Raw genomic sequence first — 48,055 nt, forward strand, 5'->3', positions numbered from 1 at the left:
CAAGCTTCCGCATTACTTAGTTAAAAGCAACAAAGTTTGCGCAAACAGCCTATTGATAATTATCCGTTCTTAAATTTCATTTCCCAACAAAATAAGTTAGGAAAAATACTTGACTACAGGTAAGAAAGCGTCCGCCTATAGCGAAAATCAACCCCCTGTATAATATTGCCCTTTCAATCCGGACAGTTTTTTCTTTTTATTCCTTATCCTTCTTAGGCACCAATGTAAATATATCATGACTTTCAAATGCCTCTACTACCTGATCCAGCCATTCATAATAATCCTGAATATACTTCAATTTTTCAACATCTATTTTAGCTAATTCTTTAATTTCTTCACTTGTATCCTCATCCGAAATAAGATGGTTCATTTCCGTTAATGACTTTTTTATTGCATGAGTATGCATGGAAATGGCGCTTTTCCATTTTGTCGAAAATAAATCGATAAAACTTTGGTACCAGTCCTCTTGCACTTGATATAAATCTTTTCTAACTCCTTTTTTCCAAACCCTTTCCACCATCTTTAAATCAGATAAGGACCTGACTGAAGTACTCATACTCGTTTTACTCATGCCTAGCTCTTCTTTCATTTCGTCGAGCGTTATCGGTTTATTATAAAAATACATCATTCCGTACAACCTGCCCGCGGAAGGAGTTACACCGTATAAATCTATATTTTGCGCAATTGTTTCAATGATTCTCTCCCGTGCTTTCTCTAGTTGTTCTTTGTCTTTCACTTATTTCACATCCTCCGAAATAATCGACTTATTATTTAGAGTATAATTCCGGCAAGCTAAAGTAAAGAATGATGTTGCAAAGCAAATGGGAGTATTCTAGAGCATTAATAAGAATATCACTGAAATACTTTGTACAGTTTATACTGTACGGACCATACATAGTGAATATCAAGTTATATGCCGTTTGAGTTACAAGTTACAATTCCCCTACACTTATATAAGTAACGAAGGGGATGAAATCATGAAGGAAGATTTAGGAAAGAAAAAGATTGAAGTAAAAAATGTGACTAAAATATTCGGCAAAAACATAAAAAAGGCCGCGCAATTTTTACAAGAAGGAAAAAACAAAAATGACATTCTTAAAATGACAGGCGCCACAGTTGGTGTTAAAAATGCGAACTTTGATGTGTATGAAGGTGAGATTTTCGTCATTATGGGCTTGTCAGGAAGTGGTAAATCCACACTCGTACGAATGTTAAATCGTTTAATTGAACCGACATCAGGTCAAGTTATATTAGATGGTCAGGATGTTGTTACTTTAAATAAGGAGCAATTACGCGAGGTTAGAAGGAAAAAAATTGGAATGGTATTTCAAAAGTTTGCTCTTTTTCCACATCGAACCATATTAGAAAACACGGAATATGGACTTGAAGTTCAAGGTGTAGAAAAAGGTATTCGCCAAAAAACAGCAAAGGAAGCTTTAAAGCTTGTTGGTTTGGAAGGTTATGAAGATCAATATCCTAATCAATTAAGTGGTGGCATGCAGCAAAGGGTTGGTTTAGCTCGTGCTCTTGCGAATGACCCGGATATTTTATTAATGGATGAAGCATTCAGTGCACTAGATCCTCTCATTCGCAAGGATATGCAGAATGAACTGCTGCAGCTGCATGATGAAATGGGGAAAACAATCATCTTCATCACTCACGATCTTGATGAAGCCCTTCGAATCGGTGACAGAATCGCCTTGATGAAGGATGGGGAAATTGTCCAAGTTGGTTCTCCTGAAGAAATCTTAATGAACCCTTCTAATCAATATGTTGAGAGATTTGTAGAAGATGTTGACCTTTCGAAGGTTTTAACGGCAAGCCATATTATGAAGTCTGCCGAAACGGTTCAACTAGATAGAGGACCACGGGTCGCTTTAAGATTGATGAAACACCATGGAATCTCCTCCATTTATATCGTCGATAAACAAAATCGCCTTCTAGGGGCTGTTACGGCCCAAGATGCAAATATCGCATCTGAGAATAATCAATCTCTCCAAGATGTCCTCATTGAAAACATCACTACGGTTACTTCTGATACGTTGCTTACCGATCTTTTCAATGTTGTTTCCACTGCCACCATCCCAGTAGCAGTCATAAATGAAGAAAATCATCGCCTGCAGGGAATTATTATTCGCGGTGCACTTATTGGTGCGTTGTCGGGAGATAATGATTTTATTAATGGCCAAGATGATTCAGAAGAATTACGGGAGGTGAATTAAATGGATAAATTAATTCCGCGTATTCCACTCGCCTCTTGGATCGATCAATTCCTAGATTGGCTGATTGATACTTTTGGTGCTGTATTTGATGGTGTAACTGTTTTTTTAGAAGGAATGGTCGATGGAATTGTAAACGGGCTTGGATTTATTCCATCTATTATTTTAGCTTTAATTTTCGGGCTCGTAGCCTGGTGGGTTGCCAACAAAAAAATTGCCGTATTTTCATTAATTGGCTTCTTGATTATTGATTATTTAGGCTATTGGGATCCAATGCTGCAAATGCTTGCCCTAGTCGTTGCCTCTGTTGTCATTTCAATTGTCATTGGTATACCGATTGGGATCTGGGCTTCACAAAAGGATACGGTACGGAAAGTTGTCACGCCTGTTCTTGATTTCATGCAAACCATGCCGGCATTTGTGTATTTATTGCCTGCTATTTTCTTTTTCAATATCGGGGTCGTGCCTGGGATTGTGGCTTCTGTCATATTTTCCATGCCCCCTACCATCCGCTTAACAACTCTTGGCATCCGTCAAGTACCAGAAGATCTAATCGAAGCAACTGAGGCTTTCGGTTCGACAACTGGACAAAAGCTAATGAAAGTCCAAATCCCACTTGCAATGCCAACTATCATGGCGGGAATCAATCAAAGCATCATGCTGGCATTATCAATGGTTGTTATTGCTTCTATGGTAGGTGCTCCGGGACTTGGTGAAGAAGTATATCGTGCTGTTACACAATTAAAAACAGGTGTCGGTGTTGAAGCAGGATTGGCGATTGTAATTGTTGCCATTATTTTAGATAGAATTACACAACATGCTGGGAAGCAAAAACAAGGGGGAAATGAATCATGAATTTATTTAAAAAAGTAACAGGACTAGGAGCTGCCGGAGTTTTAGCACTCGGACTTGCTGCATGTGGAAGCGATAATGCTAGTTCTGATTCTGATTCCGTCGGTAAAACTGTAAACTATAAAATTACAGGAATCGATCCTGGTGCAGGTATCATGCAGGCAACAGAAGATGCTATTAAGGAATATGAACTTGATGACTGGGAGCTTGTATCTGGTTCAGGTGCTGCGATGACAGCTTCTTTGAAAAAGGCTTATGATAAGGAAAAACCGATTATTCTTACGGGATGGAATCCTCACTGGATGTTTTCAAAATATGATTTAAAGTATTTGGATGACCCTAAAGGCGTATATGGCGGCGCTGAGGAAATCCATTCTATCGGACGACTTGGTTTAAAGGATGATCATCCAGAAGCTTACAAAGCTCTCCAACAATTTAAATGGGAAGACCAAGATATGGGTGCCATTATGGTGGAAATTCAAGATGGCGAAAAGCCAGAAGTAGCAGCTCAAAATTGGATTAATGAAAATGAAGAAAAAGTGAAAGAATGGACTAAAGACGTTAATAAAGTGGACGGCGATAAATTGAAACTTGTGTACGTTTCATGGGACAGTAATATTGCTAGTATTAATGTTATGAAGATTGTTCTCGAAGACTTAGGCTATAATGTGACTATTTCACAAGTAGAAGCTGGACCAATGTGGACAGCGGTAGCTGATGGGAGTGCGGATGCTTTACTTGCAGGATGGCTCCCAGTTACTCACCAAACGTATGCAGAAAAATTTGATGGCAAGTTTGAGGACCTAGGAATCAGCATGGAAAACGTAAAAATAGGTCTAACCGTTCCAACCTATATGGATATTGATTCGATTGAGGATCTTAAAAACTAATATGAATAAGCCCTTCTTTAATGAGGGGCTTATTGCTCTTTTTCGGGATTTGCGGTAACCTAAATACTAAAATAATTAAAGGATGTTATTCATGGACTACAAAGCGATCATTTTTGACTTGGATAATACTCTATTAAACTATTCTGTCAGTGAATTAAAATCTATGCAAAAAACAGTTGAGGAACATGGGTTAATTCACAAAGAATCATTTATGTGGGACGAATTTTGGAATGTATATACAACGATCAATACGAACTATTGGAATGATCGAGTAAAATCCAATTACTCAATTTATCAAGTATTAGAGTATTCCTTCAGCGACACCTTTAAAAACTTGAATCTCGATAGCTCTGAATCTAAGCTTTTGGCTGATTTTTATTGGAATACGTTTTGTGATGCTTGTGATTTTGAAGAATATGCGCAGGAGCTATTATCTCATTTACACGGTAAATATCAATTGGCGATTATTTCAAACGGAATTGGTGAAGCCCAAAGAAGACGGCTTTCTGCTGGTGGAATTGATCATTTCTTTGATGAATTAATTATTTCGGATGAAGTGGGATATTGGAAACCAGATAAAAAAATATTTAATGAAGCGTTGCGTAGATTAAATATTAAGCGAACAGATGCATTGTTTGTTGGGGATTCACTGCTCGACGATTATTACGGAGCTTTAAATGCTGGGATTGATTTTTGTTTTTATAATCGACTCGGTCATACTCTTGAAAAAGATGTTAGTCCAAAATATATGATAGAAAATCTTAATATGCTCAAAGCCATTTGAAAAAGATCTCTTCATTATTTGGAGAGATCTTCATCTATTTCCCCTAATATGTCCCCAATTTTATGGTCATTAATGACAAGGTCGGCATATACGTCGAAATCAGTCGGTTCCATATTAATTATTACGAGCTTGGCACCGTTTTGTTTCGCGATAATAGGAAATTGGTTTGCAGGTGTAACAGTCAAGGATGAACCTAGCACAATAAATAATTCAGCGTTTTCGCTTTCTTCAGCAGCTTGAAATAATGCGTCTTCCGGCAACATTTCACCAAATAAGACAACGGAAGGCCGGAGCTTCCCTCCACATTCACACATAAACTCCTTATTAGCATATTTTTCATTACCATATTCCTTGCCGCAAGACTCACAATGGACTTTTTTCATAGTACCATGGAGTTCTAAAACCTTTTGACTTCCCGCTTCTGAATGAAATCCATCAATGTTTTGAGTAATAATGCTTTTTAGAATCCCTTGTTTTTCCCATTTGGCAAGAATTTTATGTCCTTTATGGGGCTTCGCTTGATTTAACCCAAGCACACGGTGGCGATAAAAATCAAAAAATTCCTCCACGTTTTTATTCAGTGCTTCTGTACTTGCGATCTGGCTAGGGTCTTTTTTAGTCCAGAGCCCTTTTCCAGATGAACGAAAATCCGGCAAGCCGCTCTCTGTCGACATTCCTGCACCAGTTAAAATTACTGTATAGTTAGATTCCTTTAGCCATTGTGAAATCAATAGAATACCCCTTTCACTTTCATTTGCTCTCATTATATCATTATCCAAAAAAAAGAGGACTGCTCCAACTTTATGGAGCAATCCCTTTGTTTATTCTACTGCACCTTCAACTTCTTTTACCATGCTCGCAACAGATTCGAGCCCGCCTCCAGATAGGTACCAAAAATCTGGATCTAAATAAATGATGTGGTCATTTTTAAAAGCATTTGTTTTTTCTACCATATCATTTTCAACAATTTGTTTGCCAGAGGATTCACCATCAACTGCTGCACCTCTATCAATTACGAATAAATATTCTGGGTTTTTCTCAACAATGTACTCGAAAGAAATACCTTGACCATGTGTTGAAACTTCAAGTGTATCATCTACTGGTGCAAAACCAAATACATCATGGATGATTCCAAATCTAGACTTTGGACCGTATGCACTTACCTTTCCTTCGTTGGCCAATACAACTAACGATTTCCCATCCAAGCTAGATGCTTTTTCATTCAATGCTTTAATGCTATCTTCAATTGCAGTCAATTCTTTATTTACTTCATCTTCTTTACCAAAAATTTGGCCGATCGTCTTAGCATTTGATTCAAATGATTCCATATAGTTTTCAGTATCAACGCCTAAGAATATTGTTGGAGCAATTTCCTTAAATTGATCATACAATTCTGATTGACGTCCTGAGATAATAATTAAATCTGGTTTAAGAGAATGAATTTTTTCAAAATCAGGTTCTTTCAAGCTCCCTACATTTTCATATTTTTCATCCTCGTATTTTTCCAAGTATTTCGGGATATTGGTTTTTGGCAATGCAATAGGATCGATGCCAAGTTTATCTAATGTATCAAGTGATCCAAAATCAAAAACAACTACCTTTTCAGGATTCTTTTTCACTTTTGTTTCGTCCAGTTGGTGTTTAATTGTCAATTCTTCGGCAGGTTGTGCACCTGTATTTGTATTTTCATCGTTGTCCTTCTTTGCGTCAGTTCCGCAAGCCGATATAATAATCATTAAAGCAGACAGTAATAATATAGACAGAATTTTTTTCAAGCCATTCACCTCTAAGTAATTTTTTTATGTAATATTATAATCATCATCAAACTTTCTTAATAAACACCATAACTCCTCTCATTTACCTCACGTGACAATGATATTCATTCTCAATTAGTAATATAACACAAATATATATTTTTTCAACTAAAAAAAATCCTTGTCACAAATTAGACAAGGATTAAAAGAACTTTTTACTTTTTAGAAATTTCCTCTAATGGCTTCGCGTTTCCGTAAGTTGGATATGGACGATTGGATGGACTTACCCATTTCGCTGCATTCACAAGCACTCTTTGAACTTCTTTGTTGTGATAAGTTGGATATGTTTCGTGTCCAGGTCTGAAGTAGAATATTTTACCGTTTCCTCTTTGGTATGTACATCCTGATCTGAAGACCTCTCCCCCTTCAAACCAGCTTACGAACACAAGTTGGTCTGGAGCCGGAATATCAAAATGCTCTCCATACATCTCTTCTTTTTCCAGTTGGATATACTCGCCAATCCCTTCTGCAATTGGATGTGAAGGATCGACGACCCAAAGTCTTTCTCTATCGTCAGCTTCACGCCACTTTAAGTCACAGCTTGTGCCCATTAATTTTTTGAAGATTTTTGAGAAATGTCCAGAGTGCAAAACAACTAGGCCCATTCCTTCTAATACGCGTTTATGTACACGGTTCACAATTTCATCGGAAACTTCATGATGTGCCATATGTCCCCACCAAAAAAGTACATCTGTTTCACTAAGAACTTCTTCCGTTAATCCATGCTCTGGCTCATCCAACGTTGCTGTCTTAACATCAAATCCATTTTCAGCTAGAGTCTTAGCGATTGTTCCATGAATGCCTTCAGGGTAAATATCGGCGACAACTTGATTCGATTTTTCGTGCCGATTTTCATTCCAAACGGTGATTTTCATGATTTTCTCTCCCTCGATATGTTTTTATTTAATCTCTTGATAGAGCTTAAACCGCTTTCATTGTGAAATTATGAACTACTTCTAATATTTTTAATATAGCAATAATATAATAGATGAACAAGTAAATAACCTTAAAAAATAGAAACAGCCTATCCGGGCTGTTTCGTTTTCTTATTATACTTTATCTTGCTCTCTAATTTTATCAATTGGAACAAATACTTCTAAATGGCGATATAGATTCGAAAATTCTGCTGGCAGCAGCCCACCGTATTCACCATCAATGTTTAACTGCATCTTTTCTTTCGACTTTACTTTTATATGATTCGCCTTCGTATAAATTAAATTAGGATCGTTTATATGTTCACCGCGAAGAGCCAACGATGCAATTCGGATAAATTCTGCCAAGTTTGTTTTTTTCAAAATCATCAATGTAAATAAACCATCATTGACAGAAGAATCAGGAGCTAACTTTTCAAAACCACCAACTGAATTAGTGAGCCCGATCAAGAAAAGCATGATTTCACCTTCGAACAGCTTACCATCGTACTCTATGCTTACTTCTGCAGCATGAATGGACGGAAGCATTTCAATCCCTTTTAAATAGTAGGCAAGTTGGCCAAGCACTGTTTTCAGCTTACTAGGTACTTCATACGTCAACTCCGTTAAACGTCCACCACCAGCAATATTGATAAAATAGCTATCATTCATGCGGCCAATATCAACCGGAATCGTCTCATTTCTAATAATGACGTCAACGGCTGAATCAATATCTCTCGGTATATTTAAGGCACGCGCGAAATCATTTGTCGTACCGGTTGGAATCACTCCGAGTTTTGGTCGATATTCCTGTTCAGCCAACCCATTCACTACTTCATTAATAGTGCCATCTCCGCCGGCAGCAATGACAATATCATATTTACGTTGAACCGCAATTCTGGCAGCTTCAATCGCATCACCTTCACCAGTTGTAGCGTGACAAGAAGTCTCATAGCCAGCCGCTTCAAGTTTCTGTAATACATCTGCTAGATTTCGTTTGAAAATTTCCCGGCCTGAAGTCGGATTATATATAATTCGAGCTCTCTTCATTCACATCACCCTATCACCAAGAAATCAATAATCGAAACTTTTATCATAATCAATTAAGCATCCGGACATATCATACCTCTTTTTTTTAATAAAATCCAGAACAGTGGACATTATTGGGCGCAGATGAAGAAAAGGTTGTGAATTTTTTCGAACAGTTTGAACGGTAGCGTTGACTGTATTAGACAATATTTTAATTTTTAGGTTGAATGTGACCGTGGAGATGCATTTTTCGACTTTAGGGGCACATTGGAAGTTTCATCGTGACCGGGTTTATGTTATTTTCAACTTTACGGGCACATCGAGTTTTATGAAAAATGCGAGAACGAACACAACGATTTCATTCTCGCATTAGGAACATACAACTTTCTCCTAATTAACTTTTTAACAATGTGTTTTATCAAACTTATTTAGACCGAAGAATTAATACTTATTTAATATTGACGCCATCCGCATTTTTAACAACGATCGAATATTTTCCAGTGCCAAAAGTTTGGCTTGCTGATTTGATTCTGTCTTCATATTCATTTTTCATTTTCTTAATATTTTCCCATTTACTATCATCTAAATTGCCGGAATCTTGAACTTCCAGTGTTACGTTCGTATCCTTTGACATTATGATATCCAAATATCCACTATCTAAAACATTCCAGTCACTTTGCATATTTCGAGGTTTTAGTGCTAATGAATTTCCTTTTCCACTCACTTCAAGATTGATATTTTCAGGGATTAGTAGTGTAGTTTCTACAAAACCAATATATCTACTATATCGTTTGTATGGAATTTCTTTGAAACGTATATAAATCGTATCCCCTTGTTTTTCGACAAGCGCATAGTCAGAAATTTCTTTTACTGGAAATCCATCTTTGCCAACGTCACCTTTATATGTTCCAAACATCGTCATCTTTTTGCTTGGAGTACTTTCAATCGTCACCGGGTATTGCCCTGCATCTACTTGAACTCGAGTAATTCCATCAAGCATCGTTTCTTCATATTTTGGCAAATCCATTGTTTTTACTTCTGCCGAAACATATTGATTAGCTGCGTCAAGCAACCCAACTGTCTGCAGCAAAGCAACGCCAAGCCCAAGTGTTCCAATAAAACCGATAAAGATAATACTAATAAAGTCATATTTGACTCGGCTATTTTCCTTATTAAAAAGAGCTAAGTATACAAGGATTTCGATTCCTAAAATAATGAATAGTACTGGCCACCATGAAAGAAGTGCGATCGCGGGATCCCAATCAAGAACTTGCTGCAATAGAAGGAACACGCCGAGGAAAACGAGTGCCCCTCCCATTGAAAAAGAACCAACTCTCCATGTTCTCATTCGTTTTCACCTTCTTCTTGCAATTGTGTCGCTTTTCTCCCTGACATTAATTTAATACCTCCACCGATGAGTAAAAGACAAAGGATTCCTGTTTGGAAATAGCGATAAAACCAGAAATTGATATCGATATCTAATATTCTCTGTAAATACGGACTAGCAATAGGCATGAGAATTTGCGTTCCCAAATAGTACACCCCAAGAGCAATTAACCCAATCCCAACCCATTTTTGATGATTAATAAAGAAGGATACGATGGGTACATCTTCTTCAACTTCATCACTTTCCGCTTTCGAAGCTTTTTGCAAGCCATCGAAGAAGCTAAAAAACCAGATGATTGGAACTACGAATAGGAAAATCCCGAGTCTCAGCACATCGAGTATATAGATGGAAAATAGGAATGCTGCCATTAACTGAATCCCGCGTTTTTGCAGACCTAGATATAAGTGACCCGCTCCTGGAATAATGGAAAGCAATGTTGCAATGGCTTTACTTTTTCTGCCTTCTCCTGATCTATTTTCAATATCTTCTAATACTGATTTATCAACAAGTGTTTCTCCTTTTTGTTTTGCATCGAGCAATCGTATCACATCAAAAAATCCGTAAATCCAAATAATAGGAAGTGCAGCTAGGAATACGAGAAACTCATCTCGACTTGTCATCATTGTCACAAATAGCACCATTATGGCTGCTCCGATGAAAGAAGCAAGTAATGTCATTCCACGATATACTAGCCCTAGTTGGAAATGACCAAGTCCAGGAATGAATGATAAAACAATTGTAAAAAATCTTTCGGAGTCATGAGCTTTTTGCTGCGAAGCCATATCTTCCGTTTTAACTGGCTGATGATATATTTTAGATGCGGTTATGACAGTATCAATAAAGTTGATAATGTACATAATTAATCCACCTAATGCGAGTATCGTAAATTCGTCAGTAGAAGTAATGCCTGCCAAAACTAATGACGCAATCGGAATTCCGAAAACAGTTACTGTATAGAAAAAACCGCGTAATACTTTTCCAAGATACATCAAACCCCCGCCTGGAAAAAATGCGAGTAAAAACGCGATAAATGGGTTTTTATTCATTATGTTCTCCCTCCTTAAGTATCTCTTCAAATTTATTAGTAAATGATCCCTGTTTATTTAAAAATGCTTGAACGAAAGAATCGGCTTGTTTTTGTTCACTGTTTTCAAATGAACTTGCCATATTCATGAGATTTGTAAATACCCCTGTAGACATTAATAGCAACGTAACTGCAGCCGCTACGAAATAATGAACGATTGTTTGTTTGTGTGATATCTTTTTTCTCTTCTTCTTTTCAGGCGTTTTTAGCTCTGTTAATTGTTTCATAATCGAATCTGTAAAGTTGGATGATTCGGCTATTTCTAGGGTTTGGAATTCTATCGCTTCCACAGCCTTTAAATAAAGTTCTAGACAGTGGTCACAACGATATAGATGGTTTTCATATTGTTCTCGCGTATCTTCATTCAGCTCATCTCGGACATATTTGAGCCAATTTTCATACTTCATATGATTCATGAAAAGTCATCCTCCTTCCAGTGCTTTTTCATCCATTGCCTTGCTCGATATAATCGTACTTCAATTGTTTTAGGCTGCACTTTTTGTTTTACAGCTATTTCTTGATAAGACTTTTCTTTTATGTAAAAGTCCTCCACCACTGATTGGTAGTTTGCCGGTAATTCCTTAATTCTTTTGCGCAAGAGCTCTCTTTTTTCTTTTCTAATTACTAACAGCTCTACACTTTCCGACGGAGGGGCATGACCGCTTTCATCATACTCTACTTGTTGGTTTTCTTGTCTTCTTACTTGTTTTCTTTTTATATCAATCGCATGGTTAACCGCTATTCTTGTAATCCACGTTTTAAAGCCTTGCTTCTCGTATTGGGGGAGAGAAGTATAGATTTTGAGGAACACTTCCTGCGCCGCATCTTCTGCATCTTTTTCATTGCGAAGAACGCCGTACACTGTATAAAATATATGGCTTCGATATTTTTCAACGAGAATACGAAACGCATGATCATTTCCGTTTTTTATCTTTTCAATGAGCACATCATCCAATACTTCTCCCCCCTTCCGAACTTGCCTCTTAATAGACGTTGTGAATAACACCAACCCTACACTTGTTTCTAATTTATTTTATCATTGTTGAGCAAGCTTATTTTTTTCTTGTTCAAAACCATAGTCTAATAACGAAATAGAATCTGTCCACATCGATTCCTTTCCAGAATGCAAAACAACAGCAATGAGTTCTCGCTTTCCTCTTTTAGCAGAGGATACAAGACAATATCCCGCCTGGTCGGTGAATCCTGTTTTCAAACCTGTTGCAGCTTCGTAGTAATAATGGCTATTAGGATTTAAAAGCTGATTCCGATTCTGGTATGTATGTGTATTTGTTGAAAATACAGATTGACTTACTAGTTTATTAATAAGTTCATTTTGCTTCGCTTCTTTCGCAATTAAGGCGATATCATACGCTGTTGAAAAATGATCAGCATCATGCAATCCATGAGGATTTACAAAATGGGAATAAATCGCCCCGATTTCTTTTGCCTTTTTATTCATTAAATCGGCAAAATAGCTAAGAGCTTCAAGTTCACTCATTTGCTTATCTTGATTGGCCGTATAGACAGCCAATGATCTAGCCGCATCGTTTCCTGATTGCAAGAGCATAGCGGCAAGTAATTCTTCAACCGTTTGAATCTGTCCTTCAAATAGGCCAGCACGCGCTTCACCTTTTGTTTCTAAATAAACCTCTTCTCCAATTTTCACTTTTTCTTCAGGTTCACTTTTATCAAGTACTACCAAAGCAGTTAATAATTTTGTTGTGCTCGCCGGAAATAACTTTTCATTCTCATGTTTTGAAAAAATAACTTTTCCAGTATTCTCATCCATTAAAACGGCAGCTTCTCCTGAAATATGTATGGGTGATTGTGTAAACGCCATGATAATCTCGTCTTTTTTATAGTAAGAAATAATCGTTAAAACAATAATGATTACGAATAGTCCTTTTCTTTTCATGAAATTCACTCCTATATTTCGCATATCTATAACTAATAGACGTAGATAAACACCCAACCCCTACACTTAAAAAGGAGTTTTATATGAATTTGTAGAATGATAGGTGAGGATCACTTTAGAAAGGAATAACATTATGAAAATAAATAAAGCCATCCTAATAGGCGGCATAGTCATCGCATTCATAAGTTTGCTTGGAAATTATTTATTTTTTGTCAGTAAACAACTGAAAGAACCAATCATGTTGAAACATTATTATGATACTCAGGTTGGTGTTAATAGCACGCTCCAATTTCAATATTTGACAAATCGAAATGATAATATTGAAATTGCTTGGTTCACGATTCCGGATTCAGAGATAACACTGCCAGTATCCGATGATCAAATATATAATACATATAGACATCATCAACTGAAGATCGTACATATTAATGTAACTGAAGAAATTGAAGAGATTATCAATAACGAGGAACTACGAATAACAGAGGTGGAAACACATTTTACGAATGGGGAAATTCAATTAATGGATATTGGAGATGTGTTTCTTCGCAAATATAAAGAAAACAATACTCCTTTCGACTTTAGTGCTAGTGGAAGTTCGTCAGATCATACAGGATATACCGTAGCAGTTGCTAAAAAAGATGTGAACATCACAGAATTGGAAATTCCATTTGCAGATAAAATGGAAAAGGTAATAAAGATTTATGTTGGAGAAAAACAAAGAACTCCCGAAAATCATTTCGATATCGTACCAAAGGGAGAGCTCCTGACTAAAGATTCCTTTCCCATAAGTAAGAAAAAAGGCGACTACTTGTCAATGGAATATCAAATAAAGTTTGACAAAGATGATAAAAACAAACTTCATTTATATACTGGAGAAATTCAATTGATTGGCGTCGATGAGCATGGTAAAACATTTTCATTCCCGGATACTATCTACTACCAGCCAGAATTGACCGAAAAAGACATCGCGGCCATTGTCCAGGGGGAAAAATAATGTCAGCCATTGCAAATGCATTTACAAAAATTTTCTGGGGCCTCATGCTCGAATTTTTAGATTTTAAAATTATTCAATTCGATATATTGCCAGATTTCATCGGTTATTTTATCATTATTTCCGGTTTAGGCAATTTAATCGCGTTCTCTCATCATTATAAAAAAGTGAGAATGCTCGCGATCATTTTGGCGATTTTAAGTATTCCGGAATATTTTATAGGAGAAATCAATATTCTTGAGGGATTTGTCTCTCCTACATCGACATTCTTGATACTAATGGCGTCATCCATCCTTTCTTTAATTCATCTTGCTTTTATCTATTTTTTATTACAAGGATGCATTGAATTAGCAAACCACCATCAAAATCAGACACTTGCAAAGACGACGAAAAATTTTCAAACGAATTATATTATTATTATTATGGGCGTAGTGATCCTAACTCCATTCGCTTTAAACATTCCGGAAAGTCAGGCCATCACTCTAATTACAGTCAGCGCGGTTGCATCTTTTGTTGTGTATATTATGATTCTTTTTTTAATGTGGCGTTATCGATATTCTTTAGAACGATAAAACGGTAGGCATCAAATTTTACGATGCCTACCGTTTTATTAAACTTCGAAATCCACGACAATTGGAAAGTGATCGCTAGGAAATCTTTCGTCTATTCGATCATTTACAATTTTTAGAGCACCTACTTTTACATCCCCGCGATATAAAATCCAATCGATCCTTCCTTCTCCACCGGATGGATCATCAAAGTTATTAAAGCTGCCCAATTCTTCATTCATGCGTTCTGTGGCTGAATCCCATGTATCTATGAAATTCCCTTTAGTCAAAAAGGCTTTGTGTGTGTCGGTTTCGTATACCGTGTTAAAATCACCCGTAATAAATAAAGGTACAGATGAATCAAAGGTTTCCGCTTGTTGGACAATCAACTCTGCCCCTTTTACTCTCGCATACTCTGAAACATGATCCAAATGAGTGTTCAAATGATAGAAGGATTGACCTGTCTTTTTGTCACTGAAGTGAATCCAAGTAGCCATCCTTGTACAATCATTTCCCCACGTGCTAGATGCAATCACATCAGGGGTATTCGATAACCAAAAATGATCGTATTCTAATACGTCAAAGCGGTCTTTTTTATAAAATATCGCCATAAATTCACTTTTACTTCCACCTTCTCTTCCTAACCCAATCCAATCGAAATCCTCAAGAAGACCGTCCAAATCTTGTACTTGGTTAAATTTACATTCCTGTGTACCGATAATATCTGGAGATTCTCTTTCTATTAAATCTCTAATTAATCCCTTACGCTCTTTCCATGAATTAGGCGGTGCATCGCAATCATTCCGTACATTGAATGACATAATACGCAATTTCATTAGAATAACCCCTTTCGAATTATGTATACGATTGCAATTATAGCAAAATATTAAAGAGAATTAATATAAAAATTCACATTGGCACTATTATTGATTTTTATATGCGAAGAACTATAGTGAGAAACTCATTCCATAAATCGGCTTAGGAATTATACGTAACCATATAATTAACATATTCAAGTTTATTGAGGAGATGACGATACAAATAATACTATTCAAGATAACGGAAAATTTATTTAAAAGCTTCGAAAACATAGCGCTTCCCCCAATAATATATTTATCTACTACATGTTAAGACGTAAATAATTAATATTTGTTTCCGAGCATAAAAAAATTCACCTCTATTCAGGTGAATTTCTTAAAACAATTTAATTCCTCTTTCGGCGAGGAATTGAATAGAGTCTACTAAAGACTCGGGATCTACTTGATACACTTCGCGAACAAGCTTCTCCCACTTTTCAAAGTCATTCATTTTAATCTCGCTTATATTACGAAACGTCATGATTTTCATCGAGTTATTACGCAAAAAATAACATTGATGCCCATTGAAACGAACGGCTGTAATTCTCCTCATCGTAATATTATCATCACTGTCAAAATACGATGAACGAATATCATCCGTAATATCCGTTTCCGAAAGCGGCTTCCAGATGACTTGTTTTTTTACAAATGATTTTCCATTTGATTTCCGATCGATTTCATATGTATCTGAGCTTAGTTTTGTAAAAATAATATCTTCTCCGAAACCGTGCATATGATGTCTTGCTTTAGCTTCCAACTCCACTGGTTTCATAATGGGCGAACCATATCCTACATCAACATAGTATTTTTTATCTTGAATCACTATCATAATAGCAAGATGGCCAGGCTCTACTTTTACTAGAGAGCAATCATACCCGAGCATTAATAGTAATCTGGCAAAATTCATATTAAGTGTAAAGCAAGTACCTCCCCACCCTTTTTCAACCATATTTTGTACAAAGACAGGGAGTGGTGGGATATAATCAGGTGCCAAGGAGTAATATTGAAATTTACTAAACGTTTCATACGGAATGAACGTTAGATGGTGTTGAATGAGGCGCTGCAAATAATTTAAATTCGGTTCCTCTCTAGTTAAGCGTAAATGGTTTAAATATTGATTTGCAATTTCCTCCATCATTCAACACCTCGATTTTATTGAAGTCTATTTTTAATGCTATTGTATACCTCGTCCCAAACAGTTGAATCAGATACATTTCTTTTCATCATTTGACTATACATTTCACTTTGTTTTTCCGCGAACGTTTCATCTTCCTTATCAGGCAGCTTAGAACGTTGCTCCTCAACATATTGCTGTAAAGTTTCTGCTCTTGGTCCCCAAACAGCACGTTCATTACCTTCTTTATCAATAAAAATAAAAATAGGAATCGATCGCGCAGTACCGTTCGTTAAATATTGGTCCATTAGTTCTAGATTTTGGTCACGTAGCAGCATGCGAACTTCCAGCCCACTCTTTTCCGCTATTTTCAATAAAATGGGAACGTTCAGCATGGCATCCCCGCACCAATCTTCTGTAATGACAATGACAAGCAGCTCTTCATCTTTTACATTAGCTAAAAATGCTTCATCTCCTGCTGGAACTTCAAATCTTTGCAGAATCGTTTTCAAATTATCTTGATGCTTTTCCATCGAATTTATGTACTCTTCTGGTGTCATTCCTTTATTAAACCACTCTACTAAGTTCATATTCCCGCCCCTTTTCTATTTAGTTGCCTTTTATTATATACTATGATTCATTTTCGTTCAGCATAAAGGCTTGTAAAATAAAAACTGTTTTTGGAAGGTTCTCTATTCCAAGAAACTTTGGAAGATGCATCTATTCCCGTACCAGAACTTCCTATTCCCGTTCGAGGGCTGCTTATTCTCGTTCGAGCACCTCTCATTCCCGTTCGGGAGCATTTTATGCTCGTTCCAGCACTTCCCGTTCCCGTTCGAACGCAGTATTCTCGCTCAAGCACTTCCTATTCCCGTTCGAACGCCTCTTATTCTCGTTCAAGCACTTCCTATTCCCGTTCGAAAGCATTATTCTCGTTCAAGCACTTCCTATTCCCGTTCGAAAGCATTATTCTCGCTCAAGCACATCCCATTCCCGTTCGAGAGCCTCTTATTCTCGTTCAGGCACTTCCTATTCCCGTTCGAACGCATTATTCTCGCTCAAGCACATCCCATTCCCGTTCAAGAGCCTCTTATTCTCGTTCAGGCACTTCCTATTCCCGTTCGAAAGCATTATTCTCGCTCAAGCACATCCCATTCCCGTTCGAGAGCCTCTTATTCTCGTTCAGGCACTTCCTATTCCCGTTCAAGAGCCTCTTATTCTCGTTCAGGCACTTCCTATTCCCGTTTGAAAGCATTATTCTCGCTCAAGCACATCCCATTCCCGTTCGAGAGCCTCTTATTCTCGTTCAAGCACTTCCCGTTCCCGTTCGAACGCAGTATTCTCGTTCAAGCACTTCCTATTCCCGTTCGAGCGCCTCTTATTCTCGCTCAAGCACATCCTATTCCCGTTCAGAGCCTCTTATTCTCGTTCAGGCACTTCCTATTCCCGTTCGAAAGCATTATTCTCGCTCAAGCACATCTCATTCCCGTTCGAGAGCCTCTTATTCTCGTTCAGGCACATCCCATTCCCGTTCGAACGCCTCTTATTCTCGTTCAAGCACTTCCTATTCCCGTTCGGGAGCCTTTTATTCTCGTTCAGGCACTTCCTATTCCCGTTCGAAAGCATTATTCTCGCTCAAGCACATCTCATTCCCGTTCGAGAGCCTCTTATTCTCGTTCAGGCACTTCCTATTCCCGTTCGAGAGCCTCTTATTCTCGTTCAAGCACGTTCTTTTCTCGTTCACGGGCAGCCTATTCTTTTACATATAGCTTTCATTGTCAAGTAAACATCCTCTTCAATGGCATATACTGTCAATAATAAGCCAACAAAATAGAAATAGACACTCCATTAAGGAGCGCCTACTTTTGTTTATTGTTTATCGTTTTTCAATTTCTTGCTTAAGCAATTTATTTACCATCGGTGGATTCGCTTGGCCTTTTGTCGCTTTCATGATTTGGCCGACGAGGAATCCAAGAGCACGCCCTTTTCCATTTTTATAATCTTCAATGGATTGTGGGTTGGCGTCTAATGTTTCGGTTACGATGGCTAGTAGTGCACCTTCGTCGGAAATTTGTACTAATCCTTTTTCTTTTACGATTGTTTCCGCGTCTCCGCCTTTTTCAATGAGTTCACGGAATACTTGCTTCGCGATTTTAGATGAAATCGTCCCATCTTCAATCAGCTTGATCATTCCTGCAAGTCCTGCTGGTGTTAAAGCCGTTTCGTGCAATTCCTTCTGCTCGGAGTTCAAGTAAGCGGAAACCTCACCCATCATCCAGTTGGAGGCTTGCTTTGCTTCTGCTCCCGCAGCAAGGACTGCTTCGAAAAAGTCGGACATTTCCTTCGTTAATGTAAGGACCATCGCATCATATGCTGGGAGACCAAGTTCCTCTACATAGCGTTTTTTACGCGCGTCCGGAAGTTCGGGAATTTCCGCACGAATGCGAGCCTTCCATTCATCGTCAATATATAACTGAACGAGGTCTGGTTCAGGGAAGTAGCGATAATCTTCCGCTCCTTCCTTCACACGCATAAGAATTGTTTCACCAGTAGATTCATCAAAACGACGTGTTTCTTGTTGAATTACACCGCCTGATAAAAGAACTTTTTCTTGGCGCTTTTGTTCAAACTCTAATCCTCTGCGTACAAAGTTGAAGGAGTTCAAGTTTTTCAATTCTGTCTTCGTTCCAAATTCTTCTTGTCCAACTGGACGCAAAGAAATGTTGGCATCACATCTTAGAGAGCCTTCCTCCATTCTCACATCAGAGACACCTGTATATTGAATAATGGATTTTAGTTTTTCTAAATAAGCATACGCCTCTTGAGGAGAACGAATATCAGGTTCAGATACAATCTCAATTAATGAAGTTCCAGCACGGTTTAAGTCGACGAGAGAGCCGTCTTCTTTATGAGTTAATTTACCAGCATCTTCTTCAAGGTGGAGTCGTGTGATGCCGATTTTCTTTTTAACACCGTCTACTTCAATTTCAATCCAACCATGGTCACCGATAGGTTTGTCAAACTGAGAAATTTGATAAGCTTTCGGATTATCTGGGTAAAAATAGTTTTTACGGTCAAATTTTGTTTCTGTCGCGATTTCGCAATTAATAGCCATGGCTGCTTTCATCGCATATTCCACTGCGTTTTTGTTTAACACTGGTAAAACTCCGGGATAACCAAGGTCCACAACACTCGTGTTGTGATTCGGTTCAGCTCCAAAATGGTTCGGAGCAGGTGAAAATACTTTAGATTCTGTTTTTAATTCTACGTGGACTTCAAGTCCGATTACCGTTTCAAAGTTCATGTCTTCTCTCCCCCCTTACAATTGTGGTTTTTGCTTATGGAAATCGGTTGCTTGCTCAAACGCATGAGCGACACGGTAAATAGTTTGCTCGTCAAAATGCTTTCCAATAATTTGTAGTCCAAGTGGAAGTCCTTCAGTAAATCCACATGGAACTGATATTCCAGGAAGACCTGCTAAGTTTACAGGAATTGTTAGTAAGTCCCTAACGTACATTGTTACAGGGTCATCGATAACTTCTCCAATTTTATAGGCCGGTGTTGGAGTTGTAGGTCCAATGATGACATCATATTTAGAAAATACATCATCGAAATCTTGTTTTATCAATGTTCTAACTTGTTGTGCCTTTTTATAGTAAGCATCGTAGAATCCAGAGCTAAGCGCAAATGTACCGAGCATGATTCGACGCTTAACTTCATCGCCAAATCCTTCAGAACGTGATTTTTTATATAATTCCATTAGATTTTTAGGGTTTGGCGTACGATATCCGTAACGAACTCCATCGAACCGTGCAAGGTTAGCTGAAGCTTCAGATGAAGCAAGTAAATAATACGTTGCTACTCCGTATTGTGAATGTGGTAGAGAAACCTCTTCCCAAGTGGCGCCAAGTCCTTCAAGTACTTTTAATGCAGCAAGCACTGACTCGCGTGAAGCTTCACTCACACCTTCTCCCAAATATTCTTTAGGAACGGCAATTTTTAATCCTTTAATATCTCCAGTTAATCCTGCTGCATAATTAGGAACATCTTTGTTCACTGTAGTAGAATCTTTTGCATCTAGTCCAGAAATTGCTTGTAAAATAAGAGCATTATCTTCAACGGTACGTGTAATCGGACCCGCTTGATCTAGAGAAGATGCAAATGCCACTAATCCGTAACGGGAAACTCTTCCGTATGTAGGTTTCATTCCAACTACTCCACAAAAAGCAGCAGGCTGACGGATAGAACCGCCTGTATCCGTACCAAGAGCAAATGGGACTTGTCCAGAAGCAACCGCCGCCGCGGATCCACCTGAAGATCCACCAGGAACGCGATCAAGATTCCATGGATTCCGAGTAAGTTGGAATGCCGAGGTTTCTGTTGTAGAGCCCATCGCGAATTCGTCCATATTTAATTTTCCGATTGTGACAGTGTTCACATCATTTAACTTCTCAATAACCGTTGCATCATAAATAGGATCAAAGTTTTCAAGCATTTTACTCGCACATGTAGTTCGTAAATTCTTGGTTACAATGTTATCTTTCATTCCAGCTGGAATTCCGAAAAGCGGATTTTCCCCAATTTTGCCATCCAACTCTTTCGCTTTTGCTCTCGCATTTTCCTCATCAACTGTGAGAAAAGCTTGTACCTTACCATCTACTTCATTGATTCGGCTAACAGAATGATCCACAAGATCCGAAACAGAGATTTCTTTTTTATGTAAAAGTTCATGTATATCTTTTATGCTATAATCAAAAATCGACATGGGAGTCCCCCCTTAATCCAAAATGTTTGGTACTTTAATTTGTCCATCTTCATGTTGAGGGACATTTCTCAACACATCTTCTATTGGCAATCCTTTTACCGCCACATCTTCTCGCATTACATTTTCCTGTGCAAAAACGTGTGAGGTAGGTTTAATATTTCCCGTGGTCAATTCATCCAATTTCTCCGCCATCTCAATGATACGGTCAAGCTGTTCAGTGAAGTTTTCCGCTTCTTCATCATTTATATCAAGTCGAGCTAAATGTGCTACATGCAAAACTTGATCTTTTGATATTCTCGACATTCTTCTGCACCTCCAAGTAAAATCGATCCTCGCAATACTATTGATAATATCAGAAAAACTTAGACAAACGCAAGAGGGCAAGCACTTTGCCCCCTTTCAATTGAAAGATTTTCATATTTAGTGCAAGCGGCAAACTTCAAGTCCTTTGCTTGCGTATCCAAATGGTCTGATATTTAATCTGAACTTCCACTTTTTCCCTAGTAAATATGCACAAACGGTTCTTTATCTCCTGGATTTCTAACTATTAACGCCTCTGCGCCATTAATAGATGTTACGTTTACTTCTACCATCACATGGTCCGGGAAGTGATCCATTACAAGAGAAGTTGCATATTGAGTAAAGGAGATAATTTCTGCTTCCCCATATAACTGAATTGGAATATCAATTGATAGTTTGATAAATTCTCCATTTTTATAAAAAGCCTGCCCGATTACACCATTGTAATTAGGGAAATACTTTTCGACGTCATCTTTAAATCTCATGAAATAAGCAACATCATCACGATGGGCTTCTTCTGCAACAGAAGACGGAAATAAATAATATGTTTCATCTATCGCTTTCCAATCAGTAAGTGAAGCACTGCCTTTATTTGCATGCGCGTAGGCGAAAAAGTTCCCAGGAATAACTGCATTTCTTTTTTTCTGCTCGAAAAGGGCAATCGTGATCGGCACATCGCCAATTTCTTTATCTGAACGAAGTCGTTTAATAATAACTTCAGCCATTTTCTTTCCTTCGGCAGCTAATTTTTCATGAGAAATTTCCTGTTCGAATGTTGCACCATATTTTTCTTTTTGGTAGTAGTGAACAGAATTTAAAGCAAGACCGATGACAATCCCACCAAGTTTTACAGTTTTCTCATTTTTAATTAAATAATCATGTTCAAGAATGTGAGCAAGATAAATTGGACTTTTTTCGTTTTGTTCCTCAATCGATCCTTTTTCATTATTTACAGGGTTAAGTCCTACATTATCTTCTTCACTTATTTTTAATTCTTTTAACTGACCAGCTGTATATTTCCGCCTAAGCCATTTACTGACTGTCTCCTTTTCAAGCTCTTGACCTTCTTGAAATACATATTCCTCGGTTGGGAAATGTTCTTTTGCCACTCGCATTAAACCCGTTTCAAACTCATCGATGTCATATTTTGAATTTAGGTTAGATACAACCATTCCTCTTGTCTTACTAACCTTGTATGGAACAGTTGTGCGATAATATGAATCGGAAATTTGATAATTTGGAATGATGGATTTTTCCTTTTGATCTTTAGTATCCTGAACTACCTCATCATTTTTTTCAAACGTTGGCACACAGCCGCTTAAAAGAGCTGTTGCCAAAGCCACTGCCAACCATTTTTTCATGCTACTTTTCCACCTTTATTTTCTAAAGATTGTGGGTGCGTATTACTCAGCAAGTGCTTCGAGCAGTCTTTCTTCATCCCACACTTCTACTCCAAGTTCTTCTGCTTTTGTCAATTTCGATCCTGCTTCCTCACCAGCTATAACTAAATCCGTTTTTTTACTCACACTGCCTGAAACTTTTCCGCCTAATGATTCAATTTTTTCCTTTACATCGTTTCGGGTCATTTTTTCAAGCTTTCCCGTTAAAACAACGGTCTTTCCGTTAAAATAAGAATCTATATTTGCTGTCTCAGATCTTTTTGGACCGAGATATTCCATATTAACGCCAGCATCTTTCAGCTTCGAAATTAACTGTTCAAATTCTTCATTTTCAAAAAAAGTCGCAATCGCATCTGCCATTTTTTCTCCAACTTCTTCAACGGTTAATAATTCTTCTCTTTGCGCCGAGGAAAGTTTATCGATCGTTTCAAAATGCTCAGCAAGAGTTTTCGCTGCTTTTTCTCCTACATGACGGATACCGAGACCGAATAATAATTTTTCAAGCGAGTTGGCTTTTGATGCTTGAATGGCATTGATAAGATTCGTTGCTGACTTTTCTCCCATTCTCTCCATATTCAATAACTGATCCTTTGTTAAAAAATAAATATCCGCAGGATCTTTTACAAGCTGTAGCGAGAATAATTGCCCAATCACTTTTTCGCCTAAGCCTTCAATATTCATCGCATTTCGAGAAACAAAATGAATCAGACCTTCCCGTCTTTGTGCCGGACATGTCGGGTTAATGCAGCGAAGAGCAACTTCACCTTCTAATCGGACTAGTTCACTATCACACTCTGGACAATGTGTCGGCATATGGAATGAAATTTCTTCCCCGCTTCTTCTTTCCGCCAGTACATTCACAACTTCCGGAATGATATCTCCCGCTTTTTTAATGACAACCCAGTCGTTCAGCATAATATCTTTTTCCCTTATCAAATCTTCGTTATGAAGAGATGCTCTTTGGACAGTCGTCCCAGCGACACGAACTGGTTCCAATATAGCAGTAGGCGTGATCACACCTGTTCTGCCAACACTTAGTTCAATTTCGATCAATTTCGTGACGACTTCTTCAGCAGGAAACTTATAAGCGATAGCCCAGCGTGGAGTTTTTGCCGTACTTCCAAGCTGTTCCTGCAAGTCGATGGAATCTATTTTTATGACAATTCCATCGATTTCATAGTCGAGCTTCGGCCGATCCTCTGTCCATTTTTGAATATATTCGATTACTTCATCAATCGACTCACATTTCCGTCTTTCCTTATTCACTTTTAGGCCAAGCTGCTCAAGCAGGTCCAGTCCAGCACTATGAGTCGTCACCCCAGTTGTTCCATAGTCCCCAATCCCGTATAGGAAAAGGTCTAGATTACGTGACGCAGCAATCCTCGGATCGAGCTGCCTTAATGAACCTGCTGCAGCATTTCGTGGGTTGGCGAATAATACTTCACCATTTTCTTCACGAGATTTGTTTAATTTTAAAAATGACTTTTTCGGCATATAGGCTTCGCCGCGAACTTCAAGAGAAAAAGGTTCTTTTAGTTTTAAAGGAATTGATCGTATAGTTCTTAAATTAGCTGTAATATCTTCACCAATCGTTCCGTCTCCCCTTGTTGCACCTTGCACAAAAAGTCCATCAACATAACGAAGCGAAACGGCAAGTCCATCAATTTTCAATTCACAAATATAGGAAAATTGATCATCCGTCGCCTGTCTGATTCGACGATCAAAATCGCGAAGATCCTCTTCAGAAAACGCATTGGCGAGACTAAGCATCTGCGAATGGTGGCGAACTTTTTCGAAGGCCGACAAAGCTTCACCACCAACACGTTGAGTCGGTGAATCAGGGGTAATAAGCTCTGGATATTCTTGCTCTAGTTTAATCAACTGCCTCATCAGTTTATCATACTCTGCATCAGGTATTGATGGGTTGTCTAAAACATGATATTCATAATTGTATTGATTTAATAAACTGTATAAATCGTTCAACTGTTTTTTGGCGGTTTCAAGGTCCATAACGTCAGCCTCCTGAAAAATCACTTGCTATATCTTTTTAATGGGTGCAAATTCTGCCAATAGACGCTTAATGCCAATTGGACTTGGAAAAGCAATGTCAAGCTCAACACTTTCATTCTTTTCTTTTACACTTACTACCGTACCTGTACCCCATTTAGTATGCTCTGCTTTATCGCCGACTTTCCAAAGAGCTCCATCCGTTCCAGTTGAAACGGGAGTTGGCCTGAATACAGGTTTGCTTCTTATCTGCCCACTGGCTGCAAAGCTTTGCGACGCTACTGGTTTTTTTATCTCTTTATGAGCATGCTCCAATAATTCTTCGGGAATTTCAGCAATAAACCTTGAAACAGGATTCATATTCGTACGACCGAAAAGTGTCCTCATTTGTGCGTTTGTAATGAATAATTCTTCTTCCGCACGGGTGATTCCAACATAGGCAAGCCGTCGTTCTTCTTCCATTTCTTCCTCTTCCATTAGGGACCTGCTATGTGGAAAGACTCCTTCTTCCAGTCCGATTAAAAAGACTGTAGGGTACTCTAGTCCTTTTGCAGAGTGAAGGGTCATTAACGTCACTGCATCTCCTGGTGTACCATCTTCATCCAGCTTATCGATATCTGCCACAAGTGCCAAATCTGTTAAAAACGCAATCAAGCTCTTATCATCGCTTCCATCTTCAAAGCTTTTCGTTACAGATAAAAACTCATTTATATTTTCTAAACGGCTTTCAGCTTCCAATGACTTTTCCGCACGCAGCATTTCTTCATAGCCCGATTTCTCAATCACTTCTTCTACTAGTTCAGTCACTGAGAGAAATTCCTGCATTTGAGTATAGTTACGAATCAATGCATGAAATTCAGCTGCTGCATTTGCTGTTTTTCCAGCTAGTCCAATAAAATCAATCTCATTTAAAGCCTGATACAAAGATAAATCATGTTCTCTCGCATAAGACGCAATTTTATCTAAAGAAGTTGCACCAATGCCGCGTTTCGGAACATTTATAATTCTTTGCAAGCTAATATCATCGTCTGGATTTGCAATAAGACGCAAATAAGCTAACAAGTCTTTAATCTCTTTACGGTCATAGAACTTCGTGCCGCCCACGATATTGTACTCAATATTTGACTTTAATAAAACTTCCTCTATGACACGGGATTGAGCGTTCGTTCGGTACAGGATGGCCATATCCGAAAGCTTTCGGTCCTGATTTGCTGTTATTTCTTTTATTTTCCCCGCAACAAATTGTGCTTCTGTTTGCTCGCCATCAGCACGGAAATACACAATTTTAGGGCCATGATCATTATCGGTCCATAAATTTTTCGGCTTGCGATTATGGTTGTTTTTTATTACCTCATTTGCAGCTTCCAGTATTCTTTTTGTCGACCTGTAATTTTGCTCCAATAAAATCACTTTTGCATTCGGATAGTCTTTTTCGAATGAAAGGATATTGGCAATATCGGCTCCGCGCCATCTGTATATAGATTGATCGGAATCTCCGACGACACATAGATTTTTGAGCCTTGCCGCAAGCAATTTAACTAGAAGATATTGGGCGCGGTTCGTATCTTGGTACTCATCGACATGGATATATTGAAACTTGCGCTGATAAAACTCCAACACTTCTGGAACACCTTGAAAAAGCTGAATGGTTATCATAATTAAATCATCAAAATCAAGTGCATTGTTACGGCGAAGTCTGCGCTGATATTCTGTATACACTTTGCTAACTGTTTGCGCATAGTAGCCAGCCGCTTGCTGCTCATATTCCTTCGTAGTCACCAATTCATTTTTTGCACTACTAATAGCACCAAGCATCGCCCTTGGTTCAAACTTTTTCGAATCAATATTAAAGTCTTTTTGGACATTTTTTATAACAGATAGTTGGTCAGTCGTATCGAGGATTGTAAAGTTGCGGCTATAGCCGAGTCGATCGATATCACGTCGTAAAATACGTACGCACATGGAGTGAAAGGTAGAAATCCAAACTTCTTCAGCTGTGCCGCCCATGATTCTGCCTATTCTGTCCTTCATTTCACGAGCAGCTTTATTTGTGAATGTTATCGCTAAAATATTATATGGATTCACACCTTTTTCAACCATTAAAAAGGCAACTCGATGAGTGAGTACCCTCGTTTTACCACTACCGGCACCAGCCATGATCAACAAAGGGCCATCCGTTGTTTTTACAGCCTCCTTCTGCTCAGGATTCAATCCTTCGAGGAGACGATTTGATAAAAATTGCATGTACTTCACCGCCTATTCAGGAACATTTGTTCCATTATACCGTTAAACATTGACTGTTTTCAACGCTTCGGAAAAATTTTCGTATATGGCATTTCCAACAATGATCACATCAGCAACTTGTCCCATTTCTTGTGCTTGTTGTACAGTTTTGATGCCGCCCCCATAAAAAAGTCTCGTTTCGGAAAGCTGATTCTTCACTTTTTTTACAAGATCACGGTCACCATATGCACCACTATACTCCAAATAAAAAATGGGCATGTGAAACATTTTTTCTGCCATCATTGCATAAGCAACAACATCATCATCATCTATATTTGCATCGGCGTTTGTTTGTAGCGCCGCTTTACAATTATCGTTTAATATACAGTAGCCTTCAATAAGAATTTCATTCCAATCCATGATTTCACCATATTCCTTGACTGCCTCGTGATGCAGCCCTGAGAGCCAGCGAATATCGCGGCTATTTAATACTGATGGAATAAAGTATAAATCAAAGCCTGGTGTAATTGATTCAAGATTGCTTACTTCCAATACACAAGGAACTGTATATCTTCTAATTCTTGCCATCAGATTAAGAACTTTTTCTAAAGTTACATCATCTGTTCCACCAATGATCACGGCATCCGTACCCGATTCACATAACTTTTCAAGATGTTCATCCGAAATATCTTTATCCGGGTCCAGCTTAAAAGCATGGCGCCATTCTTTCACATCGTACATAAGCTTGAAATCCTCCATTTTTTTCGATACCTATAACATTATAGCATTTTGGCGAGACAGGCACTCGGGAAAAGAGAAAATTCTTTGACTGAAAACTATTGTGCCTTTGGAATGCGGTATGTGTAAAAAAAAATGGTAGAATCAGTACTTGTTCTTGATAAATTGCGATAATTTCGGTTTCTTTAATGATTTTCAGGTCTTCCTTATTGTTTTTGCGATCCTTTTTACTTTATTGGTGGTTCTATTAGATGTTTGAACTTGAATATTCGCCGTTAACGCTTGCTATTAGCTGTTAACGCGTTCTATTAGCTGTCAGCGGGATTCTATTAGCCTTTAGCGCGTTCTATTAGCCGTCATCACAGATCTATTAGCCGTCAACGCGATTCTATTAGCCATCAGCACAGTCTATTAGCCGTCAACGCGATTCTATTAGCCATCAGCACAGTCTATTAGCCGTCAACGCGATTCTATTAGCCATCAGCACAGTCTATTAGCCGTCAACGCGATTCTACTTACAGCATACTAATTTAATCAAGTCGGACTGCGATTAAAATTACAATTAAAAAGCCCAGTCCCTATTTAACAGGATACTGGGCTTTCGCTTCTATCTATTCCTTATCTTTATGGATGCGCTCAAGGACCATTTCATACGTATCGTTGCCATAATTGAGACAGCGTTTTACACGTGAGATTGTTGCGGTGCTTGCACCGGTTTCTGTTTCAATTTTATGATACGTTTTTCCTTCTCTCAGCATTCTAGCTACTTCTAAACGTTGGGATAGAGCTTGAATTTCATTAATTGTACATAAATCATCAAAGAATCGATAGCATTCTTCAATATTTTTTAAAGACAAGACAGCTTCAAATAGTTGGTCAAGCTCTCGACCCCTTAATTTTTCAATTTGCATCTATCTATCTCCTTTTTTCCGTTTACAGCGCTTATATAATGGCGCTGTTGCTTTTATTTAAGCTCGAATGAAACATCGTCCAAGCTAGGAACGACATTAACCCAAGTTTTTCCCGAAACTAGTTTTGCAGGTTGATCATTTTCATATGGAAGGATCCGGCCGTCGACACTTTTCCATTCCAATTCTTTCATGATTCCGTTTTGGAATAAGTACGCTTTCCCGCCTGATTGTAAATCAATAGAACGCCTTCCAGCCGAATCCAATACTTTATGTTCTGTTTCAATAACTAGAAGATTTTTAACTAAGACAGGTTCTACTGTTTTATATTCAACGGTTTGCTCACCATCGGAAAAACGGGAATATTGAGAAGATTGACTGTCATATCGATACTCTGCTGTGAATTGAGAACTATTTCCATAAACAACTTTAATTTGTTCTGTGCCGTTCCCGTTAATAGACTCAAGTTCATCCTCTTTATAGAAATCCATCGAAGCAGGAGGACCCGTCATTGAAAAATTATTATCTTCTGCCCCTTTTTCGATATTTTCAAATGTAATATAAGAATTATGAGGCGCTTTCCGATCCGAAGAACGTTTAAACAATGTTCCGTCGTATTTCATCCCATTTAAATGATCTATTGCACCAGATGCTAGTATATTTTCAGCATCCGGGCTGTATCCATGTGCAATAAAAAGACCTTTATAACCTTGAGCGATTTCAATAAAGAAGGGACGTGCACTGCGGACGGGACCAATGTTTTCAGGCTTTTCACTTTGAAAAACAGCTAAAAATCTTGTAACATTCCCTTCAGCCAGAAGTTCATACACGATGTCAGCCTGTGAAAGTCCAGTTTGAGGACGTGCATCCGGATGATTATTAATCGTTACAGCAACAGCTCTTTGATTAGGCTCTACATCAGTACCCAGTCCAGTTAGCGGAAAATGATATGCCGGACTGTTATCTGAAGATTGCTCCGTTTGTTCAGGTGCCTTCGTCTCAGGTTCAGGTGTTTCTTCCTTTGGCGTCTTTTTGCTGCAGGCAGATAAAAGTAATATTGAAGTGATTAAAAATATGACTGGTATCCATTTATGTTTCACTATTTCCATCCCCTAATGTCTTTTATACTCTATCATTTTAACGCATTAATGTCGGAAATAGTATAGTTTTATTCATAACATCATACATTCCACTTTGTGTTACCCGAATATAAGGCAGATGCGTCGCAGAGAAAAATAATAAAGAATAGATAGGATCTGTAAATGGATAACCTCTCTCATATAGTAATTCCTTAAGCTTTTCTTCGGCATTTATTAATTCTTCCAGTGATTGATCGGACATTAATCCTGCAAGCGGCAATGGAATTTCATGTATGACCTTTCCATTTTCTGCAAGGACAATTCCTCCTCCTATTTCTTTCATCCTTTTAAAAGCAAGCATCATATCCTTCTTCATTTTTCCAATTAATATGATGTCACCTGTATTTGAAAAAGAAGATGCGAAACCGCTTACAGTTTTTGCGAATCCTTTGACAATTGTGTTAATTCTCCATTTCCCTTTACGATCTAATAACGTAAAATAACTCTCATCGTGATTTTGCGGAAGATGATCCATTGATAAATCAAGAGTTATGGAATATGGCTTAGTAATGACATCATTGACCATTTCAATTCCGAAAGGCATAGAAAATTGCAGATCAGAAGATTGCAGCTCCCAATCCAAATTTAATGGTTCGAAGCCAAATTCCTTCCAGTTTACATCAGCATCATTTAAAGCATTTTGGCCATCTTTTTTCACCCATTGTCCTTTTGCAAGAACGGATACAGGTGTAGGCTCTGACTCATTTGCAAGGAAATTAATATTTGCTACTCTACCAGTTGCAATCATGCCATGGTGATGAGACAGATTATAGTGGCAGGCAATATTATATGAAGCCATATGATAAGCATCAATAATTGGTACACCATTTTGTATTGCCATATTGATCACCATATCCATGATACCTTGTTTATAAAATGAAGGTGTAGATCCATCCGTCGTAAAAACAAGTGAATCATATTGGTCGATACCTAAATCATGCATTTCTTTTAACATAATCTTTAAATCTGGTCTAATTGAAGAATGTCTAAGTGCAACGGTGTAACCATGCATAAGCCGTTTATAGACATCCATACCTGTCATAGATTCGTGATCTCCATCCACACCAAATAACATCATTTTAGCCAACGTTTTGTCTGATGCTCCTGGGAAATGGCCTTCGACTTTTTTTCCAAGTCGCTTCGTTTCTTGAATCCAATGCAGCATTAAATCGTCTCCAGCAAGAAGTTTGGGCCATCCTGTGAGTTCCCCACCTTGAACGACAGCTTCATGCTCAAGCCATGATTTAATATCACTATTTGTAAAAATCGTCTCTTCTTCGCTCATCTCTGTCTGGGAATCGAAACGTCCCCACCAATACATGGAAACGGGTGATTCGTTAAGCTCATTCAAAAGTGAAAACGCTTTCCTTTTGTTCAAATGAAGGAAAAAGAATAGGTTGTCACTAATAAGTGTCGTTGTACCAGATTGTGATGCAAAACGAGCAAATGATTGGGGATTATATAATTGAAACGGATGAACGTGGGGCTCTATATATCCTGGGACAAGTGTTAATCCGGAGCAATCGATAATTTCACAGTTTTCTAGTCTTTTTGGTAGTTCTTCACCAATGTAAATAATTCGATCTTGATAAATCCAAATATTGGATGTAATCCATTTCTTTAAAACTGAATGTAGGAAACGAGCGTTTTTTAATAATAATGTAGGCGATGTTTGCCCATTAATAATAGACACCTGTTCCCGAATTTGTTTATTCTTCCAACGGTATCTTTGATTCCACATACCCAATCCTCCTGGGAATTTTAACTTTTTCATATTATTATTCTAACATACTATTCTTTTTAACGCAGTAAAGTTATACAGAAAAATATTACTAAATTGTGAATAGAAAAGCGTAAGTCGTTGGAAAGGGAAGGAAGCTACGGGGCCGCAACGTCTTGTTGCAGGCTCAGCCAAACAATCCCGTATTTTGACTTTATTGACTCAGGTTATTTGACCTTGAGGAATTGGGGATAGGAGCTGGAATAAGAAAAGCTTAAACGACATATAAGCTCACAGAGTGTGGGTGCATCGAGGTTGTAGCAGGAGGACGTGACAGCTTTTAGTCGACGTTCCTTTATGGTCACTAACTGGGAAAAAGGAAAATGATTTCTTTTCTTTATGGGATAAGAAGTTTCCAGTAGATAGCTGCTTTAGTAGACAAGAAAAGGATAAGTTCAAATGAACCTATCCCCCTAAAATCATAGTGCTTTATAAGCGATATCTTTCCGATAAAAAAACTCTTGGTTGTCTAGTTGTTTCATTTCGCTATATACCTTCTCTACTGCTTCCTTAATTGAATCAGCTTTTGCAGCTGCGAGCAGCAATCTTCCCCCATTTGATACGTAAGGACCGTCTTTTTCAAGTCGGCTCGTGCCGGCGTGATATAATGAAACATTCGGATCATTTGATACAAAAGCCGGTAAAGCAACACCTTTTTTATATTCGCCTGGATACCCTTCTGCTGCCAATACAACTCCAACTACTGCTTGATCTGACCAATTGATAACAGGTTCTTTTTCATCTAATAAATCACTAAGCAGCTGTACTAGATCACTTTCAAGCCTCGCTAATACGACTTGCGTTTCCGGATCACCAAAGCGGGCATTGAATTCGATTACCTTCGGACCTTGTTCTGTCTGGATTAATCCGGCGTATAAAATACCTGTAAACGAGCGATTTTCTTCAACCATTGCTTTTGCAGTCGGCAGCAGGATTTCTTGGACTGCACGGTTAACTTCTGATTCAGGAATAAAAGGAACAGGTGAATAGGCGCCCATCCCACCTGTATTTGGACCTTTGTCTCCATCAAATGCTCGCTTATGATCTTGAGCAATGACCATAGGATAAACTTTTTCTCCATTCACAAATGCCATCAAAGAGAATTCTTCGCCTTCGAGAAACTCTTCTACTACTACGATTGCAGATGATTTTCCGAATCTTGAATCTAGCAACATATCTTTTAAAGCATCGTCAGCTTCTTTAAGCGTCATTGCTACGACTACACCTTTTCCGGCGGCAAGCCCATCTGCCTTAATAACAATAGGCGCTCCCATTTTCTCAACATATGCTTTTGCTTCGTCATAAGAATGAAATGTGTCGTATTCAGCCGTTGGAATTTTGTACTTTTTCATTAATTCTTTTGCGAATGATTTACTGCCTTCGATGATGGCAGCATTTTTCCGAGGTCCAAATATTTTAATGCCAGCCGCTTCAAACTCGTCTACGATTCCCGCTGCTAGAGGCACTTCTGGTCCTACAATAGTGAAATCAATATTGTTATCTTTCGCAAAATGAATAAGATTAGTAAAATCAGTTTCCTTTATCGGAACAAGAATCGCATCTTCCGCGATACCCGCATTTCCTGGGGCACAATATACTTCCGTTACGAGGTTGCTCATCTTTACTTTTTTACAAAGGGCATGCTCTCGTCCGCCTCCGCCCACAATCAATACCTTCAAAAAATCACCGCCCATATTAATGTTTAAAGTGACGTACACCTGTAAAAATCATAGCGATACCGTGTTCATCACAAGCTTTAATCGATTCCACATCACGAATCGAACCACCAGGTTGGATAATAGCTGTAATTCCTGCTCGGGCTGCTTCTTCTACCGTGTCGCTCATTGGGAAAAAAGCATCTGAAGCTAGGACTGCCCCTTTCGCACGTTCTCCCGCTTGCTCCAAGGCGATTTTTGCTGCTCCAACTCGGTTCATTTGGCCCGCTCCAACGCCAAGTGTCATATCGTTTCCTGCTACTACGATTGCATTTGACTTAACATGCTTTACTACTTTCCACGCTAATTTCAAAGCTGCCAATTCTTCATCTGTAGGTTTACGTTTTGTAGGAATCGTTATTTGTGCGTCCTCATATGTGTATGAATCTTGATCCTGTACGAGCAATCCACCTTCTACAGAGGTCAGAACTTTTTCTTGCTTTTTCGCACCTTCAAATGGAATGGTCAATAAACGAATATTCTTCTTGCCTGTTAAAATCTCTAATGCCTCTTTCGAAAAAGCAGGAGCAATAATGATTTCCAGAAAGATTTCGTGCAACTGACGAGCCGTATCGCCGTCAACTTCTCTGTTAAAAGCAACTATTCCGCCAAAAATAGAAGTTGAATCAGCTTCATACGCTTTCTTGAAGGCTTCCGAAGCTGACGCACCAATCCCCGCTCCACAAGGGTTCATATGCTTGACAGCAACTGCAGCAGGCTCATCAAAATCCTTCACAAGCTGCAACGCCGCATCTGCATCATGAATATTATTGTAGGATAATTCTTTTCCATGAAGCTGTTCTGCATTTGCTATAGAAAAAGCAGATCCAAGTGGATTTTTGTAAAATGCTGCCTGCTGATGAGGATTTTCTCCGTAACGCAAATGTTGCTTCAATTCATATGTAAAAGTAACACGTTCAGGCTGCTCTTCACCTACAAGTTCAGTCATATATTCGGCAATTTGCGCGTCGTATGCAGCAGTGTGGCGGAACACCTTCGCGGCAAGCTTTCGTTTTGTTGCTTTTGAAACTACACCATTTTCTCGCAGCTCGGCAAGAACCGTTTCATAATCGATTGAGTCCACTAAGACGGTTAAATCCTCGTGATTTTTCGCAGCCGCTCTTAGCATAGATGGACCACCAATATCAATATTTTCAATCGCATCTTCCGCAGTTACATTTGGCTTTGAAATAGTCTGTTGAAACGGGTATAAGTTTACGCAAACGAGATCAATCGGTTTAATTCCTTGTTCTTCAAGTTGTTTCACATGATCATCAGAATCTCTTTTTGCAAGTAATCCTCCGTGAATCATTGGATGCAGTGTTTTTACCCTTCCTTCCAATATTTCCGGAAAGCCTGTAATTTCGTCTACTCCAGTTACAGGTACACCATTTTCTTCAAGCGTTTTTTTCGTTCCACCTGTCGATAGTAATTCAAATCCAAGCTCAACAAGCACTTTTGAAAAATCTACAACACCAGTCTTATCCGATACGCTGATTAATGCTCTTTTCATCAATCTGTCCTCCTTAGACTTCTTTTCCGAACATATTCTTTAATATTTCTGGGTAAAAAACATGCTCTATTTCATGAATTCTCCGTTCAACTTCTGCAAGGGATTCTTCACCAGTCAACTGTAATTCTCTTTGTGCAATGATCGGTCCCGTATCCATTCCTTCGTCGACATAATGGACCGTGACCCCTGTTGTCTTTACAGCTGCCCTAACAGCTTGGCCGACTGCATCCTTGCCTGGAAATGCTGGAAGCAATGACGGATGGATATTAATGATTTTATTTTTATAAGCGGTAAGCAAAGTAGGTCCAATTAACCTCATATAGCCTGCAAGTACAATTACATCTATATCATATAGCTGCAATTCGCTTATAATACTTTGCTCAAACATCGCTTTCGTTTCGTACTCTTTCGGACTAAATACGAAGGTCTTTATATTTTCTTTTTCTGCTTTTTCAATAACTGGAGCTCCAGGCTTATCACAGACAAGCAAGGCAACTTCTACATGAAGTGCCCCTGCTTTTACTGCATCAACAATTGCTTGAAAATTGCTTCCTGTACCTGAAGCGAAAATAGCTATTTTTTTCACTTTGCTGTCCCCGCATTCACAAATGTAACACCATCGCTTTTAACGACAGAACCAATTTTATAAGCTTTTTCACCTTGTTCTACAAAAAAACGTATAGCTGATTCTGCATCTTCTGGTCGAACCGCTACGACAAAGCCAATCCCCATATTGAAAATATTGTACATTTCTTCCCTATCTAAATTCCCGTATTTTTCAAGTGCTTGGAAAATAGGCAAGATTGGCCATGTACCTTTTTCAATAACAACACCTAAGCCTTCAGGCAGCATTCGTGGAATATTTTCTATAAAACCGCCGCCTGTAATGTGGGACATTCCTTTTATTTCAAATTCTTGTAATGCTGCCAGGACTGGTTTTACATAAATTTTAGTAGGCTTTAATAATTCTTCACCTAAGGTTCCAGAAAGCTCTTGTAGCTTTGCATCAAGTGCAAAACCTTGATCTTCAAGGAAAATTTTCCGAACTAAAGAATAGCCATTACTGTGAATTCCACTTGATGCTAAACCAATTAGACAATCGCCTTCCTGAATATGTTCCCCTGTAATAATCTGAGATTTTTCGCATGCTCCTACAGCAAATCCCGCAAGATCATATTCATCTTCTTCATAAAGGCCTGGCATTTCGGCTGTTTCACCGCCAATTAATGCACATCCAGCTTGCTCACATCCATCCGCAATCCCACTAACAATTTGCTCAATTTTATCCGGAACTGCTTTTCCTAGGGCGACATAATCGAGAAAATAAATCGGTTCCGCCCCTTGGACGACAATATCATTTACACACATGGCAACACAATCAATTCCGATTGAATCATGTCGGTCTGTCATGAATGCAAGCTTCAATTTTGTTCCGACGCCATCCGTACCTGAAACAAGAACAGGTTCTTTTAAATTAAGCTCCGATAAATCAAACGCCCCTCCGAAGCCTCCTAGTTGTCCCATAACTCCGGCACGCATCGTTCTTTTCGTATGCTTTTTTATTTTTTCAACTGCTTCATACCCAGCTTCTATATTAACTCCGGCCTTTTGGTAGGCATTAGCCATCCCGCCCGCCTCCTAATGATATTTTCATTGTCTAGCTACAGCACCTATCGACTAGCAAACTTCTTGTCTTTCTCTTTTGCGTAAGTCAACATCGGCTCGTCTTGTCTAGCTGCAGTCGCCAGCCCCTCGAGGTCATAAACCAGCTGCAATAAAAGTCAAAATACGGACTTTTTTGCATCAGAACATTTGCTTGTCGGAGGCCCGCAGGATGTGGATCAGGAAGGCGTTGCAACAGGACGTTGCGCCCTTAGCTTTCCTTCCTCCTCAGGAGACTTCCGCTTCTCCAACCTCGTCGTGTTTCTTTTATCGCAAGTCTTGGACCCTGAAATTTGTAAGTCGATGAACAGGCGCTTCCGCTTTTCTTAATAACTGTACAATTCCTTCTCGTGCGGTAATAAAGTATCAGGATAAATTTCCGTAGGATACTCGCCTGTAAAGCAAGCAAGACATTGTCCGCAATTCTTGCCGTAACCGTTACGTCCAATCGCCTCAAGCATTCCTTCCACGCTTAAAAATGTAAGGGAATCTGCACCAATGATCTCACGAATTTCTTCTACGCTATGTTGAGAAGCGATCAATTCTTCATGTGTCGATGTGTCAATTCCATAAAAACATGGATTTTTCATTGGCGGTGAGCTAATGCACACATGAACTTCTTTTGCTCCTGCTTCTTTTAGCATGCGGACAATTCTTTTACATGTAGTTCCACGGACAATTGAGTCATCCACCATAATTACGCGCTTTCCTTCGACTACTTTTCGAACAGGAGAAAGCTTCATTTTAACGCCGCGTTCACGTAGCTCTTGGGATGGTTTGATAAATGTTCTTCCAATATAGCGGTTTTTAATCAAACCCATTTCATATGGAAGTCCTGCCATTTCTGCAAAACCGATTGCTGCAGAAATACTTGAATCCGGCACCCCAGTTACGACATCGCCTTCGATTTGGGCTTCACGCGCCAGTACTTTACCGAGATTCTTTCTTGCTGTGTGGACATTAATTCCCTCTATATCACTGTCAGGACGGGAAAAATATACGTATTCCATCGTACACATGGCATTTGATGAAGAAAGTGTAAATCTTTCAGCATGCAAACCATCGTCATTTATAATAATGAGCTCTCCGGGTTCCACATCGCGGACAAACTCGGCCCCAATTAAATCAAAAGCGCAAGTTTCCGATGATACACAGTAAGCGTCACCGACTTTTCCGATAGAAAGTGGACGTAATCCATTTGGATCTAAGGCAATTATTAATTCTGTTTCAGTCAGAAGAATAAGTGCATAAGCACCTTTTACTAAGGATAAAGCATTTTTCATTTTATCCTTAAACGTTAGATAGCCGCTTCTTTTAATTAAATGTGCCAGAACCTCTGTATCAGAAGTCGTTTGAAAAATACTTCCTTGCATCTCGAGTTGATGTTTTAAGTCATTCGCATTGATTAAATTGCCATTTTGCGCAAGTGCCAAACTCCCGTTTTGCGAATGGAAGAGGAGAGGCTGGACATTCTCCAACCCTCCCTTTCCAGCTCCACCATATCGAACATGGCCAACAGCACTTTTGCCTGGAAGGCTATCAAGCTTCTTTTCATTAAAAACATCATTCACAAGACCTTCACCGCGAATGCCTTTAAGGCGATGACCATCTGTTACAACAATTCCAGCACCTTCTTGACCGCGATGCTGCAGACTATGCAAACCGTAATACGTAATTTTAGCAGCATCCGGGTGACCCCATATTCCGAAAACGCCGCATTCCTCGTTTAGCCCTTTAATGTCAGCAAACATGGAATGGCTCCTTTCCAAGCATCTTCCAATGTCTTCACTTCAGAAGAAATTAATTGTTTTTCTGAACCCTCGATTACTAACACTCCGCGATCCGTAACTTCTCCAATCAAGGTAGCATCTTCCACCAATTGCTCAAACGCCGCTTGATGTTCCTTTTTCACTGATAAAATAAATCTGGATTGTGTTTCTGCAAATAATGCTGCTGTTTCGTTTCCTGCCAGATTCACTTCTGCCCCGAGTCCATCTGTACCAAACAGTGACTCTGCAATGGCAACAGCCGCTCCACCTTCTGAAACGTCGTGTGCAGATGCAATATATCCGCTGCGAATCGCTTCAAGAATTTGCTTTTGCCTTTTTACTTCTACCTCTAAATCAATCGCTGGAGCTTTACCGAAAATCTTGCCGTTAACCATCTTCTGCAGCTCACTTCCGCCGAACTCATCTTTTGTTTCTCCAACAATATAAATGAGGTCGCCAGCAGATTTAAAGTTCTGCGTTGTAATGTAAGATAAATCTTCGATCAAACCGACCATACCGATGATTGGCGTTGGGTAGATCGCTTTTCCGCCTTTTTCATTGAAAAGAGATACGTTCCCACCAATAACTGGACTTTCAAGCGCGATACACGCTTCGCTAATACCTGCAGCTGATTTTTCAATTTGCCAGAAAATTTCTGGCTTTTCAGGGCTTCCAAAGTTTAAGCCATCTGTAATTGCAAGTGGCTTCGCACCTGAACAAACGACGTTTCTTGCTGCTTCAGCAACAGCAATTTTCCCACCAACTTCAGGATCTAAATAAATATATCTTGAGTTACAGTCTGTCGTAATCGCAATCGCCTTATTTTTTCCACTAATTCTAACAACAGCTGCATCAGAGCCAGGGCTGACAACCGTATTCGCCCCAACATGTTGATCAAATTGGCTATACACCCACTCTTTACTTGCAATCGTTGGTTGTTGTAAAAGGTTCAGTAAAGCTTCATTGTAGTCAGATACTTCAGGAATTTCTTGCTCCATCGCTTGGAATTCACGATAATACGCTGGTTCCTCTGAAGGCTTATAATACACCGGAGCGTCTTCTGCTAATGCATCCGCAGGAACTTCCGCCACAACTTCCCCTTTATGAAGGAGGCGAAGCATTTTATCATCTGTCACAGTTCCTACAGAAACGGCTTCTTGGTCATATTTTTCAAAAAGGTCGATGACTTCCTGTTCGCGTCCTTTTTTCACAACGATAAGCATTCTCTCTTGTGATTCTGAAAGCATCATTTCGTATGCTGTCATGTTTTCTTCACGCTGTGGAATTAAATCAAGATTCATTTCAACGCCGAAGCCTGCTTTACTCGCCATTTCTGCTGAAGAACTCGTCAAACCCGCTGCTCCCATGTCTTGAATTCCAATTAATGCATCAGATTTAACAAGCTCTAAACAAGCATCCATCAACATTTTTTCTGTAAAAGGATCTCCGGCCTGTACTGCAGCCCTTTCCTTTTCTTCTTCCTCGTCTGCCAATTCTACTGATGAAAAAGTAGCTCCGTGAATTCCATCACGACCTGTAGGAGAACCGACATACATCACTGTATTGCCGACACCTTTTGCTTGGCCTTTTTGAATATGTTCGTGATCAAGCAATCCAACTACCATCGCATTTACGAGTGGATTTGTTTTATAAGCATCGTCAAATTGAATTTCGCCGCCAACAGTTGGGACCCCAAGGGCATTTCCGTAATCTGCTATCCCTGCAACTGCTTGCTCTAGTAAGTAACGTACTCTAGGAGTATCAAGTTCACCAAAACGAAGTGAATTTAATGAAGCAATTGGTTTTGCGCCCATCGAAAATACGTCACGGATAATTCCTCCGACTCCAGTTGCCGCACCTTCATAAGGTTCTACTGCTGATGGTGAGTTATGGCTTTCGATTTTAAATACGACAGCTTGGTTATCGCCAATATCGACAATCCCGGCCCCTTCCCCAGGTCCTTGAAGAACTTGTTCACCTTTTGTCGGGAATTTTTTCAAAACTGGTTTGGAATTTTTATAGCTGCAATGCTCAGACCACATAACCGAAAACAGACCGGTTTCCGTATAATTCGGAGTTCTGCCGAGCATTTTTTCCGCTAAGGCAAATTCTTCGTCTGTCAAACCCATTTCACGATATATTTTTTCGTCTTTAATTTGTGTTGGATTTGGCTCAAGCGTTTGTTGCATGTGATTCCCTCCAGTTTCTTACGATCGATTGAAAGATTTTAAGACCATCTTCACTGCCAAACAATGAATCTATTGCACGTTCTGGATGAGGCATCATCCCAAGAATATTTCCTTGTTGATTCGTAATGCCTGCAATATTTTCAACGCTTCCATTCGGATTTGATGTATAAGTAAAAATGATTTGATTGTGCTCTTTTAACTCGGCAAGAGTTGCTTCATCACAATAATAGTTACCTTTTCCGTGAGCAATCGGAATATTTAGCTGCTCTCCTTTTTCATACCCAAAAGTATAAGCCGTGTCATTATTTTCTACTTTTAACAAGGTAGGCTTACAAACAAACTTAAGTGTTTTATTTTTAAGCATTGCCCCTGGCAACAAACCTGCTTCGAGCAAAATTTGAAAACCATTTCCAATTCCGAAAACTAATTTTCCCGCTTCAGCTGCCTTTTTTACAGCTTTCATAACTGGCTGCATACTAGCTACAGCACCTGGACGAACGGCATCTCCGTAGGAAGCTCCACCTGGAATGACAACACAATCAAATTCGTCTAAGTCTTCATTTAGGTGACTTACATATTCCACTTCTTCATTCAATTTATTTTTGATTACGTCATACGTATCGACTTCACAGCTTGTTCCGGGAAAAACGACGACAGCGAATTTCACTGTGCAACAACCTCCTCAATTTCAAAGCGATAATCTTCTACTTCTTTATTAACGAGGAGTTCTTTACAAATATTGTGTACAGTTTCTTCAATATTTTGATCTGTATTATTAAGAGTAAGCTCTATATATTTGCCAACACGCACATTTTGAACCTCAGGATAATCTAGTTTTTGTAATGCCTTTGTCGCTGCAGAACCTTGTGGATCAATTACACTTTCCTTCAACGTTACGAATACCTTAACTTTATACATCATCATGTCTCCTCCAGATTTTAGTTTCGTTTAAATCCTTTAATGTTTCCTCTATATCATCAGTTAACACAGTTACATGACCCATTTTACGATTATGCTTCGCTTCTTCTTTTCCGTAAAAATGTACCGACCAATCAGGGCGTTTCGTAATTTCATCGACTACCCCATCTACATGCTGTCCTAAAACATTAACCATGATGGCATTTTGTAAAAGCTTCACGTTCTGTAGTGGCCAGCCGCAAACGGCACGAATATGTTGATCAAACTGTGAAAGATTACAAGCTTCAATTGTATAATGTCCGGAATTATGAGGTCTTGGCGCCAGTTCATTCACATAGATCTTTTCATCCTCTGTTAAAAACAGTTCAACCGCCAATGTACCTGCCAAACTAAGATGATTGGCAATTTTACGCGCCAATTCAGCCACTTTATTTTCCACATTATCCGAAACACGCGCCGGCACAATCGTTTGATGCAAAATATTATTGACGTGAATATTTTCTCCTACTGGAAAATAACTCAATTGGCCAGACGTATTTCTCGTCATAACAACAGATATTTCTTTTTCAAAAGAGATCCATGCTTCAAGGACACACGGTCCATTTTTTAATAGCACCGCTGCTTTTCCAATGTCCTTTTGATTTTTTATTACAAACTGCCCTTTCCCGTCGTAGCCACCACGAGATGTTTTCAAGACCGATGGGATACCAATTTCCCTTATTCCTATCTCCAAATCTTCCAATCTATTAATAACGGCATATGGAGCAACATCAACACCTGCTTCCGTCAAAGCTTTCTTTTCCAAAATCCGATCTTGCGTCACTCTAATTAACTCCGCACCTTGCGGAATATACGCTTTATCCAAAAGCCAATCCAATGCCTTAAAATCTATATTTTCAAATTCATATGTAACAACATCACTTTTTTCAGCTAACTGTAAAAGTGCATCGCGATCATCATATGCTGCTACAATTTGCTCATCAGCCACTTGTCCAGCTGGTGAATTAGGAGTCGGCTCCAATATGACAACTCGAAATCCTGCTTCTTTTGCTGAAAAAGTCATCATTTGGCCAAGCTGGCCACCGCCGATGATACCAATTGTTTGTCCTGGTTTAATAAACTGTTTAGACAAGCTGATCACTGCTTTCCAATACTTTTTCTTTTAATTCATCTCTTCTTTTTTCAAGACGATCAGCCACATCACTATTTTCAATTCCAATAATTTGAGCTGCAAGAAGTCCTGCGTTTGTAGCACCAGCTTTTCCAATCGCTACTGTCGCAACTGGAACTCCTCCAGGCATTTGCACGATCGATAATAAGGAATCCAGTCCTTTAAGAGTTTTGGATTCAACGGGAACTCCAATCACAGGTAAAATTGTTTTAGCCGCAACCATGCCTGGAAGATGTGCTGCACCTCCTGCACCTGCAATAATGACTTTCAATCCGCGATCTTTCGCCGTTTCAGCATACTCAAACATTAAATCAGGTGTCCGGTGTGCCGAAACTACTTTCTTTTCATACGGAACTTGTAATTCATCCAGTATGTCACAAGCATGTTTCATCGTTTCCCAATCAGATGTACTTCCCATAATGATTCCGACTTCGGTGTTCAAGTTAATCCCTCCGTCCACAAAATAAAAAATCCGGATAAACTGCTTTTCTGTAAAAGAAAGCAGTCGATCCGGGTATAGAAAACGCATTTGAAAAAAGCACACAAATGCTTCCCAAATTCCACTTTCCTCATAGTCCAATTATTTAAGGTAATCGGGTAGAGACTTATGGGCCATATTCCCATGATATACGAGGTTTAATACAACTTAATCTTAACAAACGAAAGGATACAATGTCAACTAAAAATCGAACATTTTTAATATGTAAAATCCGAATGTTCGTGTTTAGGACTCTTTTTCCCCTAAGAATATTATTTTTCGTGAAATTGGAATGTATTTAGTTTCACCTTTAGAGATCTCCTCTTTAAAAATTGGTTTTTCTATTCGTTTAATAACCCTATACCCCTCACTTTCCATTCTACTTAAACACTCACTGATCGTTTCGTTTTCCATTACTTCAAATTCTTTTTTCATAAACTTCACCTAGGCAATTTCCCTTTCTTTACAGCCTTTACCCAAAATCCACCGTAGATTGTTTTCGGTTCATAGGCAATAATAAACGCTTTTGGATCTAATTCTTTTATTTTTTGATACAACTGCAATTCCATTTTTCTGGAGGTCAATACTTCAAGCGCCATTCGATCGCCTTCCAATCCTTGCGCTGCCCAACTAGTCACCCCATATCCTTCATTCCTCAATTGTTTCGGAAGATCTCGATCGTATTCCTTTGTAATTACATTCACCATTATATAGCCGAGAGCCATTTTTTCCTCAATTTTTGTCCCAACAATGACACCAATACCGTAGCCCACTGCATAAGCAATCAAATTTTGAATTTGATTAAGATTATCGAGTACAAGCCCGAGACCCACAACATAAATGATTACTTCGATCATACTTATAAAAGCCGCAATATATCTATAGCCTTTTAAGGTCAAAATCATTCTAATTGTGAAAAATGAGACGTAAACAACATTAATCGTTAAAATAATAGCAACCATGACAAAACTGTTTTCCAACATGAATCTTCCCCCAAAATATGTTTTCTTTATATCCATTTACCCCTATGGAATAAATAAAATACAATTTAGGAGAAAAATCTTTTTATTGTCCTATGAAAACTAGGGAAATCAGAGTTACAGAACGCAACCATCCACCTGGATTCGAGTAATCTAAATTCCTAACAAATAAAAAAATCTTCGTAAGTTTTACACTACGAAGATCAAAAATGTATAAAGAAAAAGACAACGAGGAGAGTGACCATCCCGAAAAGGGACACCGCTATAAGTAAATAGATCAAAAAGTGAATAAGTTCCTTTATCTTTGCCCGCTTCATGATAGACTCTCCTGTAGATTTTTAGTTTACATTCCTTTTTGCGCCAACATACTTTGATTTCCAGTACGTAAGGTTCATGGATTGAATTTTAACTCCATTCGATGTTGCAGCGATAAATTGTTGTTTCCCAACATAGATACCGACAAATGAAACAGATTTACCATTTGTTTTGTAAAATACTAAATCCCCTGCTTTAAGATCTTTTAACTTGACGCTTTTCCCTTTTTTATATTGGTCTGCACTTGTACGAGGTAACTGTACCTTTAAGCTTTTAGCGTACACATATTGAGTAAAGCCAGAAGCATCGAACCCTTTTGTCGTCGTTCCACCCCATTTAAACGGTTTCCCTTTCAACGTTTGTGCATAGGCCGCTGCCTTCTCTCCCTTTGTCTGTGCTGCCGCATCTGCATTCAAGCTAAACAAAGATGAAAACATAAGTGCTAAGGCTGTGACAATTGCGATGACCCATGATGATTTTTTTACGGAGATACTCATTTCCATTTTACAAATCCCTCTTTCGTTTTTTTGTTTTTTTCTTTCTATAGACATCATAAACAATTCAATAAAGGGATTCGTTTCTTATTGGTTAAAAATAGTTACATAAAGGTTAAGACTGCAATGATTCTTTTAATCCCAGTTGCCATTTATATATTAAGCGGTTTTTTACCTGTATGCTGATTGCACTGTACTTAAAAAATACACGGATAAATTCCGTTTAAATTGTGAAATACCCATATTTGCTTTAATATAAGGGAAGTATTTCCGTCTATACCATCCAATTTCTTGGTTTTTGTCTTATTTAGAGCAGTTAATCGGAATATTTCCGCTTATATCTCCTTTCAAGCTTCCTCAAAATACATTAGCAGGAAATTACCCGCCTATTAATTCTCCTACCTACTCGAAAATCAATAATGAATAACTTAAATAAAAACAAAAAAAGACACTCTCAGTTGAGAATGTCCTTGATTGCCTGGCAACGTCCTGCTCTTGCAAGGGGAGACCCCTTACTACCATCGGCGCAAGAGCTTAACTTCCGTGTTCGCGCTGCGGATCACGATGACCGGCGAATCTCTTCGTCATCCGCGCTCGTTCGATTCCTCGATCTTCTTGGTCCTCCTGATCCTCGCTTATATTGTGTGTGCTTCTTCTTTAATGCCTTCGGCATTTAATGGAATAAAGCAAAAAAAACACCCTCGTATGAGAATGTCTTTGGTTGCCTGGCAACGTCCTGCTCTTGCAAGGGGAGACCCCTTACTACCATCGGCGCTGAAGAGCTTAACTTCCGTGTTCGGGATGGGAACGGGTGTGACCTCTTCGCCATCGTCACCAGACAAGTATTCAGTTAAGAGAAATGTTTCATTCCCTCAAAACCAGATAATAGAGAAAACAAACCGTATATTTTGATTAAGTCCTCGATCGATTAGTATCCGTCAGCTCCATGTGTCGCCACACTTCCACACCGGACCTATCAACCTGATCATCTTTCAGGGATCTTACTCGCTTGCGCGATGGGAAATCTCATCTTGAGGGGGGCTTCATGCTTAGATGCTTTCAGCACTTATCCCGTCCGCACATAGCTACCCAGCGATGCCTTTGGCAAGACAACTGGTACACCAGCGGTGCGTCCATCCCGGTCCTCTCGTACTAAGGACAGCTCCTCTCAAATTTCCTGCGCCCGCGACGGATAGGGACCGAACTGTCTCACGACGTTCTGAACCCAGCTCGCGTACCGCTTTAATGGGCGAACAGCCCAACCCTTGGGACCGACTACAGCCCCAGGATGCGATGAGCCGACATCGAGGTGCCAAACCTCCCCGTCGATGTGAACTCTTGGGGGAGATAAGCCTGTTATCCCCGGGGTAGCTTTTATCCGTTGAGCGATGGCCCTTCCATGCGGAACCACCGGATCACTAAGCCCGACTTTCGTCCCTGCTCGACTTGTAGGTCTCGCAGTCAAGCTCCCTTGTGCCTTTACACTCTACGAATGATTTCCAACCATTCTGAGGGAACCTTTGGGCGCCTCCGTTACTCTTTAGGAGGCGACCGCCCCAGTCAAACTGCCTGCCAGACACTGTCTCCCACCCGGATTACGGGTGCGGGTTAGAAGGTCAGTACAGCAAGGGTAGTATCCCACCGATGCCTCCACCGAAGCTGGCGCTCCGGTTTCCAAGGCTCCTACCTATCCTGTACAAGCTGCACCAACATTCAATATCAGGCTGCAGTAAAGCTCCACGGGGTCTTTCCGTCCTGTCGCGGGTAACCTGCATCTTCACAGGTACTATAATTTCACCGAGTCTCTCGTTGAGACAGTGCCCAGATCGTTGCGCCTTTCGTGCGGGTCGGAACTTACCCGACAAGGAATTTCGCTACCTTAGGACCGTTATAGTTACGGCCGCCGTTTACTGGGGCTTCAATTCGCACCTTCGGTTTGCACCTAAGCGCTCCTCTTAACCTTCCAGCACCGGGCAGGCGTCAGCCCCTATACTTCGCCTTGCGGCTTCGCAGAGACCTGTGTTTTTGCTAAACAGTCGCCTGGGCCTATTCACTGCGGCTCCCTAGGGCTATTCACCCCTAGGAGCACCCCTTCTCCCGAAGTTACGGGGTCATTTTGCCGAGTTCCTTAACGAGAGTTCTCTCGATCACCTTAGGATTCTCTCCTCGCCTACCTGTGTCGGTTTGCGGTACGGGCACCTTTTACCTCGCTAGAGGCTTTTCTTGGCAGTGTGGAATCAGGAACTTCGGTACTACATTTCCCTCGCCATCACAGCTCCGCTTTAGGATGAAGGATTTGCCTCCACCCCAGCCTAACTGCTTGGACGCGCATATCCAACAGCGCGCTTACCCTATCCTCCTGCGTCCCCCCATTGCTCAAATGGTAAAAAGGTGGTACAGGAATATCAACCTGTTGTCCATCGCCTACGCCTTTCGGCCTCGGCTTAGGCCCCGACTGACCCTGAGCGGACGAGCCTTCCTCAGGAAACCTTAGGCATTCGGTGGAAGGGATTCTCACCCTTCTTTCGCTACTCATACCGGCATTCTCACTTCTAAGCGCTCCACAAGTCCTTCCGGTCTTGCTTCACCGCCCTTAGAACGCTCTCCTACCACTGACATCAAAGATGTCAATCCGCAGCTTCGGTGATCCGTTTAGCCCCGGTACATTTTCGGCGCAGAATCACTCGACCAGTGAGCTATTACGCACTCTTTAAATGGTGGCTGCTTCTAAGCCAACATCCTGGTTGTCTAAGCAACTCCACATCCTTTTCCACTTAACGGATACTTGGGGACCTTAGCTGGCGGTCTGGGCTGTTTCCCTCTTGACTACGGATCTTATCACTCGCAGTCTGACTCCCAAGGATAAGTCATTGGCATTCGGAGTTTGTCTGAATTCGGTAACCCGATGAGGGCCCCTAGTCCAAACAGTGCTCTACCTCCAAGACTCTTCTCCTTGAGGCTAGCCCTAAAGCTATTTCGGAGAGAACCAGCTATCTCCAGGTTCGATTGGAATTTCACCGCTACCCACACCTCATCCCCGCACTTTTCAACGTACGTGGGTTCGGGCCTCCAGCAAGTGTTACCTTGCCTTCACCCTGGACATGGGTAGATCACCTGGTTTCGGGTCTACGACCTCATACTCAAACGCCCTATTCAGACTCGCTTTCGCTGCGGCTCCGTCTCCTCGACTTAACCT

General features: G+C 39.5%; 43 protein-coding genes, 2 rRNA genes and 1 riboswitch. Of the genes, 6 read left to right on the plus strand and 39 right to left on the minus strand.

The annotated features are described in order from the left end of the window. Positions 1-196 precede the first annotated feature (196 nt). A complete protein-coding gene (locus KHA96_RS19880) occupies positions 197-736 on the minus strand; it encodes a GbsR/MarR family transcriptional regulator (protein WP_213131036.1) in 540 nt (179 codons plus the stop codon). 241 nt (positions 737-977) lie between these two features. Between KHA96_RS19880 and KHA96_RS19885 the strand changes: the two genes are divergently transcribed. The 4 genes from KHA96_RS19885 to KHA96_RS19900 all read left to right on the plus strand — a co-directional run bounded on the left by KHA96_RS19885 (position 978) and on the right by KHA96_RS19900 (position 4,745). Beyond that, positions 978-2,222 carry a quaternary amine ABC transporter ATP-binding protein gene (locus KHA96_RS19885; RefSeq protein ID WP_213131037.1) on the plus strand — a complete coding sequence of 415 codons (1,245 nt, stop codon included), beginning with the start codon at positions 978-980 and terminating at the stop codon, positions 2,220-2,222. Continuing rightward, positions 2,223-3,074, plus strand: a complete 852-nt coding sequence (locus KHA96_RS19890; RefSeq protein WP_213131038.1) for an ABC transporter permease — start codon at positions 2,223-2,225, stop codon at positions 3,072-3,074. Continuing rightward, positions 3,071-3,961, plus strand: a complete 891-nt coding sequence (locus KHA96_RS19895; RefSeq protein ID WP_213131039.1) for a glycine betaine ABC transporter substrate-binding protein — start codon at positions 3,071-3,073, stop codon at positions 3,959-3,961. The genes KHA96_RS19890 and KHA96_RS19895 overlap by 4 nt, the downstream gene beginning before the upstream one ends. Positions 3,962-4,052: 91 nt before the next feature. Beyond that, entirely contained in the window at positions 4,053-4,745 is a 693-nt protein-coding gene (locus KHA96_RS19900; protein ID WP_213131040.1) for a YjjG family noncanonical pyrimidine nucleotidase, read from the plus strand. Positions 4,746-4,759: 14 nt separating this feature from the next. On the opposite strand, the gene KHA96_RS19905 is transcribed toward KHA96_RS19900, so the two are convergent. The 9 genes from KHA96_RS19905 to KHA96_RS19945 all read right to left on the minus strand — a co-directional run bounded on the left by KHA96_RS19905 (position 4,760) and on the right by KHA96_RS19945 (position 12,885). Further along, complete coding sequence (locus tag KHA96_RS19905; RefSeq protein ID WP_213131126.1) at positions 4,760-5,476, minus strand: NAD-dependent protein deacylase; 717 nt, start codon at positions 5,474-5,476, stop codon at positions 4,760-4,762. A 90-nt stretch (positions 5,477-5,566) separates the two neighbouring features. Continuing rightward, the gene (locus KHA96_RS19910) at positions 5,567-6,520 is read right to left on the minus strand and encodes a siderophore ABC transporter substrate-binding protein (protein ID WP_249315783.1); all 954 of its coding nucleotides are present in this window, start codon (positions 6,518-6,520) and stop codon (positions 5,567-5,569) included. Positions 6,521-6,714: 194 nt separating this feature from the next. Then, positions 6,715-7,437 carry a ThuA domain-containing protein gene (locus tag KHA96_RS19915; RefSeq protein ID WP_213131128.1) on the minus strand — a complete coding sequence of 241 codons (723 nt, stop codon included), beginning with the start codon at positions 7,435-7,437 and terminating at the stop codon, positions 6,715-6,717. A gap of 171 nt (positions 7,438-7,608) precedes the next feature. Further along, positions 7,609-8,520: a diacylglycerol kinase gene (locus KHA96_RS19920; protein WP_213131041.1), complete on the minus strand. Its 912-nt coding sequence runs from the start codon at positions 8,518-8,520 to the stop codon at positions 7,609-7,611. A gap of 427 nt (positions 8,521-8,947) precedes the next feature. Next, on the minus strand, positions 8,948-9,847 hold the full coding sequence (locus tag KHA96_RS19925) for a hypothetical protein (RefSeq protein ID WP_213131042.1): 900 nt from the start codon (positions 9,845-9,847) through the stop codon (positions 8,948-8,950). Further along, positions 9,844-10,932 (minus strand): hypothetical protein, encoded by a 1,089-nt coding sequence (locus tag KHA96_RS19930; RefSeq protein ID WP_213131043.1) that lies wholly within the window; start codon positions 10,930-10,932, stop codon positions 9,844-9,846. Before KHA96_RS19930 ends, KHA96_RS19925 begins: the two co-directional genes overlap by 4 nt. Then, on the minus strand, positions 10,925-11,386 hold the full coding sequence (locus KHA96_RS19935) for an anti-sigma factor (protein WP_213131044.1): 462 nt from the start codon (positions 11,384-11,386) through the stop codon (positions 10,925-10,927). The genes KHA96_RS19930 and KHA96_RS19935 overlap by 8 nt, the downstream gene beginning before the upstream one ends. Then, a complete protein-coding gene (locus tag KHA96_RS19940; RefSeq protein WP_213131045.1) occupies positions 11,383-11,925 on the minus strand; it encodes an RNA polymerase sigma factor in 543 nt (180 codons plus the stop codon). The genes KHA96_RS19935 and KHA96_RS19940 overlap by 4 nt, the downstream gene beginning before the upstream one ends. 81 nt (positions 11,926-12,006) lie before the next feature. Further along, positions 12,007-12,885 carry a D-alanyl-D-alanine carboxypeptidase family protein gene (locus KHA96_RS19945; protein WP_213131046.1) on the minus strand — a complete coding sequence of 293 codons (879 nt, stop codon included), beginning with the start codon at positions 12,883-12,885 and terminating at the stop codon, positions 12,007-12,009. A 133-nt stretch (positions 12,886-13,018) separates the two neighbouring features. Here KHA96_RS19945 and KHA96_RS19950 point away from each other — a divergent pair, with 133 nt between their 5' ends. Next, positions 13,019-13,879: a hypothetical protein gene (locus KHA96_RS19950; RefSeq protein WP_213131047.1), complete on the plus strand. Its 861-nt coding sequence runs from the start codon at positions 13,019-13,021 to the stop codon at positions 13,877-13,879. Further along, positions 13,879-14,448 carry a hypothetical protein gene (locus KHA96_RS19955; protein ID WP_213131048.1) on the plus strand — a complete coding sequence of 190 codons (570 nt, stop codon included), beginning with the start codon at positions 13,879-13,881 and terminating at the stop codon, positions 14,446-14,448. Before KHA96_RS19950 ends, KHA96_RS19955 begins: the two co-directional genes overlap by 1 nt. A gap of 38 nt (positions 14,449-14,486) precedes the next feature. On the opposite strand, the gene KHA96_RS19960 is transcribed toward KHA96_RS19955, so the two are convergent. The 29 genes from KHA96_RS19960 to KHA96_RS20100 form a co-directional block, all read right to left on the minus strand. Next, entirely contained in the window at positions 14,487-15,260 is a 774-nt protein-coding gene (locus tag KHA96_RS19960; RefSeq protein ID WP_213131049.1) for an endonuclease/exonuclease/phosphatase family protein, read from the minus strand. Positions 15,261-15,618: 358 nt separating this feature from the next. Beyond that, the gene (locus KHA96_RS19965) at positions 15,619-16,416 is read right to left on the minus strand and encodes an arylamine N-acetyltransferase (RefSeq protein ID WP_213131050.1); all 798 of its coding nucleotides are present in this window, start codon (positions 16,414-16,416) and stop codon (positions 15,619-15,621) included. A 17-nt stretch (positions 16,417-16,433) separates the two neighbouring features. Beyond that, complete coding sequence (locus KHA96_RS19970; protein ID WP_213131051.1) at positions 16,434-16,985, minus strand: thioredoxin family protein; 552 nt, start codon at positions 16,983-16,985, stop codon at positions 16,434-16,436. Between the two features lie 47 nt (positions 16,986-17,032). After that, positions 17,033-17,182, minus strand: a complete 150-nt coding sequence (locus tag KHA96_RS19975) for a hypothetical protein (protein WP_213131052.1) — start codon at positions 17,180-17,182, stop codon at positions 17,033-17,035. Between the two features lie 1,089 nt (positions 17,183-18,271). Continuing rightward, a complete protein-coding gene (gatB, locus tag KHA96_RS19980; protein ID WP_213131053.1) occupies positions 18,272-19,699 on the minus strand; it encodes an Asp-tRNA(Asn)/Glu-tRNA(Gln) amidotransferase subunit GatB in 1,428 nt (475 codons plus the stop codon). Positions 19,700-19,714: 15 nt separating this feature from the next. After that, positions 19,715-21,160: an Asp-tRNA(Asn)/Glu-tRNA(Gln) amidotransferase subunit GatA gene (gatA, locus tag KHA96_RS19985; protein ID WP_213131054.1), complete on the minus strand. Its 1,446-nt coding sequence runs from the start codon at positions 21,158-21,160 to the stop codon at positions 19,715-19,717. 12 nt (positions 21,161-21,172) lie between these two features. Continuing rightward, a complete protein-coding gene (gene gatC / locus KHA96_RS19990; protein ID WP_213131055.1) occupies positions 21,173-21,463 on the minus strand; it encodes an Asp-tRNA(Asn)/Glu-tRNA(Gln) amidotransferase subunit GatC in 291 nt (96 codons plus the stop codon). A 197-nt stretch (positions 21,464-21,660) separates the two neighbouring features. Next, positions 21,661-22,821 carry a CamS family sex pheromone protein gene (locus KHA96_RS19995; RefSeq protein WP_213131056.1) on the minus strand — a complete coding sequence of 387 codons (1,161 nt, stop codon included), beginning with the start codon at positions 22,819-22,821 and terminating at the stop codon, positions 21,661-21,663. 42 nt (positions 22,822-22,863) lie between these two features. Continuing rightward, positions 22,864-24,870 carry an NAD-dependent DNA ligase LigA gene (gene ligA / locus KHA96_RS20000; protein WP_213131057.1) on the minus strand — a complete coding sequence of 669 codons (2,007 nt, stop codon included), beginning with the start codon at positions 24,868-24,870 and terminating at the stop codon, positions 22,864-22,866. 27 nt (positions 24,871-24,897) lie between these two features. Continuing rightward, positions 24,898-27,111, minus strand: a complete 2,214-nt coding sequence (pcrA, locus tag KHA96_RS20005) for a DNA helicase PcrA (protein ID WP_213131058.1) — start codon at positions 27,109-27,111, stop codon at positions 24,898-24,900. Between the two features lie 42 nt (positions 27,112-27,153). Further along, positions 27,154-27,831 (minus strand): heptaprenylglyceryl phosphate synthase, encoded by a 678-nt coding sequence (pcrB, locus tag KHA96_RS20010; RefSeq protein WP_213131059.1) that lies wholly within the window; start codon positions 27,829-27,831, stop codon positions 27,154-27,156. 608 nt (positions 27,832-28,439) lie between these two features. Then, positions 28,440-28,739 carry a YerC/YecD family TrpR-related protein gene (locus KHA96_RS20015; RefSeq protein WP_213131060.1) on the minus strand — a complete coding sequence of 100 codons (300 nt, stop codon included), beginning with the start codon at positions 28,737-28,739 and terminating at the stop codon, positions 28,440-28,442. 53 nt (positions 28,740-28,792) lie between these two features. After that, a complete protein-coding gene (locus KHA96_RS20020) occupies positions 28,793-29,845 on the minus strand; it encodes a DUF3048 domain-containing protein (protein WP_213131061.1) in 1,053 nt (350 codons plus the stop codon). Between the two features lie 28 nt (positions 29,846-29,873). Continuing rightward, positions 29,874-31,616 carry an adenine deaminase C-terminal domain-containing protein gene (locus KHA96_RS20025; RefSeq protein ID WP_213131062.1) on the minus strand — a complete coding sequence of 581 codons (1,743 nt, stop codon included), beginning with the start codon at positions 31,614-31,616 and terminating at the stop codon, positions 29,874-29,876. A gap of 458 nt (positions 31,617-32,074) precedes the next feature. Beyond that, positions 32,075-33,334, minus strand: coding sequence for a phosphoribosylamine--glycine ligase (purD, locus tag KHA96_RS20030; RefSeq protein WP_213131063.1), 1,260 nt, complete (start codon positions 33,332-33,334; stop codon positions 32,075-32,077). 16 nt (positions 33,335-33,350) lie between these two features. Next, positions 33,351-34,883: a bifunctional phosphoribosylaminoimidazolecarboxamide formyltransferase/IMP cyclohydrolase gene (purH, locus tag KHA96_RS20035; protein WP_213131064.1), complete on the minus strand. Its 1,533-nt coding sequence runs from the start codon at positions 34,881-34,883 to the stop codon at positions 33,351-33,353. Between the two features lie 13 nt (positions 34,884-34,896). Further along, entirely contained in the window at positions 34,897-35,469 is a 573-nt protein-coding gene (gene purN / locus KHA96_RS20040) for a phosphoribosylglycinamide formyltransferase (protein WP_213131065.1), read from the minus strand. Beyond that, complete coding sequence (gene purM, locus KHA96_RS20045; RefSeq protein WP_213131066.1) at positions 35,466-36,509, minus strand: phosphoribosylformylglycinamidine cyclo-ligase; 1,044 nt, start codon at positions 36,507-36,509, stop codon at positions 35,466-35,468. The genes purN and purM overlap by 4 nt, the downstream gene beginning before the upstream one ends. Positions 36,510-36,871: 362 nt before the next feature. Further along, positions 36,872-38,296 carry an amidophosphoribosyltransferase gene (gene purF / locus KHA96_RS20050; protein WP_213131067.1) on the minus strand — a complete coding sequence of 475 codons (1,425 nt, stop codon included), beginning with the start codon at positions 38,294-38,296 and terminating at the stop codon, positions 36,872-36,874. Beyond that, positions 38,272-40,503, minus strand: coding sequence for a phosphoribosylformylglycinamidine synthase subunit PurL (gene purL / locus KHA96_RS20055; protein WP_213131068.1), 2,232 nt, complete (start codon positions 40,501-40,503; stop codon positions 38,272-38,274). The genes purF and purL overlap by 25 nt, the downstream gene beginning before the upstream one ends. After that, a complete protein-coding gene (gene purQ, locus KHA96_RS20060) occupies positions 40,487-41,170 on the minus strand; it encodes a phosphoribosylformylglycinamidine synthase subunit PurQ (RefSeq protein ID WP_213131069.1) in 684 nt (227 codons plus the stop codon). Before purQ ends, purL begins: the two co-directional genes overlap by 17 nt. Further along, the gene (gene purS, locus KHA96_RS20065; RefSeq protein ID WP_213131070.1) at positions 41,167-41,421 is read right to left on the minus strand and encodes a phosphoribosylformylglycinamidine synthase subunit PurS; all 255 of its coding nucleotides are present in this window, start codon (positions 41,419-41,421) and stop codon (positions 41,167-41,169) included. Before purS ends, purQ begins: the two co-directional genes overlap by 4 nt. Next, positions 41,414-42,559: a 5-(carboxyamino)imidazole ribonucleotide synthase gene (purK, locus tag KHA96_RS20070; RefSeq protein WP_213131129.1), complete on the minus strand. Its 1,146-nt coding sequence runs from the start codon at positions 42,557-42,559 to the stop codon at positions 41,414-41,416. Before purK ends, purS begins: the two co-directional genes overlap by 8 nt. Then, positions 42,546-43,034, minus strand: a complete 489-nt coding sequence (gene purE, locus KHA96_RS20075; RefSeq protein WP_213131130.1) for a 5-(carboxyamino)imidazole ribonucleotide mutase — start codon at positions 43,032-43,034, stop codon at positions 42,546-42,548. Before purE ends, purK begins: the two co-directional genes overlap by 14 nt. A 110-nt stretch (positions 43,035-43,144) precedes the next feature. After that, positions 43,145-43,245: riboswitch (purine riboswitch) on the minus strand. A gap of 71 nt (positions 43,246-43,316) precedes the next feature. Then, positions 43,317-43,505 (minus strand): NETI motif-containing protein, encoded by a 189-nt coding sequence (locus KHA96_RS20080; RefSeq protein WP_213131071.1) that lies wholly within the window; start codon positions 43,503-43,505, stop codon positions 43,317-43,319. Between the two features lie 5 nt (positions 43,506-43,510). Next, positions 43,511-44,053 carry a DUF2179 domain-containing protein gene (locus KHA96_RS20085; protein WP_213131072.1) on the minus strand — a complete coding sequence of 181 codons (543 nt, stop codon included), beginning with the start codon at positions 44,051-44,053 and terminating at the stop codon, positions 43,511-43,513. Between the two features lie 335 nt (positions 44,054-44,388). Further along, the gene (locus KHA96_RS20090) at positions 44,389-44,868 is read right to left on the minus strand and encodes a C40 family peptidase (RefSeq protein ID WP_349305807.1); all 480 of its coding nucleotides are present in this window, start codon (positions 44,866-44,868) and stop codon (positions 44,389-44,391) included. A gap of 714 nt (positions 44,869-45,582) precedes the next feature. Beyond that, positions 45,583-45,698: ribosomal RNA gene (rrf, locus tag KHA96_RS20095) — 5S ribosomal RNA — on the minus strand. 69 nt (positions 45,699-45,767) lie between these two features. Then, positions 45,768-48,055, minus strand: a 23S ribosomal RNA gene (locus tag KHA96_RS20100); the annotation flags it as partial.

Origin of the sequence: Bacillus sp. FJAT-49711 (assembly GCF_018343715.1) — a bacterium.
GTDB lineage: Bacteria > Bacillota > Bacilli > Bacillales > Bacillaceae_C > Lederbergia.

Excerpts from the sequence above, each read along its gene's own strand:
- KHA96_RS19920 (WP_213131041.1), bottom strand. The coding sequence starts at position 8,520 with ATGAAGAGAGCTCGAATTATATATAATCCGACTTCAGGCCGGGAAATT.
- KHA96_RS19945 (WP_213131046.1), bottom strand. The coding sequence starts at position 12,885 with ATGAAAAGAAAAGGACTATTCGTAATCATTATTGTTTTAACGATTATT.
- gatA (WP_213131054.1), bottom strand. The coding sequence starts at position 21,160 with ATGTCGATTTTTGATTATAGCATAAAAGATATACATGAACTTTTACAT.
- pcrB (WP_213131059.1), bottom strand. The coding sequence starts at position 27,831 with ATGTACGATGTGAAAGAATGGCGCCATGCTTTTAAGCTGGACCCGGAT.
- purH (WP_213131064.1), bottom strand. The coding sequence starts at position 34,883 with ATGAAAAGAGCATTAATCAGCGTATCGGATAAGACTGGTGTTGTAGAT.
- KHA96_RS19885 (WP_213131037.1), top strand. The coding sequence starts at position 978 with ATGAAGGAAGATTTAGGAAAGAAAAAGATTGAAGTAAAAAATGTGACT.
- KHA96_RS19975 (WP_213131052.1), bottom strand. The coding sequence starts at position 17,182 with ATGAGAGGTGCTCGAACGAGAATAAGCAGCCCTCGAACGGGAATAGGA.
- ligA (WP_213131057.1), bottom strand. The coding sequence starts at position 24,870 with ATGGACCTTGAAACCGCCAAAAAACAGTTGAACGATTTATACAGTTTA.
- purL (WP_213131068.1), bottom strand. The coding sequence starts at position 40,503 with ATGCAACAAACGCTTGAGCCAAATCCAACACAAATTAAAGACGAAAAA.
- gatB (WP_213131053.1), bottom strand. The coding sequence starts at position 19,699 with ATGAACTTTGAAACGGTAATCGGACTTGAAGTCCACGTAGAATTAAAA.
- KHA96_RS19930 (WP_213131043.1), bottom strand. The coding sequence starts at position 10,932 with ATGAATAAAAACCCATTTATCGCGTTTTTACTCGCATTTTTTCCAGGC.
- KHA96_RS20090 (WP_349305807.1), bottom strand. The coding sequence starts at position 44,868 with ATGGAAATGAGTATCTCCGTAAAAAAATCATCATGGGTCATCGCAATT.
- KHA96_RS20020 (WP_213131061.1), bottom strand. The coding sequence starts at position 29,845 with ATGGAAATAGTGAAACATAAATGGATACCAGTCATATTTTTAATCACT.
- KHA96_RS19960 (WP_213131049.1), bottom strand. The coding sequence starts at position 15,260 with ATGAAATTGCGTATTATGTCATTCAATGTACGGAATGATTGCGATGCA.
- purM (WP_213131066.1), bottom strand. The coding sequence starts at position 36,509 with ATGGCTAATGCCTACCAAAAGGCCGGAGTTAATATAGAAGCTGGGTAT.
- KHA96_RS19895 (WP_213131039.1), top strand. The coding sequence starts at position 3,071 with ATGAATTTATTTAAAAAAGTAACAGGACTAGGAGCTGCCGGAGTTTTA.
- KHA96_RS19955 (WP_213131048.1), top strand. The coding sequence starts at position 13,879 with ATGTCAGCCATTGCAAATGCATTTACAAAAATTTTCTGGGGCCTCATG.
- KHA96_RS20080 (WP_213131071.1), bottom strand. The coding sequence starts at position 43,505 with ATGAAAAAAGAATTTGAAGTAATGGAAAACGAAACGATCAGTGAGTGT.
- KHA96_RS19925 (WP_213131042.1), bottom strand. The coding sequence starts at position 9,847 with ATGAGAACATGGAGAGTTGGTTCTTTTTCAATGGGAGGGGCACTCGTT.
- KHA96_RS20025 (WP_213131062.1), bottom strand. The coding sequence starts at position 31,616 with ATGTGGAATCAAAGATACCGTTGGAAGAATAAACAAATTCGGGAACAG.
- KHA96_RS19890 (WP_213131038.1), top strand. The coding sequence starts at position 2,223 with ATGGATAAATTAATTCCGCGTATTCCACTCGCCTCTTGGATCGATCAA.
- KHA96_RS19995 (WP_213131056.1), bottom strand. The coding sequence starts at position 22,821 with ATGAAAAAATGGTTGGCAGTGGCTTTGGCAACAGCTCTTTTAAGCGGC.
- KHA96_RS20015 (WP_213131060.1), bottom strand. The coding sequence starts at position 28,739 with ATGCAAATTGAAAAATTAAGGGGTCGAGAGCTTGACCAACTATTTGAA.
- purF (WP_213131067.1), bottom strand. The coding sequence starts at position 38,296 with ATGTTTGCTGACATTAAAGGGCTAAACGAGGAATGCGGCGTTTTCGGA.
- purS (WP_213131070.1), bottom strand. The coding sequence starts at position 41,421 with ATGTATAAAGTTAAGGTATTCGTAACGTTGAAGGAAAGTGTAATTGAT.
- gatC (WP_213131055.1), bottom strand. The coding sequence starts at position 21,463 with ATGTCGAGAATATCAAAAGATCAAGTTTTGCATGTAGCACATTTAGCT.
- KHA96_RS20085 (WP_213131072.1), bottom strand. The coding sequence starts at position 44,053 with ATGTTGGAAAACAGTTTTGTCATGGTTGCTATTATTTTAACGATTAAT.
- KHA96_RS19950 (WP_213131047.1), top strand. The coding sequence starts at position 13,019 with ATGAAAATAAATAAAGCCATCCTAATAGGCGGCATAGTCATCGCATTC.
- KHA96_RS19970 (WP_213131051.1), bottom strand. The coding sequence starts at position 16,985 with ATGAACTTAGTAGAGTGGTTTAATAAAGGAATGACACCAGAAGAGTAC.
- pcrA (WP_213131058.1), bottom strand. The coding sequence starts at position 27,111 with ATGCAATTTTTATCAAATCGTCTCCTCGAAGGATTGAATCCTGAGCAG.
- KHA96_RS19965 (WP_213131050.1), bottom strand. The coding sequence starts at position 16,416 with ATGGAGGAAATTGCAAATCAATATTTAAACCATTTACGCTTAACTAGA.
- KHA96_RS19935 (WP_213131044.1), bottom strand. The coding sequence starts at position 11,386 with ATGAATCATATGAAGTATGAAAATTGGCTCAAATATGTCCGAGATGAG.
- KHA96_RS19900 (WP_213131040.1), top strand. The coding sequence starts at position 4,053 with ATGGACTACAAAGCGATCATTTTTGACTTGGATAATACTCTATTAAAC.